This is a genomic window from Streptomyces sp. NPDC020299, from assembly GCF_044387825.1.
GTDB lineage: Bacteria > Actinomycetota > Actinomycetes > Streptomycetales > Streptomycetaceae > Streptomyces.
Genome location: NZ_JBIRWL010000018.1, coordinates 115343 through 173013, shown reverse-complemented (window position 1 = coordinate 173013; position 57671 = coordinate 115343). Strand labels below are relative to the sequence as shown.

Sequence of the window (57671 nt, the reverse complement as noted above, 5' to 3'; positions counted from 1 at the left end):
CCAGCCTCGACGACTCCAGCCGCTCGTCCGCCAGCCACTGCCGCACCAGCTCCAGCGCCCGCTGTACGGCGCCGTGCGCACCCTCCGCGGACGCGGTTTCCGGCGCCGCGGTGAACGAAGCGAACACCACGTCGGGCACGGCTCCGGCCGCCGCGAGCGACGCGAGGTCCGGGTAGGCGTGCCAGCCCAGTCCGGTCAGGCCCAGCGGGTCGTCGCCGAGCACCGCCCACGACGACCCGGCGGCCTGCGCCCCCGGGGTGTCGATCCGTACCCAGTCCGGCCGGAACAGCGACTGGCCCACGGTCGGATCGGCCACCTTGAGCTGGTCGGTGACGACCTGGCGTACGACGAGGGACTCGACGGAGGCGACGGGCCGGCCGGTGGTGTCGGCGACGGTGATGGAGACGGCGTCCTCCTCGCCGAGCTGCGTGATCCGCACGCGCAGCGCTGTGGCGCCGGAAGCGTGCAGGGTCACGCCGTTCCAGGAGAACGGCAGCCGGGCCCGTCCCTCGCCGGCGGACGGCAGCAGGCCGAGACCCAGTCCGTGCAGGGCCGCGTCGAGCAGCGCCGGGTGGATCCCGAAGCCGTCCGCGCCGTCCGCCGCTTCGGCAGGCAGGGCGACCTCGGCGAACACCTCGTCGAAGACCTCGTCACCGCCCCGCCAGGCCGCCCGCAGGCCCTGGAAGGAGGGGCCGTAGCCGTAGCCCTGCGTGGTCAGCCGCTCGTAGTAGCCGTCGATGTCGATCGGCTCGGCGCCGGGCGGCGGCCAGGCGCCGAGGTCCGCGTGCGGCGTGCCGTCCGTCGTACCGTCCGGCGAGGCCGTCGGAGCGGACTCGGCGAGGACGCCGGTCGCGTGCCGGGTCCACGGCTCGGCGGCGTCGGCGGACTCCGGGCGCGAGTACAGGCTCAGGGAGCGCCGGCCGGAGTCGTCGGCACCGGACACGTTGAGCTGGACGTCGATCGCCCCGTGTGCGGGCAGGATGAGCGGAGCCGCCAGGGTCAGCTCCTCCACGGTTTCGCAGCCCGCCTGGTCCGCGGCGCGCACGGCGAGCTCGACGAAGCCGGTCCCGGGCAGCAGCACCGTGCCGGCCACGGCGTGGTCCGCGAGCCACGGGTGCGTCCGCAGGGACAGCCGGCCGGTGAGCAGGAACCCGTCGCTGTCGGCGAGCGGGACGGCCGCGCCGAGCAGCGGGTGCTGGGCGGAGACGAGCCCGGCGGCGGTGACGTCGGTGGTCTCGCCGGCGGTGTCCTCCAGCCAGTAGCGCTGGCGTTGGAAGGCGTAGGTGGGCAGGTCCGCCTGTTTCGGCTGGTAGGGGGTGAAGAATGCGGTCCAGTCGATGGGGGCGCCCTGGGTGTGGAGTTCGGCGGCCGAGGTCAGGAAGCGGGCGAGGGTGCCTTCGTTGCGGCGCAGTGTGCCGGTGGCGATGACGTCGGCGGTCTCCTGGATACCGATGGTCAGCACCGGGTGGGCGCTCGACTCGATGAACGTGGTGTAGCCGTCGGCGATGAGCAGTCGCGTCACGTCGTCGAAGCGGACGGTCTGGCGCAGGTTGCGGTACCAGTAGGCGGCGTCCACGCCCGCGGTGTCGATGACCGCGCCCTCGACCGTGGAGTAGAAGGGGATCTGTGCGGGGCGCGGGGTGATCGGCGCCAGCACGTCGAGGAGTTCGGCCTCGATGCGTTCCACGTGCGCGGAGTGCGAGGCGTAGTCCACCGGGACCTGACGGGCCCGGATGTCCTCGGCCTGGCAGGCGGCCACGAACTCCACGATCGCGTCCGCGTCACCCGAGATCACCGTACTGTTCGGACCATTGACCGCAGCCACATCCAAACGCCCGGTCCAGTCGGCCAGACGCGCCTCCACCTGCGTACGGGGCAACGGGATCGACGCCATGCCGCCCAGACCGGCGAGAACCCTGGCGATGACCTGAGCCCGCAACGCCACCACCCGGGCAGCGTCCTCCAGGGACAGCGCACCGGCGACAGCAGCCGCGGCGATCTCCCCCTGCGAGTGGCCCACCACCGCACCCGGCACCACACCCAGCGACTTCCACACTTCGGCGAGGGAGACGTTGACCGCCCACGTCACCGGCTGGATGACGTCAACGCGGTCCAGGTCCTGGGCCTCGCGGATCACCTGGACGAGATCGAAGTCCACGAACGGCGCCAACGCCGCCGCACACTCCCCCATCCGCCCCGCGAACACCGACGACTCCTCCAACAAGGAAGCCGCCATCCCCACCCACTGCGTCCCCTGACCCGGGAAGACGAACGTGGTCATGCCTGCTTCCGTGGCCGTGCCGCGGACCAGGTTCGGTGCGCCGCCGTCCTCGGTCAGGGCACGCAGGGCGTCGAGCAGTTCGGTGCGGTCGTGGCCGATGACGGCCGCGCGCTGCTCGAACGCCGAGCGGCCCGTGGCCAGGGAGTGACCGATGTCCACCGGGGACAGCTCCGGGTGGGCCTCGGCGAACGCCAGCAGCCGCTCGGCCTGGGCCCGCAGAGCGGTCTCGGTCCTGGCGGACACCAGCCACGGCACCGCGCCCGCCACCGGAGCCTCGGTGACCGGCGCCGGCTCCTCCTCGACGGACGGGGCCTGCTCGATGACCGTGTGGGCGTTGGTGCCGCTGATACCGAACGACGACACGCCCGCCCGGCGCGGACGGCCGGTCTCCGGCCAGACCCGCTCCTCGCTCAGCAGCTCGACCGCGCCCGCCTCCCAGTCGACCTGGGGGGTGGGCTCGCCGATGTGGAGGCTCTTGGGGAGGACGCCGTGCTGGAGGGCGAGGACCATCTTGATCAGGCCCGCGGCGCCGGAAGCGGCCTGGGTGTGACCGATGTTGGACTTCACCGAACCGAGGAACAGGGGCTGTTGGGGGTCGCGGTCCTGACCGTAGGTGGCGAGCAGGGCCTGGGCTTCGATCGGGTCACCCAGCTTGGTGCCCGTACCGTGGGCCTCCACCGCGTCCACCTCGGCCGCCGACAGACCCGCGCTCGCCAGAGCCTGCCGGATCACCCGCTGCTGCGAAGGACCGTTCGGCGCGGTGAGCCCGTTGCTCGCACCGTCCTGGTTGGTGGCCGTGCCGCGGACGAGCGCGAGGACCCGGTGGCCGTTGCGGCGGGCGTCCGACAGGCGCTCCAGCAGGACCAGACCGGCTCCCTCGGACATGCCCATGCCGTCGGCGTCCGCCGAGAAGGCACGGCAGCGGCCGTCGACGGACAGACCGCGCTGGCGGCTGAACTCGGTGAAGGAAGCGGGGATCGCCATGACCGACACGCCGCCGGCGAGCGCCAGGTCGGACTCGCCCTGGCGCAGGGCCTGGACCGCCAGGTGCAGTGCCACCAGGGACGACGAGCAGCCGGTGTCGAGGGTGACGGCCGGGCCCTCCAGGCCGAGGATGTAGGAGACGCGACCGGACGCGATGCTCGCGGTGTTGCCCGTACCGAGGTAGCCCTCGACGTCCTCGGGTGCCTCCCGCAGCCGGGAGCCGTAGTCGTGGTAGCTGACGCCCGCGAAGACGGCGGTGCGGCTGCCGCGCAGGGACTGCGGGTCGATGCCGGCCCGTTCGAAGGCCTCCCAGGAGGTCTCCAGCAGGATGCGCTGCTGCGGGTCCATGGCGAGGGCCTCGCGCGGGGAGATCCCGAAGAAGCCGGGGTCGAACTCATCGGCGTCGTGCAGGAAGCCGCCGTGCCGGGTGTACGTCTTGCCGTGCTGTTCGGGGTCCGGATCGTAGATGCCGTCGATGTCCCAGCCGCGGTTGACGGGCAGCTCGGAGAGGGTCTCCTCGCCGGCGGTGAGCACCTCCCACAGCTGCTCCGGGGTGTGCAGGCCGCCCGGGAAACGGCAGCTCATGGCGACGATCGCGATCGGGTCGTCGTCGGCGGCGGGCGGCGCGGCGGCAGCGGCCGGGGCCGCCGGGGCGGTGGTCTCGGCCTGGGAGCCGAGGAGTTCGTCGCGGAGCAGGGCCGCGAGGGCCGAGGGGGTCGGGTGGTCGAACAGGAGCGTGGCCGGCAGCCGCAGGCCGGTCGCGGTGTTGAGGCGGTTGCGCAGCTCGACCGAGGTGAGCGACTCGAAGCCCAGCTCGCGGAAGGCACGGCCCGGCTGGATCTCGTCGGCGGAGGCGTGGCCGAGAACGGCGGCGGCCTGGGCGCGGACGAGGTCCAGCAGGGCGCGGTCGCGTTCGGCGGGGGTGGCCAGTGCGGCGAGGCGCTGCGCCAGCGGCGACGCCGGCGACTCGGCTCGCTCGGCGGTCGGCAGCCCCGCCTGCTGTGCGGGGCGGACGGCGGCCTCCAGGATCTGCCGGGCCTCGGGTACGCCGGTGAGCAGCGGGCGGGGCCCGGCCGAGGTGAAGACGGGAACGAAGCGGTCCCAGTCGACATCGGCGACCGCCACGAACGTCTCGTCGCGCTCGATGACCTGCCGCATGGCGACGAAGGCCGTGGCCGGGTCGATGAAGGGCAGTCCGCGAGCCTGCAGCTGCTCGGGCTTCACGCCGTCCGGGAGCCGGTCGGGGTCCCACACGTTCCACACGCCCCACGCTATGGAGGCGGCCTTGAGGCCGCGGGCGCGGCGCTGTTCGGCGAGTGCGTCCAGGTAGGCGTTGGAGGCGGCGTAGGCGCCGTGGTCGCCGCTGCCCCAGACACCGGCGATGGAGGAGAACAGCACGAACGCGTCGAGGTCGGCGTCGTCGAGCAGTTCGTCGAAGTAACGGGCGCCGTTGACCTTCGCCGCGAGGACGTCGGCGAACTCGCCGAGCCCGGACTCGGCGAGCGAGGCCAGTTCGATGAAGGCCGCCGCGTGGATGACCGTACGGACCGTCTCCCCGTCGGCCTTGAGCCCGGCGAGCAGCGCGGCGATCTGGTCGCGGTCGGCGGCGTCGCAGGCGGCCACGGTCAACCGGCTGCCGCGGTCGGCGAGTTCGGTCTGGAGTTCGGCCATGCCGGGGGCGGCGGGGCCCCGACGGCTGGTGAGGACGACGTGCTCGGTGCCGCTGTCGGCGAGCCAGCGGGCGATGAGCGGGCCGAGTGCGCCGGTGCCGCCGGTGACGACGGCGGTGCCGCGGCTGCGCCAGGTGCCGCCGGGGGCGAGGGAGTCGTCCACGGCGGGGCCCGGCGTACGCACCAGGCGGCGGGCGAGGACGCCGGAGGCGCGGACGGCCACCTGGTCCTCGCCGTCGAGGCCGGCCAGTACGGCGGCCAGGCGGGCCTGCGCCCGCTCGTCGAGACTCTCGGGCAAGTCGACCAGGCCGCCCCAGCGGCGCGGCTGTTCCAGAGCCACGACCCGGCCCAGACCCCATACCTGGGCCTGGAGCGGGCTGGTGACACGGTCCGTGCCGCCGGTCGCCACCGCACCGCGTGTGGCCAGCCACAGCGGGATGTCGAGTTCGACGTCGCCGAGCGCCTGGACCAGGGCAAGCGTGGCGGCCACACCGGAGACCATCGACGGGTGGGCGGCGTGCGGGCGCTCGTCGAGGGCGAGGAAGGACAGGACGCCCGCCGGGCTCTGCCCCTCGGCCGTCTCCAGGATCTCCGCCAACGTGGCGGCGTAGAGGCCGCGTTCGGCATCCGTTGCGGAGACGACCACGGACAGGATCTGTGCGCCGCGGGCCACGAGGGCGGCGCGGGCCGTGGCCACGGACGGGTCGTGGACGTATCCCTCGGGAGTCACCACCAGCCAGGTACCGGACAGCGCGGCCGGGGTTCCGGGCTCGGACACGGGCCGCCAGTCCAGGCCGTAGCGCCAGCTGTCCACGGTGGCCTCGCGACGGCGCTCGCGGCGCCACTCGGCGAGGGCCGGCAGGACCACACCGAGCGGAACGTCGGGGTCTGTGTCGAGTGCGCCGACCAGGGTCTGCCAGTCCTCCCGCTCGACGGCCGCCCAGAAGCGGGCGTCGACGGCGTCGCTGCCGCCGGAGACTTCGGCGCTGGCGGTGATTTCAGGGGCGGTGTCCTCCAGCCAGAAACGCTTCCGCTGGAAGGCGTAGGTGGGCAGGTCCACTTGCTTCGGCTGGTAGGGGGTGAAGAATGCCGTCCAGTCGATGGGGGCGCCCTGGGTGTGGAGTTCGGCGGCCGAGGTCAGGAAACGGGCCAGGGTGCCTTCGTTGCGGCGCAGCGTGCCGGTGGCGATGACATCGGCGGTCTCCTGGATACCGACGGTCAGCACCGGATGGGCGCTCGACTCGACGAACGTCGTGTAGCCGTCGGCGATGAGCAGCCGCGTCACGTCGTCGAAGCGGACGGTCTGGCGCAGGTTGCGGTACCAGTAGGCGGCGTCCACGCCCGCGGTGTCGATGACCGCGCCCTCGACCGTGGAATAGAAGGGGATCTGTGCGGGGCGCGGGGTGATCGGCGCCAGCACGTCGAGGAGTTCGGCCTCGATGCGTTCCACGTGCGCGGAATGCGAGGCGTAGTCCACCGGCACCTGACGGGCCCGGATGTCCTCGGCCTGGCAGGCGGCCACGAACTCCACGATCGCGTCCGCGTCACCCGAGATCACCGTACTGTTCGGACCATTGACCGCCGCCACATCCAAACGCCCGGGCCAGTCGGCCAGACGCGCCTCCACCTCAGTGCGAGGCAACGGGATCGACGCCATACCACCCAGACCCGCCAGCACCCTGGCAATGACCTGAGCCCGCAGGGCGACCACCCGCGCGGCGTCCTCCAGGGACAGCGCACCGGCCACGGCAGCCGCGGCGATCTCGCCCTGCGAGTGGCCCACCACCGCACCCGGCACCACACCCAGCGACTTCCACACCTCAGCCAGAGAGACGTTGACCGCCCACGTCACCGGCTGGATCACATCCACCCGGTCCAGGTCCTGGGCCTCACGGATCACCTGGACGAGATCGAAGTCCACGAACGGCGCCAACGCCGCCGCACACTCCCCCATCCGCCCCGCGAACACCGACGACTCATCCAACAGCGAAGCCGCCATCCCCACCCACTGCGTCCCCTGACCCGGGAACACCAGCACCGGCTTGCCCACAGGAACGCCGAGCGCATTCGAGACCAGGCCCGCCGTGGGTTCGCCGTCGACCAGGGCGCGCAGGGTCTCCTGGAAGCCGTTGGTGTCGGCGGCCACGACCACGGCCCGGTGTTCGAGGTGCGCGCGGCCCGTGGCCAGGGAGTGACCGATGTCCACCGGGGACAGCTCCGGGTGGGCCTCGGCGAACGCCAGCAGCCGCTCGGCCTGGGCCCGCAGCGCCTCCGGCGTCTTGCCGGACACCAGCCACGGCACCGCGCCCGCCACCGGAGCCTCGGTGACCGGTGTTACGGGGGTTTCCGGTGCCTGCTCGACGATCAGATGCGCGTTCGTACCGCTGACGCCGAAGGAGGACACACCCGCCCGGCGCGGACGGCCGGTCTCCGGCCAGGCCCGCTCCTCACTCAGCAGCTCGACCGCGCCCGCCGACCAGTCGACGTGCCGGGACGGCTCGTCCACGTGCAGCGTCTTCGGGAGCACCCCGTGCTCCATCGACATGACCATCTTGATCAGCCCGCCGACACCCGCCGCGGCCTGGGTGTGGCCGATGTTGGACTTGAACGAGCCCAGATACAACGGCTGTTGGGGGTCGCGGTCCTGGCCGTAGGTGGCGAGCAGGGCCTGCGCCTCGATCGGGTCACCCAGCTTCGTGCCAGTACCGTGGGCCTCCACCGCGTCCACCTCGGCCGCCGACAGGCCCGCGTTCGCCAAGGCTTGCCGGATCACCCGCTGCTGCGAAGGACCGTTGGGCGCGGTGAGCCCGTTGCTCGCACCGTCCTGGTTGACGGCCGAACCACGGATCACCGCCAGCACCCGGTGCCCGTTGCGCTCCGCCTCCGACAGGCGCTCCAGGAGCACCATGCCCACACCCTCGCCCCAACCGGTGCCGTCCGCCGCGTCCGCGAACGCCTTGCAACGCCCGTCCTCCGCCAGCCCTCGCTGCCGGGAGAACTCCACGAACATGCCCGGGTTGGCCATGATCGCGGCTCCGCCGGCGAGGGCGAGGTCGCACTCGCCGGAGCGCAGCGCCTGGGCCGCCATGTGCAGGGCGACCAGCGACGACGAGCACGCCGTGTCCACCGTGACGGCCGGACCCTCCAGGCCCAGGGTGTAGGCGATGCGGCCGGAGGCGACGCTGCCGGTGGTGCCGGTGAGGACGTAGCCCTCGTAGTCCTCCTCGGCCTCGTGCAGGCGGGGTCCGTAGTCCTGCGCGGTCGCGCCGACGAAGACGCCGGCCAGGGCGCCGCGCAGGGAGCGCGGGTCGATGCCCGCCCGCTCCAGGGCCTCCCACGAGGTCTCCAGCAGGAGCCGCTGCTGCGGGTCCATGGCGAGCGCCTCACGCGGGGAGATCCCGAAGAAGGCGGGGTCGAACTCGGCGGCGGTGTAGAGGAATCCACCGTGCCGGGTGTAGGTGCGGCCGGCCTGGCCGAGGTCGGGGTCGTACAACGCCTCGAGGTCCCAGCCGCGGTCGGTGGGAAACGGCCCGATCGCGTCGCCGCCGTCGGCCACGAGCTGCCACAGCTGTTCCGGGGTGCTGATGCCGCCGGGGTAGCGGCAGGCCATGGCGACGACCGCGACGGGGTCGTCGCCGGTCCGGTTCGGTGCCGCCGTGGCGGCGGGCCGTGGGACGGGGGCCGGTGTGCCGCGCAGTGCGTCGAGCAGATGGCGGGCGAGGGTCTCGGGGCTCGGGTGGTCGTAGAGGGAGGTGGCGGGCAGGCTGACGCCGGTGTCCTGCTGAAGGGCGGCGCAGAGTTCCACCGACATGTACGAGTCGAAGCCGAGCTCCTTGAAGGGCAGCTCCGGGGTGAGTTCGTCGGCGGAGGCGTGGCCGAGGGCGGCCGCCGCACGACTGCGCACGAGGCCGAGCAGGGCACGCAGGGCGTCCGCCTCGTCCTGCCGGGCGAGTGCGGCGTACCGTGCGCCCGGCCGCTCCTCCGGCTCGTCCGGGTCGTCCTCGGCGTGGTCGGGTGCCGGCCGGGTCAGGCTCCGTACGGGGGCGTCCGTCCGTGCGTCGGAGGTCTCCTCGATCCAGTACCGCTCGCGCTGGAAGGCGTACGTCGGCAGGGGGACGTGGTGGGCGGCGAGGGACGCGAAGTACGTCTCCCAGTCCACCGGCATGCCGTGGGTGTGGAGTTCGGCGAGGGCGGTCAGGGCGGCGCGGTCCTCCGTGAGGCCCTTGCGCAGCGCGGGCACGAACCGGGCGTCCTCGGCGGTGACCGTCTCCCGGGCCATGGCGGTGAGGACGGCGCCCGGCCCGATCTCCACGAACGTGCCGACACCCTGCTCCTGGAGGTGGCGGACGTCGTCGGCGAAACGGACCGCGTTCCGTACGTGCCGCACCCAGTACTCCGCGTCCCGCGCGCCGTCGGCGGGGGGCATGGCGATCGAGGGTCGCGTGTAGGCGAGGGAGGCGGCGACCTCGGCGAACTCCGCGAGCATCGGCTCCATCAGCGGCGAGTGGAAGGCGTGGCTGACGGTGAGCCGCTTCGTCTTCCGGCCCAGTTCCGTCAGGCGTGCGGCCACCTCCAGGACGGCGTCCTCGGCGCCGGAGACGACGACGGACCGCGGTCCGTTGACGGCCGCGATGTCCGCCGACCCGCCCAGCAGCGGACGCACTTCCTCCTCGGTGGCCTGTACGGAGACCATGGCGCCGCCGGCCGGCAGGGCGCCCATGAGACGGCCGCGCGCGGCCACCAGACGGCAGGCGTCGGGCAGGGAGAGCACGCCGGCGACGTGGGCGGCGGCTATCTCGCCGATCGAGTGCCCGGCGACGAAGTCGGGCCGCACGCCGAAGGACTCGACCAGGCGGTACAGGGCCACCTCGAAGGCGAACAGGGCGGGCTGGGTGAACTCGGTGCGGTGGATCGCGTGGTCGGTGCCGTCACCGGTGGCTTCGGCGGACGCGAAGACGATGTCCTTGAGCGGGAAGTCGAAGTGGGCGCAGATCTCGTCGAAGGCGGCGGCGAACACCGGGAACGCGGCGTGCAGTTCGCGGCCCATGCCGGGGCGCTGGGCGCCCTGGCCGGTGAACAGGAACGCCGTCCGGGCGTCGGAGCCGGCCGTGGTGCGGCCCTCGACGATGCCGGTCGCGGCCTCGCCGTGCGCGAGGGCGGTCAGGGCACGCACCAGCTCGCCGCGGTCGGTCCCGAGCGCGACGGCCCGGTGGGTGAAGGCCGTTCGGGCGGTGGCGAGGGACAGGCCGACGTCGTCGGGGCGCAGAGCGGGCCGGGACTCGACGTGGGTGAGCAGGCGGGCGGCCTGGGCGCGCAGGGCTTTGCGGGACTTGCCGGACAGGAGCCACGGCACGGGGAGTGCCGGTTCCGCGGTCGCGTCCCGGCTGGGCCGCGGCTGTTGCGGCGCTGCTTCCAGTACGACGTGGCAGTTGGTGCCGCCCATGCCGAAGGAGGAGACGCCGGCCAGACGCGGCCCCTCGGTCGCGGGCCATGGGGTCAGGGCCTGCTGGACGCGCAGGTTCAGCTCGTCGAGCGGGATCGCCGGGTTGGGTGTCTCGAAGTTGAGGCTGGCGGGCAGTTCGGCGTGGTGCAGGGACAGCGCGGCCTTGAGCAGGCCGACGATGCCGGCCGCGCCCTCCAGGTGGCCGACGTTGGTCTTGGCGGAGCCGACGACGAGCGGGCCGCTGCGGCCCTCGGCCTGCCCGAGCACGGTTCCGACGGCGGACGCCTCGATCGGGTCGCCGACGCGGGTACCGGTGCCGTGCAGTTCGACGTACTGGACGGCGGCGGGGTCGACGCCGGCGCGGGCGTAGGCGGTGCGCAGCACGGCGCGCTGGGCCTGAGCGTTGGGCGCGGTCAGGCCGTCGGTGGTGCCGTCGTTGTTGACGGCGCTGCCCCGGATGACGCACAGCACCGGGTCGCCGTCGGCGAGGGCGGCGGCGAGCGGCTTGAGCAGGACGGCGCCGCCGCCCTCCCCCCGTACGTAGCCGTTGGCGCGGGCGTCGAAGGTGAAGCAGCGCCCGTCGGGCGAGAGTCCGCCGAACTTGGCGGCTCCCAGGGTGCTTTCCGGCACGATGTTGAGGTTGATCCCGCCGGCGAGGGCGAGTTCGGACTCGCCCCTGCGCAGGCTCTCGCAGGCCAGGTGGACGGCGACGAGCGCGGAGGACTGCGCGGTGTCCACGGTGAGGCTCGGACCGTGCAGGCCGAGGGTGTACGAGATCCGGTTGGCGATGATGCCGCGGTGCAGCCCGGTCAGCGAGTGCTCGGTGACGGCCGTGAGGCCCTGACGGGCGAGCAGGGTGGCGTAGTCGTCCCAGATGGCGCCGACGAACACGCCGGTCCGGCTGCCGCGCACCCGTTCGGGCAGGACGCCCGCGTCCTCGAAGGCCTCCCAGGCGAGTTCGAGCATCATGCGCTGCTGCGGGTCCATGGCGCGGGCCTCGCGCGGGGAGATCCCGAAGAACGCCGCGTCGAAGGTGTCCACGCGGTCCAGGTAGGCGCCGTGGCGCACCACCTCACGCAGGGCTCCCCCGTCGGCCCGGCCGTCCGTGCCCCAGCGGTCCGCCGGGACCTCGCCGACGGCGCTGCGGCCCTCCCTGAGCAGCTGCCAGAAGGAGTCCGGGCCGTCGGCCCGCGGCAGCCGGCAGGCGACGCCGACGGCCTGCTCGTCGGAGGCGGTCTGCTCGTCGGAGGCGGCCGGAAGGGCGGACGGGACGGTCTGGGCGGCGTTCTTCACCATGCGTGCGGGACCCCACTCTTGATGCGTGGCCGGCGATGTCGAAAGGACGGTGTGGCTGCGGTCTACTGCTCGGGGACCAGCCGGACGGGCAGCGCGTACAGGCCCCGGATGAGGGTGCTGGTGCGCCAGCGCAGCTCGGCCGGGTCGGCGGCCAGGCGCATCCCCGGGTAGCGGCTGAGCAGCGCGTCGAAGGCGATCCGGGTCTCCAGGCGGGCGAGCGGCGCGCCCAGGCAGTAGTGGATGCCGTGGCCGAAGGCGACGTGGCCCTTGGTGGGCCGGGTGATGTCGAGTTCCTGGGTGTCGCCGTCGAAGCGGTGGGCGTGCCGGTTGGCTGCGGCCAGCGAGATGAGCACGAAGTCGCCCGTGGGCAGTTCGGTGTCGCCGATGGTGAGGGGCTCGGTGACACAGCGGAACGTGGCGTGCTTCAGGGGGCTCTCCAGCCGCAGGAACTCCTCGATGGCGCCCGGGAGCAGGTCGCGGTCGGCGATCAGGGCGGCCCATTGGTCGAGGTGGGTCATGAGGTGGAAGGTGCCGTTGGAGACGGTGTTGGCGGTGGTCTCGTGGGCGCCGATGATCAGCAGGAACGCCATGGAGATGAGCTCGTTCTCCACCAGCCGGTCGTCCTCGTCGCGGGCCTCCACGAGGGCGGACAGGACGTCGTCGGCGGGCTCACGGCGCTTTTGCGCGATGAGCTCGGTGAGGTAGGTGTGCATGGTGGCGGACGCGGCCGCCGCGATCTCGGGCGAGCCGCCGGAGATCAGCTGCTTGGACCACTCCTTGAAGTTCTCCTGGTCCTCCTCGGGGACGCCGAGGAGGGCGCAGATGATGCGGAAGGTCAGTGGGAAGGCGAACAGGTCGAGCAGGTCGACGGTCTCGTTCTCGGGCAGGCTGTCGAGCAGTTCGTGCGAGACCTGCTCGATCTGCGGGGCGAGCCGCTCCACGGCACGGCTGGTGAACGCCTTGTTGACGAGCTTGCGCAGCCGGGTGTGGTTGGGCGGGTCGTTGTGCAGCATGTGGTTGGCGATGGTCGAGGAGAAGCCGCCGCGCTTGGTGGAGTCGGCCTGGTTGCGGGCGAACAGTTCGTCGGTCCTGCGCAGGTCTGTGCTCAGGCGCGGGTCGGAGAGGGCGGCGCGCACCTCGTCGAAGCCGGTGACGAGCCATACGGTCAGGCCGCCGGTGACGGGGACGCCCTGCGGGATCTTCACCCGGTGGAGGGGGCCGCGCTCGTTGAGCCGGGCGTAGATGGAGTGCGGGTCCTGCATGAAGTCGTCGTCGAGTTCGATGACCTCGGGAAGTGCTGTCTGCGGCATGACACGCTCTTTCGTGGACGTGCCCAGGGGGCATCGGTGACAAGTGCCGGTGGGTGTGCGGGTGGGGCGGGCGGGGGGTTGGGCCGGTCAGGCCGCCGCGCGCTGTGAACGGACCGCTTCGGCGAGGTCCGTGGGCGTGGGCTGGGCGAAGACCTGGGCCAGGCGCAGCCGGACGCCGGTGGACGCGCCGATACGCTGGGCGAGTTGGGCGGCGAGCAGTGAATAGCCGCCGCTGGTGAAGAAGTTGGAGGTGGCGTCGACGCGCTCGCTGCCGAGCAGCTCGCGGAAGTACCCGACGATCTCGCGTACCAGCGGGTCGGCGCTCTCGGCCGCCGGGGCCGCCGTGGCGGTGTCCCGGTCGGCGGCGTGCCAGTCGGCCGCGCGCCGGGCCAGTGCCGGGTAGTCGGTCTTCTCGTTCGCGGTGGTGGGCAGGGTCTCGACGAGTTCGAAGTGGTGCGGCACGGAGGCGCCGACGAGTTCGGCGCGCGCGTACTCCCACAGGGCGTCCTCGAGTCCGGCGCCGGCTCCGGCGCGCGGCTGGACGAACGCGACGAGCACACCGTCGGCGCTGGTGTCGCCCGCGACGACGACGGCCGCGGTGGCGACGTCGGGGTGGGCGAGCAGCACGGACTCGACCTCGCCGAGCTCGATGCGGTTGCCGCGCAGTTTGATCTGTCGGTCGCTGCGGCCGAGCAGTTCGATGCGGCCGTCGGCCCGCCAGCGGGCGGTGTCGCCGGTGCGGTAGAAGCGGCCGTACTCGGGGTGCGTGCCGAAGCGTTCGGCGGTGAGCTCGGGGCGGCCGTGGTAGCCGAGGGCGACGCCGGTACCGGCGATGCACAGCTCCCCGGCGACGCCGACGGGCAGTTCGGTGCCGTTCAGGGCGGCCACGAAGACCTGGGTGTTGCGCAGCGGTGCGCCGACCTCGACGGCGGTGTCGTCCGGGCCGATGCGGTCGGCGGTGACGAGTGCGGTGGTGGACCAGATGGTGGTCTCGGTGGGCCCGTAGACGTTGCGCAGTTCGCAGCCGGTGTCCAGCAGTCGCTGGGCCAGCTGGACGGGCATCGGCTCGCCGCCGCACAGCACGCGCCGCCCGGCGAGCGCCTCGGCGGCGTCGTCGGTGACGAGGCGCCAGGTGGTGGGGGTGGCCTGGACGATACCGACGTCGTGGCGCTCCAGGAGCGCGCCGAGCGCCACCCCGTCGAGACGGCTGTCGTCGGGGGCCACGACCAGCCGGCCGCCGGAGGTGAGCGGCAGGAACAGCTCCAGGGCGGAGATGTCGAAAGTGAACGTGGTCAGCCACAGGGTGGCGTCGGCGGGTGTGACGGCCAGCTCGGCGGCGAAGTGGGCGATCAGGTTGGCGAGCGCGCCGTGGCCGACGACGGTGCCCTTGGGGCGTCCGGTGGAGCCGGAGGTGTAGATCAGGTAGGCGGGTGTGCCGTCGCCGGGGGCCTCGGCCTGCCGGTCGTCGGCGGGCGCCGGCTCGTCGGTGACGGGCAGCATCGGGAGGACCTCGCGGCCCGGCGCGGGCGGCACCTCCCCCGCCGGACCCGTGAGCACGAGCGGGGTCGCGGAGTCGGCCAGCTGGTACTCGACGCGCTGCCGCGGGTGGTCGGGGTCGAGCGGCACGTAGGCGGCGCCGGTCAGCCAGATACCGAGGACGGCGGCGGCGAGTTCGGGGCTTCGCGGGGCGTGGACGGCGACCAGGCCGCCGGGGGTGACGCCGTGCTCGCGCAGCAGCCGCGCGGTGCGCCGCGCCGTGTTCCACAACTGACCGTAGGTGACCTGGCGTTCGCCGTCCTCGACGGCGACGGCGTCGGGGGTGCGAGCGGCCCGCTCGGCGATCTGCGCCGGCACATCGGGGCCCTCGGGCGCGTCGGTGGCGTTGGCGGCGTCGACGACGGCCCGGTCACCGGGCCCGCACTGGGCGACGGTGCCCACGGCCCGGTCGGGGTCCGCGCCGAGCGCGGTCAGCAGGGCGCCGTACCGGGCGGCCAGCGCCTCGGCGTGCGCGCGGTCGAGGAGCTGGGTGCCGTAGACCAGGCGCAGGGTGATGCCGTCGGCGGTGGGCAGCAGGAAGAACTCCAGATCGAACTTGCTGCTGCCGTTCTCGACGGTGACGGGCACCGCACGGACCTCGCCGAGGGAGAACTCGGCGGGCCCGTTCTGCGGCACGTAGTTGAAGACGTGCCGGAAGAGGGTGTGCCGCCAGGACGAGGTGGAGCGCGGTATCTCCGACAGCAGGTGGTCGACGGGGACGTCGCTGTGCCGCAGCGCGTCGAAGAAGGTGTCGCGGGTGCGGCGCACCAGGTGCCGGAAGCTCTCCTCGGGCCGGTGCGGGATGCGCAGCGGCAGCACGTTGACGTGGTAGCCGAGCGCGCCGAGCTCCTTCCGGCCGCGCACGTCGACGGGCGAGCCGATGACGGTGTCCGTTCCGGCGCCGTGCCCGGCGAGCAGGGTGGCGTACGCGGCGAGCAGGACGACGGCCTCCGGCGCGCGCAGCTCCTTCGTCAGACGGCGTACGGTCGCCACCGCGTCGGCGGGCAGCGGCACCGTCACCTGGCCGCCCTCGAGGGTGGGCTGTTCGCCCCGGTCGGGCTTGCCGTAGTTCAGCTCCAGGTCCTGGGGCTGGGCGCCGGCGAGCCGGTCCCGCCAGTATGCGAAGGACTTCTCGGAGGCGGGGGTCTCGGCGCGGACCGGGCCGCGGCCCTGGAGGGCGGCCGGGAGATCCTCCCCGGCGGCGAGCGCGGTGTACGCGGCGGCGATCTCCCCGGTCAGGACGACGGCGGAGGTGGTGTCGAAGACGAGGTGGTGGACGGCCAGGCAGAAGTGGTCGCCCGCGGGGTGCTCGAAGTACCCGGCGCGCAGCAGCGGGGTGCCGTCGAGGGCGAAGGGTCGGGCGACGAAGCGGGTGAGCGTCTCGCCCACCCGGTCGGCGGGGCCGTCCAGGACGGTACGGGCGACGGGCACGGCCGCTTCACCGGCTCCCAGCACGCCCCTGCGTATTCCGGTTTCCTCGGCGTGGAAAACCGTACGCAGTATTTCGTGGCGGCCGATCAGGTGCGTGAGCGTCTTTTCGAGAAGCGGTATCGACAGAGGGCTTTCCACCCGGAAGGCGATGGAAAGGTTGTTCACCCCGGTTTCCGGTACCAGTCCTTCCAGCAGCCAGAGCGCTTCCTCTTTGCGGCTGGCCCGGACCGTGCCGATGACGCTCGGAGAATACGGCATGACGGATCCAGGCTCCTTCGAATTCCGGGTCGACGTGAAGTGCGTGCCGGTCACGCCAGCAGGTCCAGGACGATGCGGGCGACGCCGGGGTCGCGCAGCAGGTCGATGTGTTCGACGTCCAGTCGGCGCTCGTCGGCGACGAGGCCGGCGCGCTCCGCCGCGGGGACCGGGTTGAGGCCGCTGTGCGGGGTGCGGGAGGTCAGGGTGGTGGACCGCCGCCAGCCGGGCCGGTGGTCGACGCCGGTGGCGGCGATGAGGTAGGTGAGGAAGGAGGCGTAGGTCCCGGTGAGTTCCTCGGCGAAGCTGTCGTCGAGGCCGGCGGCCGCGAAGGCGGCCGGGACCAGGCGCTGGAAGCGGTCGGTGAGCTCGACGGCCATCTCGTGCAGCGGCCTGCCGCTCTGAGTGATCAGGCGACCGGCTTCCTGGGCCTCGGTGACCTGCTCGGCGGGCAGTCCGGTGGCGAGACCGCCGACCACCTTGTGGAAGTGGTAGCGCAGCGTCTGCTCGTTCGGCCGCTCCGGGTCGATGAGGACCAGTCGGGGCGAGGCGCCCTGGGCGCGGGCGATCTCGTCGGCGAGACCTGCGGCGAAGGTGCCGCCGGCGCAGTAGCCGAGCACCGTGGAGACCCGCGGACCGTGTTCGGCGATCTCCGACGACCAGCGCTTGACGTAGTCGTCGCCGGACATACCCTTTTCCTCGCCGAGCGGCGGCTGAACGCTTTCCCAAATCGACGGCAAAGGGCTCGTCGCGAGGTCCGTCAACCGGGCGGCCAGGTCCGAGAATCGGGCCTCCACTCGCCCTGTCACGTCGTAATCGACGGCGAGGACCACATCGTCGCGTGTTTCTTCGTGAATCACGCGCCAGGAGTTGAGCTCCGGCATTTCCATCCCCTCGCGGCAAGGCACCAGTGATCAATGCAGCTTAGGTTCCGGTTCGCGGCCCTCCACCCCTATTCCGCCGGGCACCCCCTATCTCCGGGAAGTGTGGTGAAGGCGAACGGCCACCATCCGCAGTAAGCGCTTCACAGCAGCGCAAGGGCCCTCCTGGCCAGGCTCTGAGGCCTTTACTTGCGGGAATACCGGGTCTGACAGGGGACCCCTGGGCAGGGCGGCTCACCCGTACGGGGGCACGGGGTGGTGAGCACCGGGCTGACGGCGTGAGCGGGAGGTGAGCCGCCGTCCCCTGGTACGCGAGCGGTCCTGTGGGCGATCTTTAGCGAGATCGACAGGAGGATGCAGGGGGCGCGACATGCCGGAGCGGGCTCCGGGGCGTCCGGAGCCCGCTCGTCAGGGGGTCTGGTGCGAAGGCGGCGACATTCGACGCCGATGGACCTCGTGCGCAGGCGAGACGTCCTGACGGACGTGGCTGATGAACCTGACGTCAATCAGCCACGTCCGTGGAGTCGGTCAGGTCGCCCGTCGCAGGGGGACGACGACGTCTTCGCCGGTGGCCTTGGGGCTGAGGCGGTAGTAGCGGATGTGGCCCAGGCGCTCGGACTCCTCCAGCCAGCCGGCCTCGACGACCAGGCGGCGGGTGCGGGAGAAGACCGTGGGCGACATGCCGAGCATCTCGGCGAGTTCGGCGGCGGTCTTGCTGACCGTGCCGGCACGGTCGGTGGGGTGCGCCGCGTAGAGCATGAGGATCAGGCGCTGGTTGGCGGGCAGCCCGGCCGTGTGCTCGAGCAGGCGGAGGGTCATGTCCTTGGCGTTGTTCACTTGGCCTCCCACCGTGCAGGGGTTGACTCGTCGAAACCGGGGATGTGCGGCGGGTTGCAGGTCTTGATGGCTTCCCGTTGCTCGATTCCCGTTCCGTGGAACGCAATGTACGGGCTGATCCGGTAGAAGTTGTAGTTGCCGATGCGGCCGCGGACGATCAGGACGCGGTGCTTGGCCAGCTTCCGGTTGATCTTCCCTACCGCGTCCGTGGACATGCCGACCCGCTTGGCGATGTCCGCTCCGGTCGCCCGGAGCGGCTCCATGCCTTCCGGGGAGACACCGATCCACCACAGGACGAGGAACTTCTGGCTGGGCGTGAAAGCCTTGCTCTCGGTGATCGCCTCCACCCGCGCCTTGTCGACCTGTGTGTGACGGCCGGAGAAGGCATACGGCGCATAGGGAACGATCTCGCCTGTGTCAGCGTCCAGCAGTCTGCGCGCTGTTCCCAACAGGGCCTCCGTGCCTCGTTGCTGGAGAGTTCATGACGGGCGGCTGTCAGGCCGACCAGATGAACTTAACGTACATGAGCAGGAAGTCGATAAACCCTGCTCCCCCCGGCCGTGTCGCTTGAGGCCAGGCAGTCCTTCAGCGGCACCCGAATGACACCCGAGCGGCACTCAAGCGTCACGAATGAGGGCGGGATGAGGGCGGGATGAGGGTTCCTCGGGCTTCCTTGATGAACGTGAAGTCAATCTGCCGCGTTCCTCAGGACGTTCAGGCGGTTCCTAGGATCGTGGTGCCCAGTCCACAGGAACGCCCTCACATGCTGCAGGAACTGCCTGGCAGATCCGCCGATCTGGGTGGTGAGGGGCATTTCCGCAGGTCAGCATGCTTTTGGGGGCGGCGCTCTCTTACTTCGTCCAAAGGCCGTGGGTGGCTGCTGTTCCGACGGTCGCTCACACTGCTCCCCCGCATGGACCTCAGCCCACGAAAGTCAGCCACGATGGCGGGGACGCCGGACGGAAAGGCGCGCGTATGTTTCCAGCAACCCGGTTCCGGGCTCAGCCACGTTTGCTCGTGGGAGCGGTGCACGGCACCGGGGGGCGGCCGACCGACCGCAGTCATGCGATGCGGCCGTAGTAGCGGGCGCACCCGACGGCGCGCGCCAGGGGTGCGAAGAGCGCCTCGGTTCGGTGAGCGGACTCACCCTGGGCTATTACGGCGTAATAACTGACGACCTGGAGCGGTCATCGGAGGGGCGGGCTATTACGGCGTAATAGCCCGCCCCCGCATCAGGCCGGGTCGACGGACACGCGCTGTGCCTGGTGCTCGGTGAGGATGCGGAGCATCTTGTCGAACTCCGTGTCCGTCATCTTCCGGATGAGGTGCATGGCGAGGAAGGCGCCGTCGTCATAGGGGAGCTTGGGGAGGATGGTGGAGTCGGTGCGCGGTTCGGGGACCGTGGTCTCTGACTCGACCGTGAGTTGGGATTCGACCGTGGTCTCTGGCTCGGGGGGCGGTCCTGCTTCCTCCATCACGTCGTACGGGGCGGAGGGCTCGGGGACGGGACGGGCCGCCGGGCGCCTGCCCGGCTTCTGGGCGGGCCGCTCCTCTTCCTTACGGACGCGTTCCGCCTTCAGCTCCTCCAGGGCTGTTTCCTGCTCCTCGGCCGGCTTGTTGCCGATCGCGCGCAGCAGGTCGATGGGGTCCTGGCCGATGCGGGACTGGAGTTCCGGGGTGAGGTTGAGCAGCGCGAGGCGCTGGGAGACCCAGCCCTGGGAGCGGTGGAGGCGTTTGGCAAGGGCCGTCTGGCTGCCGTGGATGGCGAGGAGCCGGTTGAGAGCCTTGGCCTCGTCCAGCTCGTCGAGGTCCTGGCGGTGGATGTTGGCGACCAGGGCGGATTCGAGGAGTTCCTCGGAGGTGCTGCCCTGGTCGTCGCTGACCATGACCTTGATGCTGTCGAGGCCCGCCTCGCGGGCGGCGGCCAGACGGCTGCTGCCGTCGATGACGACGTAGTGGGTGTCCGGCTCCAGGCCGGATTCGTGATCGGGGTTGGCCTTGATGTAGGTGTCGCGGTTCATGACCGTGATCGCCTGCTTCTGGCCGTGGGTGCCGAGGCTGCCCGCGAGGTCGGTCAGATCGCCGAGGCTGGAACGGGGGTTGTCGGGGTTGAGGCTGATGCGGTGGGTGGGGAGTTCGGTGGGCGGGGCGACGCCGTCCGTGGGAACTCCGGTGGCCGCCGCGACCGCTGCACGGCGGGCGCTGACCGGGCGGGCGGAGCTGCCGAAGCGGCCCGCGCCCAGCTGGTCGGCCTTCTTGGTCATGAGATCTCCCGGGCCAGGGCGCGCATGCTGACCGCCTGCTGGGACTTGGGGGCGTAGGACAGCAGGGGCTGCTTCACACGGACTGCTTCTTTCTGCTCCTTCAGATCGCCGATGAGGCCGACGACTCGGGGGTCCTTTATGTCGACCCAGCCCTGGAGGGAGGAGGTGGCGATGTAGCCGCGGCGACCGTCGTAGAGGTTGACGACGATGCCCAGGTAGTCGATCTCCAGGGAGAGATCGCCGCGGAGGTCCTCGATCTGGGTGGTGAGGAGCTCGTAGGCGTCGGCGGAGCTGTCCTCGGCCTGGACGACGATGAGGGCGCCGGACTGGCCGGGCTTCTCGCTCTCCCGGCGGCGGCCGTAGTAGGCGGCGGCGTCCATGCTCAGGCCGAGGCTGGGCGGGCAGTCGACGAGAATTACGTCGTAATAGGGCTCCAGGGGAGCCAGGGCCCGCTCGAGGGCGGCTTCCCGGGCTCGTACGGCGGAGAGGCGTACGTCCAGGAGGAAGGCGTCGTTGCAGCCGGGCAGCAGGTGCAGCCGGCCGCCGAAGTTGTCCTCGTCGATGGAGACGACGAGGTCGCGCAGATCGCCCTTGGGGTCGCCCGCCATGTGGTTGGTGAGGCTGTCGCCGTTCATCGGCAGCGGAGCGGCGCCGAGTTGGTTGGTGAGGTGGCTCTGGGGGTCGAAGTCGACCAGGAGGACCCGCATGCCGAGTCCGGGGACGCTTTCGATGTCGAGGGGGTCGCTGTCCTGGCCGGGGCTGTCGGTGGCGCGGAGAGCGGCGACAAGCTGCTTGGCGACCCGGACCGGGTAGAGCTTGTTGGAGTCCTCGGCCATCGCTTCGCCGGTTCCGGCGGTGATGGCGGTCTTGCCGACGCCGCCCTTCTGGTTGCAGACGATGATGCGCCGGGTGACGGCCGGTCGTACGACATCGGGGGCGGGGTTGGTGTCGAGCCAGAGTTTGACTGACTGGGCGAGGCCTTGGATGAGGGAGACCCCGCGGTCGGCCGCGGTCCGCTTGAAGGTGTCCCACTGGCCCTGGGGGAGGAAGGTGGAGAAGGAGTCGGCACCGGAGGTGTCGATGGTTTCCAGGGCGGAGGCGAGGTCGCACCAGGCGGCGATGCCCTGCTCGACGGCGCTCTGGATCTCGAGGCCGTGCTGAGCGGCCCTCACTTTGAGGTCCTGCCGGAGCCATCCCGGCAGTTTGGACACGACCTTCTCGCGGTCGCTGGCGGTGGCTGGAGAACTCATGGGGGCTACCTTACTAACGTCCATGATCGAAAGCTGCCATTGACACGTTAGTAAGGGAAAGTTGGCTCGTGTGGCGGGCTATTACGGCGTAATAGCCCGACCGTCAGGCGATGGCCCAGGGGCTGGGGTCCTGCTTGCGGGGGGAGGCCGGGCGGGCGGCGGAGACGATGTCCCAGAGCTGACCGGCGGTCAGGGTGCGCACCGGGACCACGACCTGCCCGGTGAGGCTGATACCGAAGGCCGACTCCAGTTCGCTGACGATGCCGATGAGGGCCAGCGAGTCCAGTTCGTAGATCTCCAGGGGTTCGTCGGCTGCGGGAGCCCTGTCCATGCCCAGGCCGGGCAGACACCGTTGGAGGACGGTCTCGAACGTCGAGTTCCACGGTGCTGAGGCCATCAGCGGGCTTCCTTCCGGCTCCCTGAAGCGGTGACGCGGTTGTGCGAGCAGCCTGACGGACGGCGCTTGAGCCGCGCTATTACGTCGTAATGGGTCGCATGCGACCGGGCTTGCCGGGCTTGCCGGGCTTTCAGGGGAGTTCCCGGCGGATGGCCTCGGCAACGAGTTCGCCTATGAGGACGGCGGTCGCCGCGGGGCCGCGCAGCGGCGCCGTGGGCAGGACCGAGGTGTCCGCCACACGGAGTCCGGCCAGGCCGTGCACCCTGCCGTAGTGGTCGACGGCGGCATCATGGGCCCCCGGGGGGCCCATGGGCACCGTGCCGCAGGTGTGGTGGGACGTCCCTAGACGAGTCGCTGCCCACTCGTCCAGCGCCCGATCGTCGTCCAGCACCTCCGGTCCGGGCTCCACCAGTCCCAGGGATATCTCGGAGAAGGCACGGGTGGCGAGGAGAGCCGCGGTCGTTCGGACCGCCTCGCGCAGGCGGCGTCTGTCCCCGGGGGTGCGCAGGTAGCCGTAGTCGATACCCGGGAGGACCGCCGGGTCGGCGGACCGCGTGAAGAGCCGTCCGCTGGTCCGTGGGGAGTGGACGGACACCAGGAACGCCAGGGGCCCGTCGGTGACAGCCGGCCTTCCGCTGACCAGGCCGGCGATCGGCGCGAGTGACTGAAGGATCTCCAGGTCGCCGGGGTGGATGCCGTCCGATGACGTCAGGTGCAGGCCCGCGCCGAGCCACGAGCCGGGCGGCGGGTCGAGGAGGTGGCGTGGCATCCACTCCATCACCACCTGCGGGTGATCGCTGAACCGGGCGCCGACGGCGGGCAGGTCCAGGACGACGGGAATGCCGAGGCGTTCGAGCTCGGCGCGCGGGCCGATGCCGGAGAGGCGGAGGAGATGCGGCGAGGCGAAGGCACCGGCACAGACGACGACCTCACCGGCCATCAGGACGGTGTGGTCCCGCTCGCGTTCGACGACCACGCCGGTCGCTCGGCCATGCCGGGTGACGACTCTGCTCACCCGGCAGTTGCCCTCCACCGTCAGGTTGGGCCGCTCGAAAGCGTCCAGCAGGTAGCTAATGCCGGTGTTGAAGCGCACTCCACCCACAGTGTTGGACGGCATGGGCCCGAACCCCGGGGCGTCCTGGGCGTTCTTGTCGGGGTCCTCGGGAAAGCCCAGTTCGTGCGCCGCGGCCTGGAAGGCCGCGGCGGCGGGGTGCCGTAGATCCGTGCGTCGCACGGGCATCGGCCCACGGTCGCCGTGCAGCTCGTCGGCGCCGTAGTCGAGATCGTTCTCCAGCCGCCGCAGCAGCGGAAGCAGCCGGTCGTAGGACCATGCGGGGCCGGCCCGGGCGGACCAGCGGTCGAAGTCGTCCCGTCGCGCCCGGACGAAGTAGCCACCGTTGACGGTGGTCGAACCTCCGAGGAAGCGCCCTCGGGGCACCGTGTACGGACGGTCCGGGGTGAGGTGCACCGCGTACGGCTGCACAGCCGCGTGCCCGGGCTGCGCGCCGGGGACGAGGCGAGCGTCGAGCAGCCCGGAACCGAATGCGGCCCTGCGGCGGGGCACAGTCCCGGCTTCGAGCAGCAGCACGGTTCGGCCGGGGTCCTCGCTGAGGCGCGCCGCGACCGCGGCACCGCCGGCCCCCGCCCCCACGACGATGACGTCCGGGCGGATCACCGGCCGTGCGGCTGCTGGTGTCGGCGGACCGGCGGTGGTCACGCCGAGCAGCCTGACGGACGGCACTCGAGTCGCGCTATTACGTCGTAATGGGCCGCACGGTGCAGGGGGCGCCGCCGAGCTATTACGACGTAATAGCTCAGGGCCTCAGGGCCTCAGGATCTCGTGCGTGGCGCCTGTGGTGACCGCCCGGAGCTTGTCCGGCGACGCCCCCCAGGCCGTACACCAGCCTGTCGTAGGGCAGTTCCCGGTCGTCGTCGATCCGTACGGTCCTCGCGTCCGCGTCCACCGCGGTCACCCAGCCGCGGACGAACCGCGCGCCCGTGCCCGCGAGCAGCTCCGGGATGCTCAGTTCGGCCGGCTGCTGTCCCGTCGCGGTCATGTGCAGCCGCATGCGTTCGGTGAACCGCTCCTGGGCGTTGACCACGGTCACCTGAATGTTCTCGTGCCGCCTGACCCGGGCCGCGAGCTGGACGGCCGCGGACAGGCCCGCGTATCCGGCTCCCAGGATCACGACGCGGTGGGGGGTGCTCGTCCCGGCTTCGAGGTGCGCGCTCATTGTTTCTCCCCGTCCTTCCTGTCCTTGCCGTTCTTCTCCGCTTGTCGCTGACGACCACCAGATGGAAGCGGCCCGGCCGTTCGTGACATGGAGGCGGTGTGGCCCGTGCCACATCGGGTCACAGCGATCGAAGCGACCGAAGCGACCGTGCGGCGGGATGGGGAGCGCGCGGTCAGGTTTGCTGCAGGATCGCTTGAGTCGCTGCGGCCCGGTGCGGGGGATCCGGTTGCCCGGCAGCGACTGAAGGGGAGCGACCGAACACCGGCGGGGCCGGCTTCAGTCGCTGAGTGAAAGAGCCTGGTCAGCGGGGTGTTGGGGGGCAGAACAGCGACTGAAGCGACCGAAGGTCGGGGTTTATGAGGACATTCGCGCGTGTGCGTGTGCGCGTGTGTGCGTCATATATAGAAGCCTTCAGTCGCTTCAGTCGCTGTTGAGCGTTGCCCGTACCCTTTGACCTGCGGATTCGTTGAGCTACTGAGGCAGCGACCGAAAGGGGTTGGGTCGCTGGGGGTTCGTCGCTCGGTCGCTGGAGGGTCGGGAGCGGCACATGAGTCCTTTTTGTTTTCCCATGTGTCCTCTTCTGTCTTCGTGGTTCGCTAATCTGTCTCAATCGTTGAGTCGCTTCGGTCGCTGATGGGGGATGTGGATGGCGCGTGAGCTGCGGGTTTCACGCAGCGACTCATGGCAGCCGTCCGCCGTCGCGCAGGACGCGGGCAAGCCCCTCGCGACCGCGCGTTGGTGTGCGGGCCGAGGCTGGCCGGTGCACCCGCTGGTACCGGGACGCAAGACGCCCGCGGGCAACTGCGAGGCCTGCCGGGAGCCCGGCCACACCCACCGGGGATGCGGCTGCCCGGCCGCCGGTCGCTGGTGCCACGGATTCCACGCCGCCACGCTCGACTACGCCAGGATCGAACAGTGGTGGCGGGCGAACCCGGGCTTCGGTGTCGGGGTCGCCTGCGGCCCCGCGGGCCTGGTGGTCGTCGACATCGACGCACACGCCCAGCCGCTGCCCGACCGGAACCGGCTGCTGCCCGGCATCGGGATCTCCGCGGAAGTGGACCTGATAGGCCTGGCCAACGGTTTCCACACCATCGGCATCCTGGCCGCCCTGCACGGCGAGCGGAGCCCGGCGGAGGACGAGACCACCCTGCGCGTGCGCACGCCCTCAGGAGGCCTTCATGTCTGGTACCGGGCGCACAGCGGGCAGCGCTGGCAGTGCTCCGCCGGATCGGGCGGAGGGCGTTCGCTGGCCTGGCAAGTCGACGTACGGGCGCACGGCGGGTACATCGTCGCGCCGGGCACCGTGACCGAGGCGGGGGTGTACGAACCGGTGGGACCAGTGCGGGAACCATCGCCCTTACCGGGCTGGCTGGCGCGCGAACTCGAGCGCACCGGCCACCTGCCGCCCTCGCACGTGCCGGTGCCGCGTCCGGTGCCCCCGAGGGCCCGGCAGGCCGTCCTGGCCGCCGGGGGAGGGCAGGACGCCGTGGGACGGGCCCTGACGGCCGTCCTGGCCGAGGTGGCCGCGTGTGGCGCCGTGGCCGAGGGTGCGGGGTTCTCCGAGAAGCTCAACCGGGCCGCGTACACCGCTGGAGGCCTGGTCGCCGCAGGGCAGCTGGCCGAGGAGGAGGCCGAGCGGGTGCTGACCGAGGTCGCGGAGCGCGCCAGGCCGGGGCAGGAGCGGCGCTACCGCGCAGTCATCCGCAGTGGTCTGAGCGCGGGCCGGCTGCGCCCGCTGTTCCCCGGAGGCCGCGGGTGACCACCGACGACAACGCGCTCTTCGACGCGCAGGCGGTAGCCGCCCAGATCCTCGCCCAGCGCGGACCGCAGATGCCCCGGCAGGCGACCGACAGCCGCCTGCCGGCGGGCGGGCAGGACGGGGAGGCCACCGCCGACGGGCTGGTGCCCGACACGCTCAGCGACCGCGGCAACGCCAAACTGTTCGTCAGGCTCTACTCCAACGACTACCGGCACGTCCCCGGGCTCGGCTGGTACCGCTGGGACAGCACCCGTTGGCAGATCGACGAGGACGACACCGTGCTGTGGGCCGCCGGGGACCTGGCGGAGTCCCTGGCCACCGACGACCCCCGTGGCGTGCACAGCGCGAGCGCGCTCCAGCAGCACCGGCGGCGCGCGCTGAGCACCAGCGGCATGAACGCGATGCTGATGCAGGCCAAGTCCGCGCCCGGGATGGTCCTCAACGCCGCCCGGCTGGACGCCGACCCGTACGCCCTGTGCACACCGGCGGGCGTCGTCGATCTGCGCAGCGGTCTGATCCGTACGCCCGACCCGGACAAGGACTTCCACTCCCGCTCCACCACGGCCGCCCCGCAGGCGATGCCCACCCCGCGCTGGGACCGGTTCCTCACCGACACCTTCGGCGGCGGGCCGGAGGGCGCGGAGATGATCGACTTCCTGCACCTGCTGCTGGGCTACTCCATTACCGGGGACGTCGGCGGCCAGGTGATGCCGTTCCTGTTCGGCTCCGGCAAGAACGGCAAGTCGGTACTGCTGGACGTGCTGATGAAGCTGGTCGGGGACTACGCGGACGCCGCGCCGCCCGGCTTCCTGATGGCCCGGCCCTACGAGGGGCACCCCACCGACCTGGCCGAGCTGCACGGGCGGCGGGTCATCGTGTGCAACGAGGTCAAGCCGGGGGACCGGTTCGACGAGGCGCGGGTGAAGCTGCTGACCGGCGGCGACCGGATCAAGGCACGGCGGATGCGGCAGGACTTCTTCAGCTTCCAGCCGACGCACAAGCTGTGGCTGCTGGGCAACCACCGGCCCGAGGTGGGCACCGGCGGCTTCGCGTTCTGGCGCCGGATGCGGCTGATCCCGTTCGAGCGGGTGGTCTCCGACGACCGGAAGATCGACAACCTCGCGGACATCCTGGTCACCGAAGAGGGTCCGGGCATCCTCAACTGGCTGATCCTGGGCGCCCGTCGCTACCTGAGCGGCGAGAAGAACCTCACCGGTCCGGAGCGGGTGCGGATCGCCACCACGGCGTACGCGGAGACCGAGGACCACACCGGGCGGTTCCTGGCGGAGTCCTGCCGGCTCGGGGCGGATCTGAGGGCGGAACAGGCACAGCTCTACGCGGTCTACAAGACGTGGTGTCAGAATGAGGGCGCCCCGGCCGTCTCGTCCCGGGCCTTTGCGGCACGGGTCCGAGAACTGGTGGGACTGGCGTCGCCCAAGGAGATGATCCTGTCCAACCAGCGCAAGTACTACCCGGGCATCGGACTGGTCGCCGACGAGGAGACAGCATGAGCGCCCTCATAGAAGAGGACGAGATCATCCACGAGGTCGACTTCGTCTGGCTCGAGGACATCAGCGAGCTCGACTATGTACGCCAGAGCCTGGACCGGCTGCCCTCCCGCCGGGGCAAGCCCGCGTACCACCGCAACGGCCGCATGGTCGGCTACGCCCTGCTCGGTCCCGGGGCCAAGCCGTCGCGGTCCTCGGGCACCTTCCGCCGCCGGGTGTTCTGGCTGCTGCCGCACGACCGGGACACCGTGCCCGACGGGCTGTACGCCACCGGGGCGCCCGCCGAGGCGGTGGATCCCCGCACGCTGGCGCCGGGCAGCAAGGGGCGCAAGACCGAGCGGTCGGAGGGCGGACCTCCGTCGCCGCAGGCGCGGGGGCGGGGAGTGTCGCTGCCGCTGTGAGGCGGGGGCCATTACGACGTAATGGGACGGGTGAGGGACCGCGAGTCCATTACGGCGTAATAGGCCGGTCGTGGGAGAGCGCTGCCGGACGGGGGAGAGCCGCGGGCTCGCGAGGACCGACGGTCCGCCGTGGGGTGCGGATCCGTCCGGCCCCGTGGGACGCGGTGCGGGTGCCGTCGGCGCGTGCTTTATTCCGGGGCGCCGGCGTAGTCCGCGAGCGGGACACAGCCGCTGTTGGCGATGGGCACCGCGTCCAGGTACTCGGCGGGCAAGTCGAAGGCGTCGACCAGCGTCATCATGTGCGGGGCGAGGTCGTTGGCCAGGCTGTCGAGGAGAGAGGGCAGTTCGCGGACCTGCTCGACGCTCATGTGCCCGTCGGCCAGCAGGTCACCGGTGTGCTTGCCGACCTGGTGCAGCAGGAACAGCACGCAGAGCCGTTCGAGGAGGTCATGGGCCTCTGGGTCGGCGGCATGGGCCACCGCATCGAGGAAGGCTTCGGCCGCTCTGAGGGTGGCATGCACCGAGACCATCTCGAGCGCTGCCGAGGAGGCGGTGTTCCAGCGGGCGATCGGGTCCTTGGACGGCCCCCGGCGCAGGGCCACGCGCGCGCGTGCCTGCCAGACGGCCTCGGCACGGGCCAGGAGATCCCGCAGGAACCGCGGATCGGCCATGTCGTCGGCCCCGGCTCGGGCCGCGGAGGGCGCCTCGCCCGAGGCCTCGTGGTGGAAGAGCAGCTCCGCGGCCGCCTTCGCCCAGATCACGAGGTTGTCGCCCTCGGCGGTCACGGTGCCCTCGACGTACTCCGGGAAGCCGGCCAGGGCGTTGACGGCGAACAGGCCCTGCGCTCCGCACCGTTCGCGGCACTCGATCGTGATGCCGCGGGCTTGCCAGGTGATCCAGCCCTTGGCCACGGCCACGAGGCGCTCGACGTCGCCGCGTTCCTCGGCGGTGTGCTGCCCCCAGCGGGAGACCACCGATCGGTGCAGGAAGGTCATGGCGTACGCGGTGGAGAGCGCTTCGAGCAGCCTGCCGTGGTGGGTGCGATGGGTGTTGACGGGGATGAGCTCGCCGGCCCGGGGCCCGCTGACGCGGCGGTGCTGCCCGTAGCGGACGGCGATGGCCAGAGCGGCCCGGGAGGCGCCGACGGCCGCGCCGCTCATGCACAGCTTGCCCACGGTGACCCGTCCGATCGAGCGCAGGAACCGCTTGCGGCGGTTGCCCAGGTTGCTGGTCAGTGTGCCGTCGTGGCCGAGTCGGCCGTGGTCGGCTTCCAGCAGGGCCTCGCGCGGCAGCGGTACGTGGTCGAAGGCGGTGAGGCAGTGGTCGACGGGTGCGCCGGGACGGTAGGGCAGCCGCCGTACGCGGATGCCCGGCAGCAGTCCCTTCTCGTCGCTGAGCGGGGTGAGGAAGAGAAAGACACCCTGGTCCTGGCTGTCGACGATGAGCCGGGCGGCGACCACGGCACTCTTGGGGCCACCTGTGGTACTGGTGTTCGGCATGAACTTCTGGGCGCCGGCATGCGGCGTGTGGAGGATGAACCCGCCGGTCTTCGTGTCGAGTTCGGCGGTGGTCTCCAGGGCGGAGCTGTCATTGCCGTGCTCGAGCTCCGTGCACAGGAACGTGCCCGTCCGCCGCATGGTCGTGAAGTCGGACAGGTCCCGGGGGCTGTCGGCCTCGTGGTCCAGCAGGCTGCCGAGGAACAGGTTGTAGTGGATGCTCGCCACCGTGCACAGGCCCCCGCCGCCGTCCACGATCGCCGTCCACTCGTGCAGGCCTGCCAGCAGGTCGGCGTCCCGCGCCAGACTCTCGGCCTCCCCGACGGTCTCGTTGACCAGACGCAGCCAGTCGTACGACTGGGCGGCTCGCTCGGCGGGAGAGAGATTCGGATGGTGCCGAAACGTTTCGTTGGCGATCAGCCGTCGCCATGGACCATGGACGCGGTCGCGGTCACCCGCGTGGTCGAAGAGCAGCCGGGCGAGTTCCTCGGCCGGCGCGGCGCCCGGCCCGCCGAAGGCCAGATCCTCGATGGCGCGAAGATCATTCTGGAGGGCAGGAGCCGGGATGGTGTCGGTGCGGCCCGGGACTGTAGTGCGCTTCTCGGGCCTGGATATCAGAAGGGCCATGAACCCTCTCCCCCGTGGTTGCAGATCCGGAAGTGTGGACGTGCAGTGAGCCAGAAGATACGGACCTACCGGTTTTCTTATCAAGCCAAGAGTTGGCAAAGCGCGACTCACCAGCGGCTCCCTCTCAGGTGGTTTTCTCGTGGATCAAGAGCGGAATGTCGGCTTCCTGTGCGAGGGGAGGGGTATATCCGCTCGGCATGTCCCATCGAGGGCGCAACAAATACCGCCCGTAAGGTTTTGTTCAGCCGCTGATACCTGAAGGCACGGTCCCCAAAGGGGGACAATTGCTGTTTAAGGGGAAGATCGCTGGAGTACTGCTTGATCGCCCGTCGGATGGGTGGCAGGATACAAACCTGTCGGTTTATTTGCTGGGGAAGCCAAGTCCTGAGGGCTAGCGCGGAGGTGTCGCCGTGGCGTTGCAGGAACGCGCGATCAGAACGCGCAAGTCCATCCTCGTCGCCGCCGCCGCGGTGTTCGCCGAGGTGGGGTACGAGGCGGCGACGATCTCGGAGATCCTCCAGCGGGCGAATGTCACCAAGGGGGCGCTGTACTTCCATTTCGCCTCCAAGGAGGAGCTGGCCCAGGCCGTCCTGACGGACCAGCTCGCCTCCGTCCCTGTGGTGCCACCGCGCGAACTGGTGCTCCAGCAGGGCCTGGACGAGGCGTTCCTCCTCGCGCATCTGCTGTCCGTCGGTGATCCCCTGGTGCGGGGCAGCATTCGCCTGACCGTGGACCAGGGGGCCCCGCACGACGGGCTGGACAGGCGGGTGCCGATGAGCGGGTGGATCGAGCACAACAACGACATCCTCGACCGGGCCAAGCAGAACGGAGAGCTGCTGCCGCACGTCGATGTCGCAGCCGCCGCTCGGATGTTCGTCGGTGCCTTCACCGGGGTCCAGATCCTCTCCAAGATCATGACCGGTCATGCCGATCTGCCCGAGCGGGTCTCCGACATGCAGCGGCACCTGATGGCGAGCATCGCCGTCCCCGCGGTCCTCCTTCAGCTCGACATCCAGTCCGACCGAGGGGCCCGGGTGTACGAGGAGGCCGTGCGAGCGCAACAGGCGGAAGAGGTCAAGGCAGCCGGCTGACCGGCGAACACATCGTCGGGGGCGTCTCGGGCGTCCCCGGAGGGGAGGGCGGGGGACCCCTCCCCTGGGCACAGTGCAACGACATTGCGCAACATCGACCCAGGGAGTACGACGATGAAGACGACCGCCTGCCCCTACGCCCTGGATGTGACGGGGCGTGACCTTGCCGGAGAGGCCGCGATGCTGCGGTCCCAGGGACCAGCCGTTCAGGTGCAGCTGCCGGGCGGTGTCATCGCCTGGGCCGTCGTGCGGCAGCGCTACGTCGAGCAGCTGCTGACCGACTGGCGGGTGTCGAAGGACGCCCGCCGGCACTGGCCGGCGTTCATCGACGGGAAGATAACCGAGAAGTGGCCACTGTATCCCTGGGTGGCCAACGAGAACATGCTCTTCGCCTACGGGGAGAGCCACGCACGGCTGCGCCGGCTCGTCGCGGGCGCCTTCACGGCGCGGCGGTCCGAGGCGCTGCGGCCCCGGGTCGCGGAGATCACGGCCGAACTCGTCGCCGGCCTGGCCGACATCCCGCCCGGCACGCCCGTCGACCTGCGCTCCTCCTTCGCCGAGTTGCTGCCGATGCGGGTCATCTGCGAACTGTTCGGGGTGCCCCAGGGGCCCGCGACGAACGCCTTGTGCACCGCGCTGCACAAGGTCTTCAAGACCACCATCACCGCCGAGGAGATGACGGCGGCCAGGACGGAGGCGTTCACGCTCCTGGCCCATCTGGTACACGCCAAGCGGGCCGAGCCCGGCGACGACCTGACCTCCTCGTTGATCGAGGCCCGGGACGAGGGCGACCGGCTCAGCGAGGAGGAGCTGCTCGGCACCCTCTTCCTGATGATCGCCGGCGGGCAGGACACCACGGCCGCCCTGATCACCAACGCGGTGGGTGCGCTGCTGTGCCATCCTGAACAGCTGGAACACGTCCGGGCCGGCCGGGCGACCTGGGAGGACGTGGCCGCCGAGACCATGCGGGTGCACACGCCCGGGGCGTACTCACCCATGCGGTTCGCCGTGGAGGACATCGATCTCGACGGCGTTCTGATCCGCAAGGGCGAGCCCATCCTCGTCTCCTTCGCGGCCGGTGGCCTGGACCCCGAGCGCTACGGGCCGGAGGCCGCGCGCTTCGACGTCCTGCGCACGGACCGCGACACCCTCGGCTTCGGCCACGGCTCGCACCGCTGCATGGGGGCCCCGCTCGCCGGAGTGGAATCGGCGCTCGCCCTCGCCGAACTCTTCGACGGGTTTCCGGAGATGGAGCTCGCCTGTGAGCCGAAGGAGCTCGAGCCCATGCCGAGCTTCCTGATGAACACCTACCAGTCGCTTCCCGTGCTGCTGAGGCCCTTGGGCTGACACACGGCATACGAACGATCCGCGACTCCGCCGCCCCGACGGGCGGCGGAGTCGTCGCTTGTCCAGCCCGCCCCGAGCCATGTCCGAGGCGTTCTCCAGTGGGGCGCACCACGGTGATCGGGAATCTGCGCCGCGGTTGTGGGTAATAAACCGGCTAGATGGTTCAGTACCTGCCCTCTGCCCATTGGCAGGTCGACCACTGTCCGATCATGCGAACGCTAAGGTGTTCAGCCGGGCGGGAGCCGTCCAGTGGGGTGCCCTGTCGCACCCTCGGAGATTTTGTATTCTGCCCAGACACAATAAAAGTACCAAGCGCGCGGTTTGTTAAGCTCGAAGCGAGGGACACCCATGCTCCGGGTGGGAACGTAAGAAGCGATTCCGGTTTCCGCGCGGTCCCAGGAGGAGGGTGTGATGGTCAAGCAGGTGCGGGCGGCGCGTACGCGCCAGTCCCTGATCCGCGCGGCGGCCGAGGTGTTCGCTGACGACGGGTACGCTCTGGCCTCCCTGCCCGCCATCAGCAAACGGGCCGGCGTGAGCGCGGGGGCCCTGCATTTTCACTTCGCCAGTAAGGACGACCTGGCCAGGGAGGTGGAGGGGGCTGCCGCGGACGCCGTCGAGAAACTGGCCGAGCGTCACCGCATCACGTCCGCCACCTTGTTGCAGTCGCTCGTCCATACCACCTCCGGGCTGCTGACGGCCGCGGCCGACGATCCGGTGGTCAGGGCAGGGTTCAAGCTGAGCGGCGACCCCTCCCGCAAGAACAGGGCGGGAATGCTCCACTGGTGGCGGGCGTGGGTGTATGACCTGGTCGTCGAGGCGCGGGGCGCGGGGGAACTCGCCGAGGACGTCTCGCCCGAGGTGGCGACGACGGTGATCGTCGCGGCCACGGTCGGCCTCGAAGCGCTCGGCGGGGACGACCATGACTGGCTGTCCCTCGAGCGGATGTCGGGGTTCTGGACGTTCGTCCTGCCGCGGCTGGCGGCGTCGCCGTCCGACATCCTGGTGTCGGCGTCGAATGGCACGGACACCCACGGGTGGAGTGAGTAAACAGCACGCATGGTCTGGTAATCGGCAAGTCAAAAGCCGTGCGTCTGGATGTTGTCGTCCCATCAAATGTTGGCGCTTCGCTGGTATTTGCGCGAAAAAGTACCGTTATTCACCCCTCTCGTGGAATGGATCTCGGGAGCGGATCGAGGGCAAGTAGGGTGCCCGGTTTGGTATTGACATACCGCGCGTGCTGTTTTTTACTCGAAGGTGCTAGGAAACGGCTGCAGAACGGCACCAGCGATCGGGGGAGACGGCGTGGACATCGACGTACTCGGCACACTCGCCGTACGGGAGAAGGGCGTGTCGATCACGCCGACCGCACCTAAACCGCGTCAGGTGCTCGCACTGCTCGCCCTGTACGCCGACCAGGTCGTACCGGTGAACATGCTCACCGAGGAGTTGTGGGGCGCCGAGCCTCCCCGCAGTGCGCGTCCCACGCTCCAGACCTACATCCTGCAACTGCGCGAGCTGATCACCGTCGCGCTGGAGGACGGCACCGACGGCGGTGCCGGCGAGCGCCGTTCGGCCAAGGACGTGCTGCTGACCGTCCCCGGCGGCTATCTGCTCAAGAGCAGCGAAGGCACCAGCGACGTACGGGAGTTCGAGCGACTGGCCGGCACCGGGTACCGGGCCATGGACGCCGAGGACTACCCCCAGGCCGCCCGGCTGCTGCGCGAGGCGCTCTCCCTGTGGAGCGGCCCCGCCCTCGCCGACGTGTTCGCCGGACCCCACCTCGAGACGCAGGTCAAACGGCTGGAGGAGAGCCGGCTGTGTGCGCTGGACCAGCGCATCGAGGCCGACCTCAAGCTCGGCCGGCACCGCGAGCTGCTCGCCGAACTGACCGTACTGGTCAGCCGGTACCCCACCCACGAGAGCCTGTGCGGCCAGTACATGCTGGCCCTCTACCGCTCCGGGCGTCGCGGCGAGGCCCTCGACGCCTACCAGAGGCTGCGCGCCACCCTGGTGCGCACGCTGGGCCTGGAGCCGTCGGCCGCCCTGGGCAAACTCCAGCGCTCCGTCCTCATGTCCGGCCCGGACGCCGCCCCCACCGCCCGGCTCACCCCGGCCGCCCCGCCCGCGCCCGTGGGGTGAACGGCCCACTCCCACCCCCTCCACCAGCGATCGAGTGCCGCTCCAGGTCAGCGGTGCAGCGTTGATCACACCTGGAGGAGGGGGGGACACGCATGTCGTCGCAGCGGGTGCACTCCACCGAGTTCACGGTCTCCGTGGCCGCTCCGGCCGGAGTGGTCTACGGACTGCTCGCCGACGCCCCCCGCTGGCCGGTCTTCCTGCCCACCCACGTGCACGTCGAACGGATGGACGTCGGACCGGCGGACTTCGACGGCGCCGAGGAGCACCTGCGGGTGTGGGACGTACGCGCCGATCACGTGCGCTCCTCCGTCGCACGGCGGGTGCTGCGGCCACGGTCCCGCTCCATCGAGTTCGAGCAGTCGGACGCCTTCCTGCCCGACGCGCCCACCTCCGGTGCCTGGACCGTGGAGCCCGAGGGCGAGGACAGGTCCCTGGTCACCCTCCGGCACGACCGCCCCGCCGCACCCGGCCAGACGCCGGCGCAGCTGGAGGCGGACGTACGGGCGCAACTGGCCGGGGTACGGGAGACGGCCGAGCACTGGGAGAAGCTGGACGAACTGCTGCTGTCGTTCGAGGACAGCGTGCACGTCGAGGGCCCCTCCGAACTCGTCTACGACTTCCTCTACCGCATCGAGGACTGGGTCGAGCTGATCCCGCACGTGGAATGGGTCGGCGTGACCGAGGACCAGCCCGGGGTGCAGGTCACCGCGCTGGACAGCTGTGCCACGGAGACGGGCGAGACGGTCACCACCGAGGCCGTACGGCTGTGCTTCCCGCACGCCGGACGGATCGTCTACAAGGAGACCGTCACCTCCGAACTCATCGCGGCGCACAGCGGGGAGTGGTCCCTGGTGCCGGACGAGGCCGGGGTGCGGGTGGTCTCCGCCCATCACGTGATGCTCCGGGAGGAGGCCCTGCCCGCCGTCCTCGGCGAGGGAGCCCTCCTCGTGGACGCCCGCCGGTACGTGCGCGAATGGCTGGGGCGGGCCAGTACCGAAGCGCTGGCGCTGGCCAAGTGGCACGCCGAGAGTGCCGTACGCCGACTGCGATGAGGGTGCGGCGGACGACACCCGCGGCAACCGCCCCGCCCGCGCCCGGCGCGGGCGGTGGTGCGATCGCCGCGGGGACAACGACGAGGAGGTCGGCGATGGCCCTCACCCGGCCGGGCCCGCGTGGCGAGAGGTCCCTGACGGCGGCGGCACCGTGTGGTTCCGGGCGGCCCCCGTCGACGCACGCGGACGCCGAGGTGCCACCGCCGGTCGGCGTGGCGCTGCGCGCGATGCGCATGGAGGCGCTGCTGGGCGACCCCCGCGACCCCGCCAATCCCTACGGGCAGCCCGCACTGTGGCTGGCGGGGAGCGGCGCCCTGCCCGCGGCTCCCGCCGAGGTCCGCACCGGGCTGGGCCGGGAGGCGCGCGGTGGGGCGGCGGCAGGCGAAGCGCCCGCCCCCGATCAGCTCGCCCGTGTCCTGCGGCCGCTCTTCCGGCGCGATCTGGCCCTCGGTCACGCCTGGGGCGTCGAGCCGCTGGGCAGCCTCCCGCAGGGGCACCGGCTCGCCGCCCTGCTGGGCCCGGCGGCTCTGATCGCGGCGACCGGGGGCGTGCTGCGCACCGTGACCCGCATCGTGGACGGGCTCGCCAGGCACCAGTCCGCAGCGGGGCAGTGGCGCCCCGTGCTGGCCGCGGCCTTCGCAGACCTGCTGGCCTGCGAGAGCCTGACCACGGTGGCCCTGAGGTCGCTCGCGGTGCGGGCGGAACGGGACGGCGTTCCGAGTGCGTCCGATGGTGCCGAAGGACCCGGCTCCGGCGGGGTGGACGGGCTCGTCGCCGCTGTCGGGTACGTCGTACCGCAGTTGGCCGGCGAGCTGCTGGACGATCTCGAACTGGTGCTGAACGAGTGCGGGTTCCGGGCCGGCAGTCCTGAGCGGCGGACGCTGGCCAAGCTGGCCGGCGACCGGGCCGGGGCACAGGTCGACTGGGCCGGGGCCGCCTTCTGGCAGGCGCGGATCGTGTGCGGGCTCGGCGAGTGGACCGATCCCTCGGGGCACGGCGAACACCCGGCGCTGCGGGGACTGTTCCGGTTGGGGGACGTCGGCCCCGTCGTGGCCGCTCCCGGGGCGGACGACTGTCACGGGGCTGTCGCGGCCACGCTCACCGGTGCCGCCGCGCGGCTCGCCGGAGCCGGTGACCCGGTCACCGGCGCGCTCGCCCGGGTGGCCCGGCGGCTGGTGACCGAGCAGCGGGCACTGCGCGTCGCCTGTGGCCCGGCCGCCTCGTACGACCCCGCCGATCCGGCGGCCCGGGCGCTGGCCGACCGGCATGCGCTGCTGCTGCTGGCCGCGGCCGTGCTCGGAGTACGGGAGGCGGCGGCCGCGGAGAACGGGAGGTTCCTGGGCGATCCGGACTGGGCGCTGCTCGCGCTGGGCAGGATCACCGAGCGGCTCGGGGCTCCGCTGCCCGGACCCACGGTCGATCCGCACCCCGGTGTCTGGGCCGAGATCGCCGGGCGGAGCGGGCACGGCGTCGACTGCGACGTCTACGCCACCAAACTGCTGTGGTGACCGGGACGAGGCACATGGGAGGCCGCATGTCCGACGCAGCGCACCTGCCGCCGCCCAGCCATGTCGCCGGTCCGGAGGGGCCGTGGGACGAGGTGCAGGAGCGGATCGAGGAGACGGGCCGGGCGGTGGTGCACACCACCTGGGGCCAGTGGCTGACCTCGGCGTTGCTCGATCCGGATCTGCGTGGACTGCTCGGCCGTGACTGGCCGCGCTACCGTCAGCACCCGGTGGCTACCGGGCGGTTGACCTTCGCCGTGTCCCGGGTGGTCGTCAAGCACACCGTCGCCGCGGCCCTACAGGTCCCGCCGACCGCCCTCGACCTGGCCTACCTGCCGGGCGGGCGGCCCGTGCTGCGCGGGCTCGGCGCGGAGTGGCAGCTGAGCCTCACCCACACCGACGAGCTGATCGCGGTCGGCGTGAGCCGCACCGGTCCGGTCGGCGTGGACGCCGAACCCGTGGGCCGCCGGGTCTCCTTCGAGCTGCTGCGCGACCATGTGTGCACCCCCGACGAGGCGGAACTGCTGGCCGCGCTGCCGGACACCGAGCGCACCGACCGGTTTCTGCGGCTGTGGACGCTGAAGGAGGCCTACACCAAGGCCCTCGGGCAGGGGATGCGGCGCCGGTTCGTCGCGTTCGGCTTCCGCTGGGACGAAGCGGGGGGTGCCGCGCTGGCCGAGGACACCGCAGGCGAGTGGTCGTTCGCCACCCATCTGGTACAGGAGCGCTTCCTGGTCAGCGAGGCGCATCGGCGGGCCGCCCGGCCGGCAGCCGGTGCCGATCGGGAGCGGGCCGTGCCCGAGGTGCCCGAGCCGCCCGCGCGGCCGGTGCCCGTGCCGGAGTCCTCGCCCACCGCTCGCGTCATCGGCTTCCCGGGGCCTCGCGGCTCCGGCGGACGATGAGGCGGGCCGGGGGCCGGGGACGCGTAAGACGTCACCGTGTTCCCGGGCGCCCGGCGGACGGGCCGCCGTACGGGTGTGGCGACGGCCACCGGGTGGGCGCGCAGAGCCTTGTGACGCGCCTGGGAACTGTGCTTGGCCAAGCCGTGCAGAAACGATTCGTAGAGGAGGGATGGGGGCCGGCCTGCCCTGTCGCGGCAGGGGAGACCGGCGCCCGGGAGAGCGGATGAGCAGTCACTCGCACGCGGGCGCCGTCCTCGCCATGGTCCATGAGCCGTCCGGTACGCGGTCCTGGTCGCCGCTCGTCTTCGAGCTGTGCGGGCCGCTCGGTGTCGCCGAGGCGGTGGCCGCCCGGATCGCCGAGCGTCACCGCGGCTACCACGTCGTGCTGGAGGAGGGCCTCCCGGACCGGCCCGTCCTGCGGCTGACCGCGGCCGGTCCGGCGGGGGACGACGGCCCGCTGACCGCGGACCTGGTCGCGGACCTCCTGACCTCGCCCGCGGTCACCACGGTCCCGGTGTCGGGGCACCAGCGGGAGGTGCTGCTCGCCTCCGTGACCGGCCGGGGCGGGCCCGGCCGCCATGTCGAGCAGCTGTTCTGGGACTGGTCCGGGCCGCTGGACCTGACCAGGTTCATCGCCGCCTGGCAGTCCGTCGCCGACCGGGAGGCCGTACTGCGGGCGTCCTTCGACTGGGCGGGCGCCGTGCGGCTGGTCCTGCACGAGCGGGCCGTCGTGGAGGTCGTCCGCCATGTGCACTCCGCCGTCGGCTGGAGCGAGCTGCTGCGGCAGGACCGGGCCCGCGGCTTCGAGCTGTTCCGGCCCGGTCTGCTCCGGGTGACGCTGCTCGACGGGCCGCCCGACACCACCGGAAAGGGCCGCTCGCCGACGCGGGTGCTGGTGACCTACCACCGGGCCCTGCTCGACGAGCGGGGCGCCCGGCTGCTGGTCCGCGAGTTCTACCGGTCATACCTCTGCGGCGGTGTGCTGCCCGGTGGCGAACGGCGGCCGGACATCCGGGACCACGCCCAGTGGCTGGAGCGTCAGGACCCGGCCGCCGCCCGGGAGTTCTGGGCGGCCGCAGCGCCGCCACCGGACACCGCCGTCAGTCCCGGCCGGCCCGGCGGGCCGAACCGGCACACCGACGGGGCCGGACGGATCCAGCGCCGCCTCCGGCCGCCGCAGACCTCGCGGCTGCGCTCCTGGGCGGCGGTCCGGGGTGCGGGGGAGAGCAGTGCCCTGCACGTGGTGTGGGCCCTGCTGCTGTACCGGGCGGCGGGTGCCGAGGGGCCGGTGCCGGTCGCCTTCGGCGTGCACCTGTCCGGCCGGGACATCTCACTGCGGGTCGCGGCCGGCATCCCGGGCCTGCTGGGCAACCCGCTGCCCATGACGGTCACCGTGGACCCCGCCGCGCCCCTGCTGGAGCTGCTGCTCCAGGTACGTGACGCCGCCCTCGACCTGACCCCCTACGCGTGGGTCTCCGTGGACCGCATCCAGGAGTGGAGCGGGCGCGGCGGCGGGACCGGCCTCACCGAGACCACCGTACGCTTCGACAACCACCCCGAGCTGCCGGACAACCTGCGGGCCGAACTCGCCGCCCAGGGCATACGAGTGGGCGTCCCGCAGAGCGCGAGCGGCGACACCAGCCTGCCGGTCACCCTGGTCGCGCACTACGACGCCGACGGCGGCCTGGTGCTGACCGCCCTGTACGACAGGTCCCGGATAGCGGACGGCGACGCCTCCGGGACGCTGTCGCAGTGCATGCAACTGCTGCGCAGCCTGCCCGACCAGCAGGACGACGCGGTCACCGTCGGCGACGTGCTGGGCCTGCTGGGGTCCTCCGAGGTGCCCCGGATGACCCGGAGCGGCCGCGGGCCCGGCCAGTTGGCGCTGTCGGTGCTGCGCGGCGGGGAGCCGCAGGCGGACGTCGTCTGCCTGGTCGCGGTCCCGGGCGTCACTCCCGGCGCCTACGAACTGCTGGCGCGCGAGCACGAGGGGCCGGAGCGGATCGTCTCGCTCGGCGTGGAGGGCATGGCAGGGCTCTCGGTCTCCGCGCTGTACGAACTGCTCGGCCCCGGGCGCCGGTTGGTCGTCTGCGGCTGTGGTCCCGCGGGCCGCACGGCCTACGAGCTCGCCTGGGCCGCGGCGGAACGCACCGGTGAGGCTCCGGTGGTGGTGATGACCGGGGTGGGCGGTGCCGTGGAGAGCGCGCGGGCGCTGTCCCAGGCGCTGCGGGCGGTGCGAGCGCGCAGCGGGTGACCCTGTGACGCCCGGCCGGCGGTCATCCGGGTCCTCGGGGCCGGACCGGTCCACCCTGCTTCGAGTCGGCCGAGAGTTGGTCTTGAGCGGCATGCCCGACGGTGGCCCAAACGCTGGAGGAGGCGGCATGGGCGACACGGACCGTGCGGAACCGGCCCTGCGGATCGTGCGCGGGCGGGCGAGCGACGACGAACTGGCCGCGCTCACCGTCGTACTGCTCGCGCTGAGCGGTCGGGCGGAGGCAGAGGACCAGGAGAAACGGCCGGTCAACGGCTCCCGGTGGTGGCGGCGGCCGGAGAGCTACCGGGGATCGCGCAGTTGGCAGTGACGTGATGCTCCGCCCTCAGAAAGGGATCTGACGAGATGTCGATGACGATTGCCCCCGCTTCGGCCGAGGCCGGGCCGGCCGACATCCGCGACCGTGTCGCGGAGTTGCACGCGACCCGTGCGCAGGCGGTGGCGGGTCCGAGTGAGAAGGCGACCGAGGCGCAGCACGCCAAGGGCAAGCTGACCGCGCGGGAGCGGATCGAGCTGCTGCTGGACCCGGGTTCCTTCCACGAGGTCGAGCAGCTGCGCCGGCACCGGGCGACCGGTTTCGGGCTGGAGGCGAAGAAGCCCTACACCGACGGTGTCATCACCGGGTGGGGCACGGTCGAGGGGCGTACGGTCTTCGTGTACGCCCATGACTTCAGGATCTTCGGCGGTGCGCTGGGCGAGGCCCATGCCACGAAGATCCACAAGATCATGGACATGGCCATCGCGGCCGGGGCCCCGCTGGTCTCGCTCAACGACGGTGCGGGCGCCCGTATCCAGGAGGGCGTCTCGGCGCTCGCCGGGTACGGCGGCATCTTCCAGCGCAACACCAAGGCGTCCGGCGTCATCCCGCAGATCAGCGTGATGCTCGGCCCGTGCGCCGGTGGGGCCGCCTACAGCCCCGCCCTGACGGACTTCGTGTTCATGGTCCGCGAGACCTCGCAGATGTTCATCACCGGCCCGGACGTCGTCAAGGCCGTCACCGGCGAGGAGATCAGCCAGAACGGGCTCGGCGGCGCCGACGTCCACGCCGAGACCTCCGGCGTCTGCCACTTCGCGTACGACGACGAGGAGACCTGCATCGCCGAGGTGCGCTACCTCCTGTCGCTGCTCCCGCAGAACAACCGCGAGAACCCCACACACCTCCCCACCGCCGACCCCGCCGACCGGCGCGGTGAGGCGCTGCTCGACCTGGTGCCGCTCGACGGCAACCGGCCTTACGACATGACCCGGGTCATCGAGGAGATCGTCGACGACGGCGAGTACCTCGAGGTCCACGAGCGCTGGGCCCGCAACATCATCTGCGCGCTCGCCCGGCTCGACGGGCACGTGGTGGGCATCGTCGCCAACCAGCCGCAGGTGCTCGCGGGCGTCCTGGACATCGAGGCCAGCGAGAAGGCCGCGCGCTTTGTCCAGATGTGCGATGCCTTCAACATCCCGATCGTCACCTTCCTGGACGTCCCGGGGTTCCTGCCCGGTGTCGACCAGGAGCACGGCGGGATCATCCGGCACGGCGCGAAGCTGCTCTACGCCTACTGCAACGCGACCGTGCCGAGGATCTCGCTGATCCTGCGCAAGGCGTACGGCGGCGCCTACATCGTCATGGACAGCCAGTCCATCGGGGCCGACCTCACCTACGCCTGGCCGACCAACGAGATCGCCGTGATGGGCGCGGAGGGCGCGGCCAACGTCATCTTCCGCCGTCAGATCGCCCAGGCCGACGACCCCGAGGCCATGCGGCAGAAGATGGTCCAGGAGTACAAGGCCGAGCTGATGCACCCGTACTACGCGGCCGAGCGCGGCCTCGTCGACGACGTCATCGACCCCGCCGACACCCGGCAGGTGCTCATCCGGTCCCTGGCGATGCTGCACCTCAAGCACGCCGACCTGCCCTCGCGCAAGCACGGCAATCCTCCGCAGTGAGCCATCGAATACAAGACCGAAAGGTTTGTTTGTTTGGTTGAGGTGGCCTGCACGGTCCGTTCTGACTGGCCGAGAAGTGGGTCGAACTGGGAGCGTAGTGGCGCTCATCCCCGGCTGGGGAGTGCGCGGGAACGTCGAACTCCCTGACTTCGCGCGGAACTTCGCAGGTGGGTGGGGGTTTCGAGGTTCGCTCCACGGTTGCTAGCAGCTTGTTAAAAACAGAACATGCGGTTTGGTATTGACATACCGTACGCGCTGTTTTTCAATCGTGGAGTGCCACCGGCGCACGTGGACTAGGGAGACGGCGTGGACATCGACGTACTGGGCGCACTGGACGTGCGGGAGAACGGGGTCTCCGTCGCCCCGACGGCGCCGAAGCCGCGGCAGGTCCTGGCGCTGCTGGCCCTGCACGCGGACCGGGTGGTGCCGGTCGCCTCACTCATCGAGGAACTGTGGTCGGACCGGCCGCCGCGCAGCGCGCGCACCACCCTGCAGACGTACGTGCTGCAATTGCGCGAACTCATCGCGGCGGCGCTGACGCGCGACACCGGGCGGGAACCCGGAGCCGAGCCCGAACAGCGCACCGCCAAGGACGTCCTGCTGACCCTGCCCGGGGGGTACCTGCTCTCCTCCGGAGACGGCACCAGCGACGTCCGGGAGTTCGAGCGGCTGGCCGGCACGGGCTACCGGGCCATGGACGCGGGCGACTTCGCCGGCGCCTCCCGCACGCTGGGCTCGGCGCTCGCCCTGTGGTCCGGGGCCGCCTTCGCGGACGTGCATGCCGGCGTCCAGCTTTCCATGGAGGCCAAGCGCCTGGACGAGAGCCGGCTGTGTGCGCTCGACCAGCGCATCGACGCCGACCTCAGGCTCGGGCGGCATCGCGAGGTACTGGCCGAACTGACGGTGCTGACCAGCCGTTACCGCACCCACGAGACCCTGCACGCCCAGTTCATGCTGGCCCTGCACCGCTCCGGTCGGCGTGGTGAGGCACTCGCCGTCTACCAGCAGTTGCGCACCACCCTCGGGCGCGACCTGGGACTGGAGCCGTCGCCGCGGCTGCGCCGGCTCCAGCACTCGATCCTGATGGCCACGCCGGAGAGCACGCTCGGCCCGACGGCACCGGGCGCCGGCGCGCAGGTCCCGTCGCCGCCGGCTTCGCCGGGCGGCCGACTGACACCGACGCGCTGATCCCCGTACGGCACCGATCCTTGGAGGCACCCACCATGACCAGCGAGACGACGGCGCCCACCGGTGCCCCGGGCGACGTCCTGCTGGAGCTCACCGGCGTGCTGGCCGGAGTCCTGCACGTGGAGCCCGACCGGATCGACCCGGAGCAGCCCTTCCAGATCCTCGGCCTCGACTCCATGCTCACCGTCGAGTTCGTCACGGTCGTCAACACGCACTTCGGCACCCGGCTCGCGGCCGCGGTCCTCTACGACCACCCGACTCCGGCCGCGCTCGCCCGGCACGTCAGCGCCCAGCGCGCGGGCGACGGGCCCCGGCCGCCCGCGCAGGACCCCGGAGCCGCCGCGGCGGTGCTCCAGGAGCTGCGCGAGCACCTGTCCCGGATCCTGCACTGCGCCCCGTGGGAGGTCGACCCCGGGGCGGCCTTCACGGAGCTCGGCATCGACTCCGTCCTGACCGCCGAGTTCGTGCTCGGCGTCAACCGCGCCTACGGCCTCACCGAGCGGCCCGTCACCGTCCACGACCACCCCAGCCTCGCCGCCATGGCCTCCTACGTCGCCGCCCGCTCCGTGGTGCCCACGGCCACCACGCCGGTGCCGCCCGGACCGCAGGGCGGGGCCGTGCGGCGGCCGCTGTCCCCGGAGGAGCTGAACGCGCTGCTGCAGGCCGTGCGCGACGACCGGCTCAGCGTCGACGAGGCGGCCGCCCTGCTGGGCGACCGGGCCGCCTGAACCGCGCAACGCAGGGACGCTCGCATGCAGCCACTGGACCCACGCAGGGACGACAGGGAGCTCCTCGCCAGCTCGCCCGAGACCCCGCCGGCACGTGCCCTGACAACCGTGCCGGCGGGTGGCGGCCCGACCACGGACGGTCCGACGCCATGACGATCACCGCACCAGAGCCCCGCGTCGCCGGAACCGCACCGCTCGAGGAGACGGACGCGCCGGTCAAGCTGTGGATCTGCCCCAACGACGACCTCGCCCCCGGCATGGCCGGCGTGCTGGCCGCGCACTGGCTCGACGACCGGGAACGGGAGACCGCCGCCCGCTTCCTCTTCGAACGCGACCGCCGGCAGTACCTCGTCTCCCACACCCTGGTCCGGCGAGCCCTCGCCCTGGAGGCCGGACTCGCCGAGGCCGAGATGGTCATCTGGCGTTCCTCGCGCGGGCGTCCCTTCCTCCAGCCGTTGCCGGGCGGGCTGCCGCGCGGCGGCTCCCACCTGGACTTCAACCTCTCCCACGCCGGCGGCTACAACCTGCTCGGCATCGTCCGCAGGCACCGCATCGGCGTGGACGTCGAGCGCCTCGACCGGGACGCGCAGGCCATCGACACCATCGTGCGCACCTTCACCGCCGAGGAACAGCGGTGGGCGGCCGGCGCGGCGCCGGGCCGGGAGAGGGACCGGCGGGTGCTCCGGCTCTGGACGCTGAAGGAGGCGTACGCCAAGGCCCGCGGTCTGGGGCTCGCGCTGCCCTTCGACGAGTTCTCCTTCACCCTGGCCGACGACCACGGGGTGCTCGCCTTCCGTCCGCCCGCGGACGACCAGGGCGGGCGCTGGCGGTTCCTGGAGCTGGAGCCGGTGCCGGACGTCCTGGCCGCCGTCGCCGTACCGGCGGACGAACAGCTCTCGCCCGTCGTGCAGTTGCACCATGGATTTCCCTGGGGCCGCGCCGCACTGCACACCATCCCACTGCCCGAGCCGGTGGGCGGTGCGGCGTACTAGGGGTTCCGGGAATTCGCCCAGGGGGCAGGGAAAGGGAAACAGGAAGTATTCAGGGGGTATTCAGGGGGTGAATGAGGGGCACGGCTCGGCCTTCCCTCTTTTCTTGAGGTGCCTTTTCCGATTCCAGGGCCGTGGTCACGCCGACGACCACCGCGTGGGCGAGGGCGTCCAGGTCGTCGTGGAAGTAGAAGTGGCCGCCCGGGAAGACGTGCACCGACAGCAGTCGTGCGCAGCGCTCCACCCACCGCTCCAGCGCCTCCAGCCCCACCGCCCGGTCCTGGGCGCCGCCGAACACGGACACCGGGACCGGCAGGGGGGCCCGCGCCGGTGTCGGGCGCCAGCCGCGCACCAGCCGCAGATCCGCGCGGATGACCGGCGCGAACAGCCGCCACAGGCCGTCGTGCTCCAGCACCTTCCGCGGGGTGCCGCCCAGCCGTACCACTATGCGCCGCAGTTCCTCGTCCGAGGGTTCGCCCGCCGGCAACGGGGCCGGCGGGGCGTCGGAGCTTGGCGCACCGCATGCCGACAGTCCCAGCCAGACCGGTGCCGCCGGGCCGTCGTCCACGAGCCGGTGGGTGAGTTCGTGGGCGACCAGGGCGCCCATGCTGTGCCCGAAGAAGGCGAACGGCGTCGTGGTGTCCCGCAGTTCGGGACCCAACCGGTCCAGGAGATGACCGATCAGGGCATTCCCGTCGGTCAGCGGGGGCTGCCCCATGAGGGTGCCGTGACCGGGCGGGTCCACCGCCACCACCCGCCAGCCGGGCGGGAACCGGGCCGGCCAGTCCTGGTACATCAGCCCCGAACCGCCCGCGTGCGGGAACACGTACAGGCGCACCGCGTCGGCCGTGGCGGGCATCGGGACTCCGTTCGCGTCGGCGTGCCGGGAAATGGGCGTTGCGAACCGCGAGGTTATCCCTCGGACAGACATTCGGAGCGGAACCCGTAGCTCACTTCCAGTGCTGGTGCACGAGTTCTTGAGCGTGCCAAATGGACCGCGCAACACCGGACTTGGAATGCCGCTAGAAGAACGGTACAGGAAATCGCTCGGGGGGCACGGACGCGGCTAGCGTGCGTAACGGCGGAGAATTCTGGCCACCGAAAGGAACTGGACAAGGAACTCGACGAGGTGCGGAGGCCACCATGAAGATTCAGGTTCTGGGTCCGTTGAGTGCCGAGGTCAACGGGGGATCGTTCGTTCCGACGGCCGGCAAGCCGCGACAGATTCTGTCGCTGCTGTCGCTCTATCCGGGGCGGGTCATGCCCGTTCCCACGCTCATGGAGGAGCTATGGGGCACCGAGCCTCCACCGAGCGCGCTGACGACCCTGCAGACCTACATACTCCAGCTGCGCAGACGGCTGGGTACGGCAATGGGCCCCGGCTCACCGGCGGGAGCCAAGGACGTGCTGGCCACCCGGCACGGAGGCTACCTGCTGCAGATCAACGAAGACTGCGTGGACGTACACCAGTACGAAAAGCTCGTGCGGCAGGGGCAGACCACGTTCGAGGAGGGGGACAACGAAGTGGCCGCCGCCCGGTTCCGCGCGGCGCTGGACCTGTGGTCCGGGGCGCCGCTGGTGGATGTGAAGGCGGGACCCGTCCTCGACATCGAGGTGATGCGGCTGCAAGAGAGCCGGCTGGTCACCGTGGAGCGGCGCATAGACGCCGACCTGCGGCTCGGGCGCCACTCCGAGCTCATAGCGGAACTCACTGAACTCACGGCCCGTCATCCCCACCACGAGGGCCTGCACTCGCAGGCCATGGTGGCGCTGTACCGGTCCGGTCGGCAGGCCACCGCGCTGGAGGCCTACCGCAGACTGCGGATGCGGCTGATCGACGAACTCGGTGTCGAGCCCTCGCCGCAGTTGCAGCGGATGCACCAGGCCATGCTCGCGGTCGACCCACAGCTCGACGTGCTGGCGGGACCCCGGCGCAGCTCGACGTTCGATCTCTTCGCGGCCTGAGACGGGGTCATCACCGTGCCGCCGTCCCGTGGACGGCGGCTCCGGTGCGTCGTGGTCCGTGCGTCAGCCGGCCGTCTGCAGGCGGGTGACCGTCTCCCACAGCACCGCCGGAGTGGCGAAGGTGTCCAGCGACAGCGCCTCGTCCACGAAACGGATGTCGTAGGCGCTCTCCAGCGAACCCAGCAACTCGACCGCGCCCAGCGAGTCCAGACCCGAGTCCCGCAGGTCCGTCTCGGCCTCGAGCGGCTCCTCCTCGTCCAGGAACGGCAGGTAGTCGCGCAGCAGTTCCTCGAACTTCTCGTCCCACGCCATTGGTGACCCCACCCTTTGCTGTGTCGGTTCGTCGCTTCAGTCGCTTCATTTGGTGCGTACTCACTTCGAGCCAATACCGGCCGTACAGGCAGGGGAACCCGTCAGGCACCCCTAACCACTCGGTCGGCGGGTGCGGGACCGCTGCCCAGGGCCAGGTCGACCGGAAGGTCACCGCGGCCGTTGATCTGCAACTTGCGGTAGACCTTCGTCAGATGCTGCTCGACCGTGCTGACCGTGAGGTAGAGCTTCGCCGAGATCTCACGGTTGGTCAGGCCCTGGGCGGCGAGCGTCGCCACCCGCTGCTCGGAGCTGCTGAGCCTGCTCTCCGGCCGCTCCAGACCGGGCCGGTCCTGCCGGTCCGGCGCCTGGTCGCTGAGCGGGGCGTCCGGCAGGATCTCCTTGCACAGCGCCGTGGCCCCGCACTCCCGGGCCACGTTCCAGGCTGCCCGGATGGTCGCCGTGCCCTTCATCGGCGCGCCCGCCTCCGACTGCCGGGTCCGCCCCAGGTCCGCCATCGCGCGGGCGGTGGCCAGCCGGTCACCCGAGCGGTGCAGTTCGTCGACCGCCTGCTCCAGCAGCGAGGCGCGTTGCCGGGCGGAGCCGACGGTCAGCGCCCGCTGGTGCAGCGACACACCCCGCACCCAGGGGCGGCGGGCGTCGGGCAGCGCCAGCTGCTGGAGCACCAGCCGCTCCGCCTGCTGGGGCTTGCCCAGCCGCAGCAGGGCCTGGGCGGCGTCGGTGCGCCACGGCAGACAGGCGGGCCGGTCCACGCCCCGGTCCTGCATGACCCGGCCGATCGTCAGGAAGTCGGTGAGCGCGGCCTGCGGTTGGTTGCCGGTCAGGTGGTGCAGGCCGCGGGCGTGTACGAAGGCCAGGCCGTGCAGGCTGTCCAGCAGGCCGTGGTGCAGCGGGCGGTCGCACAGCCGGGAGGCCTCCGTGTAGTGGCCCATCGCGCTGTGCGCGCGGATCAGCACGGCGGTCGCCGCGTACGGGAAGGTGCCGCCCCCTCGCTCCGGGAGCGCGTCCAGGGCGCGGGTCGCGTAGGCGCAGGCCTCGGCCAGGTCGCCGATGCGCAGCAGCGCCTGGGCGTGCAGGGTGGCGAACACCGCGGCCCAGCCGGGGGTGTCGCGCCGCTCCGCGTCCTCCAGCAGGGTCCGGCTCCACGGCACCGCCCGCTCCGGATGGTCGGACAGCACCAGCGAGCGCAGTGCCTGCACGATGGGTGTCATGGTCGCCTCAGTGGGGGTGGCCGAGCGCAGCAGGCGCTCCGCGGCCAGGGAACCGGCGTCGATCACCACGTCCAGCGGGGAGGCGCCGGACTCCTCGCCTTCCGTGTCGTCGTCGCGCAGCAGCTCGGCCGCGTCCATGAGCCGGCCCTGGAGCAGCAGCAGCTGGGCCAGCGGCTGGGCGGGTTCCCCGTCCAGGCGGCCTGAGCGGAGTGCGGTGAGCGGGCCGGCGACCAGCCGCTCGGCCGCGGCCGGGTCGAAGCGCCATGCGACCCGGGCCAGCCGGATCGCCACGACGTCCCGCTGCCGGTCGTCCGCGCACACCCGGTGGGCCAGCTCCAGCAGGCTCAGCGCCCCGCGGCCGTCGTCCTCGGCGAGTCGGGTCTCCGCGGCGTCGCACAGCAGCTCCGTCTCGGTGCCGGGTGCGGACCAGTGTGCGCCGGAGCAGGCCGCGGCGGACAACAGGTGGCCGGCCGACTCGGTCGCCGGACGGCCCTGCCGGTGCAGCAGCAGGGCGGCGTCACGGTGCAGGGTGGCCAGGGTCTTGGGGGAGAGGCCGCTGAGGACGGCCTCGCGGACCGCCGGGTGCGGCACCCGGGCACCGGTCACCAGGCCCGTCCCCTCCAGGGCGGCGAGGCCCTGCCGTACGGCGGGCGGTGCGTCCCCGGTCAGCTCGGCGACGCGCTCCGCGGTGGCGGCCTCGTCCAGCAGCGCGGCGGCCTGCGCGACCAGGGACGCGGTCGGGCCCGCCCGGTGCAGACAGGCGCGGACCGCCTGCGCGAAGGGGCCGCCGGGTTCGGGCGCGGGCGCGAGGGCGGGCTGGGGCCCGGCGGTGGTGCCGGCGGTGGACTGTTCCTCCAGCAGGGCGCGGAGCAGGAGCGGGTTCCCGCCGCTGGCCTCGTACAGCGACGGCCCCTGGGCGGCCCGGCCGGCGGCTTCGGCGAGCGTGGTCACCTCGGCGCGGGTGAGCCGCTCCAGCCGGATCCGGCGGAAGGTGGGCTGGCGCATCAGCTCGGTCGTGAAGGAAGGGTGGCCCGCCTCGTGGTGGACCGTGCCGGCGACCAGCAGCAGGATGCGGGCGGGGCGCGCGTACCGCGCCAGGTACTGGAGGAAGGCCAGGGACTCGTCGTCGGCGTAGTGGATGTCGTCCACGCACAGCACCACCGGGCTGCCCTCGCTGACCTCCCGCAGTTCGGTGCAGAAGGCCTGCATGTCCTCGATGCGTGCCGCGCGGTCCGCGGCGCCCTCCGGCAGCGCGAGCACCTGGTGGCTGCCGACGAGCTGGCGCAGCACCCCGTACGGCGTCCGGCGCTCCGCGGGGAAGCCGGTCGCGCACAGCACCACCGCACCGGTGGCCGCGGCCTGCTCGACCAGCGCGTGGACGAGCGTGCTCTTGCCGCACCCCGTGGGCCCCTCCACCAGGACGGTGCGGGAGTGGCCCGCGGTGCAGTCCGTGAGGGACTCGGTCAACGTAGTGAGCGCCGCAGTCCTGCCGACCAACGTCATAGTCGCCCCGTCTCGGTTGGTCCACCCCTAACCTGCACCAGCGTGGACAGACCCCCTATAGGGGTGGTGGAGCCGTGGCGGATTCGCGCTACGGAAGGGTCAGGGCTCGGTCCGCACCAGACCGGCGTCGCGCAGTTCGTCGACCCAGATGTCCAGATCGGCGCGGGTGTTGGCGGGCGCGGTGCCCCACAGCCCGGCGAGCATCCGGGCGGCGGCGGCCACGTCGCCGTCGTGCTGGCGCAGGGCGAGCCACATCGCCGTACCGACGGGACCGCACCGGACCGGGCGGCCCGGGGCAGCCGGCCGCGGTACCACGTCCAGGCGCCCGTGCGCATCGACACTGACGCAAAGTCCGGGCACCGGTCGAACACGCACACGCATCTCCCAACCGCGAGCGGCCCACGGCTCTCACGGTCGACGGTTTCGTACGCGGCGACGTACACCGGAAAACAAATGCCGTCCGGGGCGCCATGGGGGCGAGAGCACCGAATCCATCGTGGTGCGTACGGTCATGAGTGGCAACTGTCCGGACCCCCTACAGGGTCGCGCGTGACCGGCCGTGATGTAGGGGTCCGCCGCGCGTTTCACCACTGCGCCCCCGGTGGCCGGGAGTGGGTGAACGAAACCGGCCGAATGGCTTCCCGAATTTCGGTGGGAATTGGCCGAATGGCATCGAGGGTGTTTGCGCCCGGCATTGCAGGCCGGAGACGAATTCACCCTGAAGCCCCCGAGTTTCACCCGTTCTCCAACGGTTCTCCACCCGGCGCGAGCATTCTCCCGGTGACAGATGCACGGGATCCCCAGCCATGCGGAAGGACATCCGGTCATGGTGCCGACGCTGACCGAGCCCCTCAGCGGGGCGCTGCACGAGCTCCTCACCGCCCAATGCGTCCTGGAACGCAACAGGGAACTCGCCCTCGCGCTGGTCGCGGCGGGCAACCGGGGCGAGGTCAACCGGCTCACCCGCCACTGGGCCGGCGCCGGGGACGCACCGGGGTGGGCGCTGATCGAGGGGCTGCGACTCTCCTGCGAGAGCGTCCTCGCCGACGGCGACGGTGTCGCGCTGCGGCTCACCGCGCGGGCCGGGCGGGCGGTGTGGGCCCTCATCGCCGAGCTGCGCTTCGACGGGGCGGGGCGCATCGCGGAGTTCCACGACGTTCTGGTGCCGCGCGCGGCGATGGCCTGAGAGCTTGTCGCGCCACCGGCCCTGCGCCAGGTGCGGAGCGGGTGTCGAGCAGGCCTCGTGCGGGACTCCACCGGGACGCGACACGGTCGGGGGCCCCAACCGCCGTACGGGAGGAGGCCGTCCGATGACCCGGGTGTGGATGTCGTGGGTGGGCGGGGAGCGGGCATTACGGCGGGGGCTATTACGGCGTAATGGCGGTTCGGGCCCATCCGCCCTGCGCGGCGGGCCCGTTGTCCTCGACCGCGACGGCGACACGGCCGTGCTGTTCGCCGGCGGACGGGCCGTGCGGCCCGCCATGGTGCGCGCCCTGTACGGCACGTTCCCCGTCTTCCGAAGGGAGTTCGACGCGGCGTGCCGGGTGGCGGACGAGCGGCTGCCGCTGCCGCTGGCCGCCGTGGTGTTCGCCCCGGAGGGCGGGGTCGACGGCCGGCTGCTCCACCGGGCGGAGTTCGGCCGGGCCGCGCTGTTCGCCTACCAGGTCGCGCTGTACCGGGTGTGGCGGGACTGGGGTGTGCGGGTCGGCGCGGTCGCCGGGGACGGTACGGGCGCGCTCGCGATGGCATACGTCGCCGGTGCGCTCGGCCGTGACGAGGCCGTACGACGGGCCGTGACGGGACGCGGGCCGCGCGCGCACGGTGGCGAGCACGGCGAACGGGCGCTGCACGCCGTCGGTTTCCACCGGGTCCTGCTGTGCGGACCGCGCCGCAGGGACACCGCGACCGTGGGCCACGTCCCCGCACTGCTCGCCGACCTCTCCGAACTCCAGCTCAGCGGCGCCCCCTTCTGCTGGGAGCAACTGCGGGACCTCCGGGGGGAGATGCTGCTGGAGCGGGGCTGAGGGGCCGTCTTCCGCGTGGCGGGCCCGTCGCCCGGGATGAGCGCAGGTCGGGGATCGTTCGGGGGTCGCTGGAGAAAACGGTGGAGGACCGGGCGGCGGGTCTACCGTGACGGTGCCGAGCATGAGGAGGCCGTCATGGGGGAACGGCACGCCACCCTGCACGTACTGCCGTCGTCGGCCGAGCCGCGGGAGGAGCACGGATCCCCGGCCGGCGAGGAATGCCTCGCCGCCGCCGGCCACGCCTTCACACCGGTGACCCGGCCACGCCCCCGGACCGCGCCCCGCGTCTCCCCGATCCGCCCCGGCCGGGTGCACGTACGGAACCCGCTCCAACGTCGTTCGCCCTGCTGAGGCGTGTGGCACGACGCCCGGGTCGCAAGGGGGAGGGGAGGAGGCGGCGATGAGCGGTGAAGGACTCACCAGCGTGTGCGCGGTGCTCGATCCGGAGCGGGCCGACCGGGGTGCCGTGCAAGTGCACGGTCCGCTGGACGCCGCCGTCTTCCACCGCGCCCTGCACCGGATCGCCGAGAGCCATCCCGGCCGGAGCCTCGCCCGACCGCGGCTGCTGCGCCACGGCCCCGGCCTGCACACCGTCGAACTTCCCGACGCGGAGACCGGATCGACGCCATACCCGGTCGGTCTGCTCGCCGACCTGCTCACCGCGCCACCGCACCCGGCCGGGGACGGCCCGGCCGGGCCCGGGCACCCGGGTGGCGCGGGCACCCGGCCCTGCGGCACGCTGCCGCGCACCCAGGCGGTCACGCCCCTGCAACGGGAGCGGCTCGCCGACGCGCTGGCCCGGCCGGACCACCACGTCGAGCAACTGGCCTGGCGCTGGCACGGGCCGCTGGACACCACCCGGTTCACCGCGGCCTGGCAGGCCGTCACCGAGCGCGAGAGCGTGCTGCGCACCGCCTTCGTCTGGGACCCGCGCCCGCGCGCCGTGGTCTTCGACCACGCTCCGCCGGAGGTGGCCCGGCACAGCTGCGGCAGCGCCGCCCGGCGCGCCGCGCTGCGCGTCAGGGAACGCTCGCGCGGCTTCGACCTGCGCCGCCCCGGACTGCTGCGGGTGGCCCTGCTCGACGCACCGGCCGACGGGACGGCGCCCTGCACCGACATCCTGATCACCTATCACCGCGCCCTGCTCGACAGCTGGAGCGTGCGGCTGCTGATGCGCGAGTGCTGCCGCGCCTATGTGGCCGGCGGGGTGCTGCCCGGCGGCGAGCGCCGGCCCGACCTCGGCGACTGTGCACGCTGGCTACAGGGCCAGGACCTCACTCCGGCCCGGGACTTCTGGGGGCGGCCCGCCCACCGGCCGCCCGCCGGAGAACGGCCGCTCACCGGCCCGCCCGCCCCGGTGGGCAGCGGCGGCACCGGGCTGCACCGCGCCGCCCTGTCCCCGGCCGACACCGCGCTGCTGGCGCGCTGGGCGGTCCACTGGGGTGTCGCGGAGAGCAGCGTGCTCCAGGCGGCCTGGGCCCTGCTGCTCTACCACGGGTCCGGCAACGCCCCCGAGCCCGCCGTCGTCGGCTTCGGCCTGGGCTTCCCCGGCCGGGGGATGCTCCTGGAGGGCATCGAGGGGACTCCGGGGCCGTTCGAGAACGCGCTCCCGGTGTCCGTCCCCCTCGAACCCTCACTGGACCTGCCCGGACTGCTGGGCCGGCTGCGCGACCGGGCCATGGACATGGCCGCCTACGAGTGGGTGGCGGCCGCCGCGCTCGACGAGGACGGCGGACGTCCGGCGGGGACGGGCGGTCTGCTCTCCTTCGACTGCGGGCCCCGTCCCGAGGACGCGTTCGGCGACGCTCTCGCCGGGCAGGGCGTGTGGGTGGCGGAACAGGAGGTGGCCGGGGCGCTGACCGGTTACGCCGTCGGGATCCGGGCCGGTCACGACACGTCCGGCGGGCTGGTACTGACCTGCGCGTACGACCGTGATCTGGTCGACGGCGGGGCGGCCCGCGTGCTGCTGGAACACACCGTGCGGCTGCTGCGCCTGCTGCCGCGCCGGGCGGGGACGGCGACGACCGTCGCGGACGCGCTGGAGTGGTTGCAGGGGGCCGCGGTGCCCCGCGTGCCCGACGGCGCCGGTCCGTCCGCCTACCGGTCCCTCATGCCTCTGGTACCGCTGCGGTCCGCGTCGGTGCCCTCGGCGGCCACCGTGTGCCTGGTCGACGTGCCCGGGGCACCCCGCACCGGGCACTGGGAGCTGGTACGTCACTACCGGGGCCCGGAGGCCCTCACGGCGCTGCGCCTCACCGCCGCGGAGGGCGGACCGCGCGCCGCCGCGGCCCTCGGCGCCCTGTCCCGCTCCGGGACCCGACTGGTCCTCGGCGGCTACTCCGGCGCCGGCGCACTCGCCTGCGAACTGGCCCGGCTCGTCGCCGCCCACGCCGTACCCAGGCCCACCGTAGTGATCGGCGGGGGACCGGACGACCCGGACAGCGCCAGGAATCTGGCCCGGGCGCTGCGCGACGCGAGCGTCTGAGGAGTATGGGGTGTCGGGCTGTCGGGCCGTGCCGGGGTCAAGCCCGGGGAAGCTGTGTGCCGTTGACCGCGCGGGTGGTCGTACCGCCGCTCGTACCGCCGCTCGTACGGCCGGTCGTACGGTCGGTTGCGCGGGCCCGGTTGTGGCGGGCGAAGGCCCGTAGCGCGATCCAGGTCGCGGATGCCGCGCCGGCCAGCGAGGTCGCCGAGGCCAGACCGGCCAGCAGCCGGGCGTCGGCGCCGTCCACGGCGTCCCGCGGCGGCAGTGCCGGCGCCGGGGTGTGCCGGACGGGAACGGTGTCGGGGGTCAGGAACGGGGTCTGTGTCATGATCGCCTCTTCGGCCAGCCGATGTCGTCGTCGGCCGGCGCCCGCCGCTTCGGTCCCGCCCTGCCGACACGGCCCCGACGGGCAGCACGGCGTGCCAGAACCGAGTACTTCATGAACGACTCCCGTGAATATGACGGGGACAGCTCCCGTGAATACGACGGGACAGCGCGGAGCGCCGCCGACTTGGCGCTTGAGATACTGCCTGGATCCGTTCGAGACCCACTTGAAGAACACCTGAGAGTGTCGTGAGGTCCGCACGAGGACCAAGGCACCCCGCCTGGCAAAACATTGCCCGGGAGTTGCCGGGCGCCCTACGCTCGTCGCGGCTCCGGCGGCCCGTCAGATCCGCCCCGTGGCCCAACCGTCCGTGCGTCAGGGGGAATGGTCACATGCTTCAGCAGCCCGCGTTCGGCCGCCGTCTGAGGAAACTGCGCCAGGCCCGCGGGCTGTCCCAGTCCGCACTGGCCGGCGACGGCATGTCCACCGGCTACCTCTCCCGCCTGGAGTCCGGAGCCCGCCAGCCCACCGAACGGGCCGTCGCCCATCTCGCCCAGCGGCTCGGACTGGAGCCGGCCGACTTCGAGGAGCCGGCCGGCGGTTCGCTCGCCCACGCGCTGTCGCTGGTCGCCTCCACCGGGTCCGACGACGCCCTGGAGACCCTGCGCGAGGCACTGGCGGCGGAGGGCCACGAGGCGCCCGTGCTGCGCTGGCAGGCGCTGTGGCAACTGGCCCGGCAGCGCCGCGTCCAGGGTGACCACGCCGGCGAACGAAACTACCTGGAGGAGCTGGTCCGGCTCGGCGACGAGGTCGGGCTGACCGAGCTGCGGGTGCGCGGACTGACCCGGCTCGCCCGCTGCCTGCGATCCATGGGTGAGATCCCCGCGGCCCTCGACGCCGCCGTCACCGCACACCACCTCGCCCGGGACTCCGACCTCGGTGTGGAGGACCGCTCCGCCGTGCTGCTCGCGCTGGTCTCGGTGGAGGCCGAGGCCGGCCGGATGCCGGACGCCCGGGCGCACGCCGACGAGCTGACCGTACTGGTCAAGGGCCGGTCGGACGCGCTGTGGGCGGAGGCCATGTGGACCGCGGCCGCGGTACTCCTGCGGCAGGGCGACCACACGGCCGCGCAGGCCTGCCTCGAGGAGGCGCTGGAGAAGTTCAGCAGCAACGAGGACCTGGTGCTGTGGCTGCGGCTCCGTCTCGCGGCCGGCCAACTGCACCTGCAGAAGTTCCCGCCGGACCCCGAGGCGGCACAGCGGTGCGTCACGGCCGCCGAGCCGGCGCTCGCCTTCGTCGGCACGCCCGGTCTGCGGCAGGAACTGGTCGCGCTCAAGGCCGACCTCGCCTTCCTCACCGCACAGTACGACGACGCCCGGGCCCTGCTCGGCGAACTCGCCCTGGAGGAGCCGCGGATGACCTACCGCGACCGGGTCAGGCTGGACCTCCTGCGGCACCAGCTGCGCATCCAGTCCGGCGACATCGGCGGCGTCCAGGGGCTGCGCGCCCTGGCCGAGCAGGCGCAGGCGGACGCCAACATCGACCTGGCGGCGGAGGTCTGGCGCGTCCTCGCCGAGGCCCTGGCCCAGTCCCAGGTCCAGCGGTCCGCGGGCCCGGCCCCCGTGCAGGAGGCCACGCTGGGCGGCCCGGCGCCCACGCCGACGGAGAGGCACGCGTGAGGCCTACCGGCCCACGGGAACGAGGGACGCTCGGCTCCGCCTCATGGGGCCGCCGGCTGGGTCCGAGGAGCCTCCTCGACCGGGGCCGGATTCCCCGTCGTCAGTGAGCGCACCTGCCCGCTGCACAGCGCCGCCGCCGTCGCGAGGGTGGCCAGGGCGGCACCGCCCAGCAGGGTGGTGTGCATGCCGAGGCGGTCCGCGACGGGGCCCGCGGCCATCTCGCCGAGGGGGAGGGCCACGAAGGAGCCCAGGGCGTCGTAGGCGTACACGCGGGCCAGGCGGTCGGCGGGGATGTTCTCCTGGAGGGAGACGTCCCAGGCCACGCCGAACTGTTCCAGGGCGGCTCCGTTGACGAACATGGCCAGGCCCAGGAGCAGGGCGTTCGGGGCCTCGGCCAGGACCACCAGGGGTACGGACTCCAGCAACACCAGCGCCACGCCCAGCAGCAGCGCGTGCCGGACCCGGGAGCGGGCGGCGACGATTCCGCCGGCCAGCGCACCCGCCATCTCGGCGGCCAGTACCGCGCCCCACATGCCCCGGCCGAAGGTGTCGTCGGCGACGACCGGACCGAGCACCTGCACACCGCCCGCGATCACCGCGTTGACCACCATGAACTGAAGGACGACGATCCACACCCAGCTGCGTGAGGTGAACTCCCGCCAGCCTTCGCGGAGTTCCTGCAAGGGACGGGCCCGCTCCGCGGTCTTCACCGCGCCCGCCCGGGCCGTCGTCACGCCGAAGAAGCACAGGGCCGCGCCGCAGAACGCCACCGCGTTGCCCGCCAGCCCCCACCCGGGGCCGAGCACGGCCGCGACCACACCGGCCAGGGCGGAGCCCGCGATGGCGCCGAGGTTGATGCCCATGCGCAGCACGGCGTTGGCCGGACGGATCAGGCCGGCCAACGCCGTCTGCGGGGTGAGCGCGGCGGAGGCCGGCAGGGACAGCGCGGCCAGCGCGCCGTTGAGGGCGCTGAGCAGCACCAGCAGCGGGATCGACGTGGCGTCCAGGAGCACGCTCACGGCGATGGCGGCCTGCACGGCGGCCGCGGCCAGTGCGGAGCCCTGCAACACCAGCGAGCGCCGCACCCGGTCGGCGACCACCCCGCCGACCAGCAGCAGCGCCACGTTCGCCAGCGAGC

At 72.1% G+C, this 57671-nt stretch carries 39 protein-coding genes and 1 pseudogene (2 of these 40 running past the window's edge); 22 read left to right on the top strand and 18 right to left on the bottom strand.

Translation table 11 applies throughout. The features are described 5' to 3' along the window. The 11 genes and pseudogenes from ACH45E_RS35970 to ACH45E_RS35920 all read right to left on the bottom strand — a co-directional run. Positions 1-11674 carry the 5' portion of a type I polyketide synthase gene (locus ACH45E_RS35970; RefSeq protein ID WP_399042258.1) on the bottom strand. 1553 nt of this gene lie to the left of the window's left edge, so 11674 of the gene's 13227 nt are visible here — the first part of the coding sequence; its start codon is at positions 11672-11674; the stop codon falls past the left edge of the window. A 62-nt stretch (positions 11675-11736) separates the two neighbouring features. Further along, on the bottom strand, positions 11737-12984 hold the full coding sequence (locus ACH45E_RS35965; protein WP_361457282.1) for a cytochrome P450: 1248 nt from the start codon (positions 12982-12984) through the stop codon (positions 11737-11739). A gap of 87 nt (positions 12985-13071) precedes the next feature. Next, positions 13072-16209, bottom strand: coding sequence for an amino acid adenylation domain-containing protein (locus ACH45E_RS35960; RefSeq protein ID WP_361457280.1), 3138 nt, complete (start codon positions 16207-16209; stop codon positions 13072-13074). Between the two features lie 50 nt (positions 16210-16259). Continuing rightward, on the bottom strand, positions 16260-16895 hold the full coding sequence (locus ACH45E_RS35955) for a hypothetical protein (RefSeq protein WP_361457277.1): 636 nt from the start codon (positions 16893-16895) through the stop codon (positions 16260-16262). A 720-nt stretch (positions 16896-17615) separates the two neighbouring features. Beyond that, complete coding sequence (locus ACH45E_RS35950; RefSeq protein ID WP_361457291.1) at positions 17616-17906, bottom strand: replication initiation protein, RepL2; 291 nt, start codon at positions 17904-17906, stop codon at positions 17616-17618. 14 nt (positions 17907-17920) lie between these two features. Continuing rightward, on the bottom strand, positions 17921-18373 hold the full coding sequence (locus ACH45E_RS35945; protein ID WP_361457275.1) for a MarR family transcriptional regulator: 453 nt from the start codon (positions 18371-18373) through the stop codon (positions 17921-17923). A gap of 783 nt (positions 18374-19156) precedes the next feature. Then, the gene (locus tag ACH45E_RS35940; protein ID WP_361457272.1) at positions 19157-20188 is read right to left on the bottom strand and encodes a ParB/RepB/Spo0J family partition protein; all 1032 of its coding nucleotides are present in this window, start codon (positions 20186-20188) and stop codon (positions 19157-19159) included. Beyond that, the gene (locus tag ACH45E_RS35935) at positions 20185-21438 is read right to left on the bottom strand and encodes a ParA family protein (RefSeq protein WP_361457269.1); all 1254 of its coding nucleotides are present in this window, start codon (positions 21436-21438) and stop codon (positions 20185-20187) included. The genes ACH45E_RS35940 and ACH45E_RS35935 overlap by 4 nt, the downstream gene beginning before the upstream one ends. 103 nt (positions 21439-21541) lie before the next feature. Beyond that, on the bottom strand, positions 21542-21835 hold the full coding sequence (locus ACH45E_RS35930) for an acyl carrier protein (protein ID WP_361457266.1): 294 nt from the start codon (positions 21833-21835) through the stop codon (positions 21542-21544). 130 nt (positions 21836-21965) lie between these two features. After that, positions 21966-23552, bottom strand: coding sequence for a mycofactocin system GMC family oxidoreductase MftG (gene mftG, locus ACH45E_RS35925; protein WP_361457263.1), 1587 nt, complete (start codon positions 23550-23552; stop codon positions 21966-21968). A 151-nt stretch (positions 23553-23703) separates the two neighbouring features. Continuing rightward, positions 23704-24069: pseudogene (locus ACH45E_RS35920) on the bottom strand (FAD-dependent oxidoreductase); the annotation flags it as partial. Positions 24070-24715: 646 nt separating this feature from the next. Here ACH45E_RS35920 and ACH45E_RS35915 point away from each other — a divergent pair. From ACH45E_RS35915 to ACH45E_RS35905, 3 genes are all read left to right on the top strand, one after another. After that, the gene (locus ACH45E_RS35915; RefSeq protein ID WP_361457260.1) at positions 24716-25828 is read left to right on the top strand and encodes a bifunctional DNA primase/polymerase; all 1113 of its coding nucleotides are present in this window, start codon (positions 24716-24718) and stop codon (positions 25826-25828) included. A gap of 71 nt (positions 25829-25899) precedes the next feature. Beyond that, positions 25900-27339: a phage/plasmid primase, P4 family gene (locus tag ACH45E_RS35910; protein ID WP_361457288.1), complete on the top strand. Its 1440-nt coding sequence runs from the start codon at positions 25900-25902 to the stop codon at positions 27337-27339. Beyond that, on the top strand, positions 27336-27737 hold the full coding sequence (locus ACH45E_RS35905; protein WP_361457257.1) for a DUF6009 family protein: 402 nt from the start codon (positions 27336-27338) through the stop codon (positions 27735-27737). The genes ACH45E_RS35910 and ACH45E_RS35905 overlap by 4 nt, the downstream gene beginning before the upstream one ends. 188 nt (positions 27738-27925) lie before the next feature. On the opposite strand, the gene ACH45E_RS35900 is transcribed toward ACH45E_RS35905, so the two are convergent. After that, on the bottom strand, positions 27926-29860 hold the full coding sequence (locus tag ACH45E_RS35900; RefSeq protein WP_361457254.1) for an acyl-CoA dehydrogenase: 1935 nt from the start codon (positions 29858-29860) through the stop codon (positions 27926-27928). 410 nt (positions 29861-30270) lie between these two features. On the opposite strand from ACH45E_RS35900, the gene ACH45E_RS35895 reads away from it, so the two are divergent. The 13 genes from ACH45E_RS35895 (at position 30271) to ACH45E_RS35835 (ending at position 45014) form a co-directional block, all read left to right on the top strand. Continuing rightward, positions 30271-30951, top strand: a complete 681-nt coding sequence (locus ACH45E_RS35895; RefSeq protein WP_361457251.1) for a ScbR family autoregulator-binding transcription factor — start codon at positions 30271-30273, stop codon at positions 30949-30951. A gap of 114 nt (positions 30952-31065) precedes the next feature. Next, a complete protein-coding gene (locus ACH45E_RS35890) occupies positions 31066-32298 on the top strand; it encodes a cytochrome P450 (protein ID WP_361457248.1) in 1233 nt (410 codons plus the stop codon). 411 nt (positions 32299-32709) lie between these two features. Continuing rightward, positions 32710-33345: a ScbR family autoregulator-binding transcription factor gene (locus ACH45E_RS35885; protein ID WP_361457246.1), complete on the top strand. Its 636-nt coding sequence runs from the start codon at positions 32710-32712 to the stop codon at positions 33343-33345. Positions 33346-33600: 255 nt separating this feature from the next. Continuing rightward, entirely contained in the window at positions 33601-34437 is an 837-nt protein-coding gene (locus ACH45E_RS35880) for an AfsR/SARP family transcriptional regulator (RefSeq protein ID WP_361457243.1), read from the top strand. 92 nt (positions 34438-34529) lie between these two features. After that, positions 34530-35489, top strand: coding sequence for an SRPBCC family protein (locus ACH45E_RS35875; protein ID WP_361457240.1), 960 nt, complete (start codon positions 34530-34532; stop codon positions 35487-35489). A 95-nt stretch (positions 35490-35584) separates the two neighbouring features. Next, on the top strand, positions 35585-36997 hold the full coding sequence (locus tag ACH45E_RS35870; RefSeq protein ID WP_361457238.1) for a hypothetical protein: 1413 nt from the start codon (positions 35585-35587) through the stop codon (positions 36995-36997). A gap of 26 nt (positions 36998-37023) precedes the next feature. After that, positions 37024-37896 carry a 4'-phosphopantetheinyl transferase superfamily protein gene (locus tag ACH45E_RS35865; protein ID WP_361457235.1) on the top strand — a complete coding sequence of 291 codons (873 nt, stop codon included), beginning with the start codon at positions 37024-37026 and terminating at the stop codon, positions 37894-37896. A 223-nt stretch (positions 37897-38119) separates the two neighbouring features. Continuing rightward, the gene (locus ACH45E_RS35860) at positions 38120-40150 is read left to right on the top strand and encodes a condensation domain-containing protein (protein WP_361457232.1); all 2031 of its coding nucleotides are present in this window, start codon (positions 38120-38122) and stop codon (positions 40148-40150) included. 127 nt (positions 40151-40277) lie between these two features. Beyond that, positions 40278-40478 (top strand): acyl-CoA carboxylase subunit epsilon, encoded by a 201-nt coding sequence (locus ACH45E_RS35855; RefSeq protein WP_361457229.1) that lies wholly within the window; start codon positions 40278-40280, stop codon positions 40476-40478. Between the two features lie 35 nt (positions 40479-40513). Then, positions 40514-42106 carry an acyl-CoA carboxylase subunit beta gene (locus tag ACH45E_RS35850; protein ID WP_399042250.1) on the top strand — a complete coding sequence of 531 codons (1593 nt, stop codon included), beginning with the start codon at positions 40514-40516 and terminating at the stop codon, positions 42104-42106. 306 nt (positions 42107-42412) lie between these two features. Further along, positions 42413-43294, top strand: coding sequence for an AfsR/SARP family transcriptional regulator (locus ACH45E_RS35845; RefSeq protein WP_361457886.1), 882 nt, complete (start codon positions 42413-42415; stop codon positions 43292-43294). Between the two features lie 35 nt (positions 43295-43329). Continuing rightward, a complete protein-coding gene (locus ACH45E_RS35840) occupies positions 43330-44022 on the top strand; it encodes an acyl carrier protein (RefSeq protein ID WP_361457889.1) in 693 nt (230 codons plus the stop codon). Between the two features lie 149 nt (positions 44023-44171). After that, on the top strand, positions 44172-45014 hold the full coding sequence (locus ACH45E_RS35835) for a 4'-phosphopantetheinyl transferase superfamily protein (RefSeq protein WP_361457892.1): 843 nt from the start codon (positions 44172-44174) through the stop codon (positions 45012-45014). Between the two features lie 49 nt (positions 45015-45063). On the opposite strand, the gene ACH45E_RS35830 is transcribed toward ACH45E_RS35835, so the two are convergent. Continuing rightward, positions 45064-45870: an alpha/beta fold hydrolase gene (locus tag ACH45E_RS35830; RefSeq protein WP_361457895.1), complete on the bottom strand. Its 807-nt coding sequence runs from the start codon at positions 45868-45870 to the stop codon at positions 45064-45066. Positions 45871-46154: 284 nt separating this feature from the next. Here ACH45E_RS35830 and ACH45E_RS35825 point away from each other — a divergent pair, with 284 nt between their 5' ends. Continuing rightward, positions 46155-46976, top strand: a complete 822-nt coding sequence (locus ACH45E_RS35825; protein WP_361457897.1) for an AfsR/SARP family transcriptional regulator — start codon at positions 46155-46157, stop codon at positions 46974-46976. Between the two features lie 63 nt (positions 46977-47039). On the opposite strand, the gene ACH45E_RS35820 is transcribed toward ACH45E_RS35825, so the two are convergent. The 3 genes from ACH45E_RS35820 to ACH45E_RS35810 all read right to left on the bottom strand — a co-directional run bounded on the left by ACH45E_RS35820 (position 47040) and on the right by ACH45E_RS35810 (position 50401). Further along, positions 47040-47288, bottom strand: coding sequence for a phosphopantetheine-binding protein (locus tag ACH45E_RS35820; RefSeq protein ID WP_361457900.1), 249 nt, complete (start codon positions 47286-47288; stop codon positions 47040-47042). A 101-nt stretch (positions 47289-47389) separates the two neighbouring features. Then, a complete protein-coding gene (locus ACH45E_RS35815) occupies positions 47390-50020 on the bottom strand; it encodes an AAA family ATPase (RefSeq protein WP_361457903.1) in 2631 nt (876 codons plus the stop codon). 99 nt (positions 50021-50119) lie between these two features. After that, positions 50120-50401: a PqqD family protein gene (locus ACH45E_RS35810; protein ID WP_361457906.1), complete on the bottom strand. Its 282-nt coding sequence runs from the start codon at positions 50399-50401 to the stop codon at positions 50120-50122. A 445-nt stretch (positions 50402-50846) separates the two neighbouring features. On the opposite strand from ACH45E_RS35810, the gene ACH45E_RS35805 reads away from it, so the two are divergent. The 4 genes from ACH45E_RS35805 (at position 50847) to ACH45E_RS35790 (ending at position 54529) form a co-directional block, all read left to right on the top strand. Continuing rightward, entirely contained in the window at positions 50847-51206 is a 360-nt protein-coding gene (locus tag ACH45E_RS35805) for a hypothetical protein (RefSeq protein ID WP_361457909.1), read from the top strand. Between the two features lie 124 nt (positions 51207-51330). Beyond that, entirely contained in the window at positions 51331-52044 is a 714-nt protein-coding gene (locus tag ACH45E_RS35800; RefSeq protein WP_361457912.1) for an acyltransferase domain-containing protein, read from the top strand. Positions 52045-52179: 135 nt separating this feature from the next. Next, entirely contained in the window at positions 52180-52395 is a 216-nt protein-coding gene (locus ACH45E_RS35795; protein WP_361457915.1) for a hypothetical protein, read from the top strand. Between the two features lie 49 nt (positions 52396-52444). Beyond that, on the top strand, positions 52445-54529 hold the full coding sequence (locus ACH45E_RS35790) for a condensation domain-containing protein (RefSeq protein ID WP_361457918.1): 2085 nt from the start codon (positions 52445-52447) through the stop codon (positions 54527-54529). A gap of 37 nt (positions 54530-54566) precedes the next feature. Here ACH45E_RS35790 and ACH45E_RS35785 read toward each other — a convergent pair whose 3' ends face one another. Further along, positions 54567-54857: a hypothetical protein gene (locus ACH45E_RS35785; RefSeq protein WP_361457921.1), complete on the bottom strand. Its 291-nt coding sequence runs from the start codon at positions 54855-54857 to the stop codon at positions 54567-54569. A 389-nt stretch (positions 54858-55246) separates the two neighbouring features. On the opposite strand from ACH45E_RS35785, the gene ACH45E_RS35780 reads away from it, so the two are divergent. Further along, positions 55247-56533 carry a helix-turn-helix domain-containing protein gene (locus ACH45E_RS35780; protein WP_361457924.1) on the top strand — a complete coding sequence of 429 codons (1287 nt, stop codon included), beginning with the start codon at positions 55247-55249 and terminating at the stop codon, positions 56531-56533. Positions 56534-56574: 41 nt separating this feature from the next. Here ACH45E_RS35780 and ACH45E_RS35775 read toward each other — a convergent pair whose 3' ends face one another. Further along, positions 56575-57671, bottom strand: the 3' portion of a protein-coding gene (locus tag ACH45E_RS35775) for an MFS transporter (protein WP_361457927.1). The gene runs 211 nt beyond the window's last position; 1097 of the gene's 1308 nt are visible here — the last part of the coding sequence; its start codon lies off the right edge, out of view; it ends in the stop codon at positions 56575-56577.

Excerpts from the sequence above, each read along its gene's own strand:
- ACH45E_RS35915 (WP_361457260.1), top strand. The coding sequence starts at position 24,716 with ATGGCGCGTGAGCTGCGGGTTTCACGCAGCGACTCATGGCAGCCGTCC.
- ACH45E_RS35800 (WP_361457912.1), top strand. The coding sequence starts at position 51,331 with ATGACCCGGGTGTGGATGTCGTGGGTGGGCGGGGAGCGGGCATTACGG.
- ACH45E_RS35885 (WP_361457246.1), top strand. The coding sequence starts at position 32,710 with ATGGTCAAGCAGGTGCGGGCGGCGCGTACGCGCCAGTCCCTGATCCGC.
- ACH45E_RS35815 (WP_361457903.1), bottom strand. The coding sequence starts at position 50,020 with ATGACGTTGGTCGGCAGGACTGCGGCGCTCACTACGTTGACCGAGTCC.
- ACH45E_RS35855 (WP_361457229.1), top strand. The coding sequence starts at position 40,278 with ATGGGCGACACGGACCGTGCGGAACCGGCCCTGCGGATCGTGCGCGGG.
- ACH45E_RS35965 (WP_361457282.1), bottom strand. The coding sequence starts at position 12,984 with ATGCCGCAGACAGCACTTCCCGAGGTCATCGAACTCGACGACGACTTC.
- ACH45E_RS35850 (WP_399042250.1), top strand. The coding sequence starts at position 40,514 with ATGTCGATGACGATTGCCCCCGCTTCGGCCGAGGCCGGGCCGGCCGAC.
- ACH45E_RS35805 (WP_361457909.1), top strand. The coding sequence starts at position 50,847 with ATGGTGCCGACGCTGACCGAGCCCCTCAGCGGGGCGCTGCACGAGCTC.
- ACH45E_RS35905 (WP_361457257.1), top strand. The coding sequence starts at position 27,336 with ATGAGCGCCCTCATAGAAGAGGACGAGATCATCCACGAGGTCGACTTC.
- ACH45E_RS35935 (WP_361457269.1), bottom strand. The coding sequence starts at position 21,438 with ATGAGTTCTCCAGCCACCGCCAGCGACCGCGAGAAGGTCGTGTCCAAA.
- ACH45E_RS35900 (WP_361457254.1), bottom strand. The coding sequence starts at position 29,860 with ATGGCCCTTCTGATATCCAGGCCCGAGAAGCGCACTACAGTCCCGGGC.
- ACH45E_RS35875 (WP_361457240.1), top strand. The coding sequence starts at position 34,530 with ATGTCGTCGCAGCGGGTGCACTCCACCGAGTTCACGGTCTCCGTGGCC.
- ACH45E_RS35940 (WP_361457272.1), bottom strand. The coding sequence starts at position 20,188 with ATGACCAAGAAGGCCGACCAGCTGGGCGCGGGCCGCTTCGGCAGCTCC.
- ACH45E_RS35835 (WP_361457892.1), top strand. The coding sequence starts at position 44,172 with ATGACGATCACCGCACCAGAGCCCCGCGTCGCCGGAACCGCACCGCTC.
- ACH45E_RS35785 (WP_361457921.1), bottom strand. The coding sequence starts at position 54,857 with ATGACACAGACCCCGTTCCTGACCCCCGACACCGTTCCCGTCCGGCAC.
- ACH45E_RS35795 (WP_361457915.1), top strand. The coding sequence starts at position 52,180 with ATGGGGGAACGGCACGCCACCCTGCACGTACTGCCGTCGTCGGCCGAG.
- ACH45E_RS35865 (WP_361457235.1), top strand. The coding sequence starts at position 37,024 with ATGTCCGACGCAGCGCACCTGCCGCCGCCCAGCCATGTCGCCGGTCCG.
- ACH45E_RS35960 (WP_361457280.1), bottom strand. The coding sequence starts at position 16,209 with ATGCCGTATTCTCCGAGCGTCATCGGCACGGTCCGGGCCAGCCGCAAA.
- ACH45E_RS35930 (WP_361457266.1), bottom strand. The coding sequence starts at position 21,835 with ATGGCCTCAGCACCGTGGAACTCGACGTTCGAGACCGTCCTCCAACGG.
- ACH45E_RS35840 (WP_361457889.1), top strand. The coding sequence starts at position 43,330 with ATGACCAGCGAGACGACGGCGCCCACCGGTGCCCCGGGCGACGTCCTG.
- ACH45E_RS35890 (WP_361457248.1), top strand. The coding sequence starts at position 31,066 with ATGAAGACGACCGCCTGCCCCTACGCCCTGGATGTGACGGGGCGTGAC.
- ACH45E_RS35825 (WP_361457897.1), top strand. The coding sequence starts at position 46,155 with ATGAAGATTCAGGTTCTGGGTCCGTTGAGTGCCGAGGTCAACGGGGGA.
- ACH45E_RS35810 (WP_361457906.1), bottom strand. The coding sequence starts at position 50,401 with ATGCGTGTGCGTGTTCGACCGGTGCCCGGACTTTGCGTCAGTGTCGAT.
- ACH45E_RS35950 (WP_361457291.1), bottom strand. The coding sequence starts at position 17,906 with ATGACCCTCCGCCTGCTCGAGCACACGGCCGGGCTGCCCGCCAACCAG.
- ACH45E_RS35860 (WP_361457232.1), top strand. The coding sequence starts at position 38,120 with ATGAGCAGTCACTCGCACGCGGGCGCCGTCCTCGCCATGGTCCATGAG.
- ACH45E_RS35790 (WP_361457918.1), top strand. The coding sequence starts at position 52,445 with ATGAGCGGTGAAGGACTCACCAGCGTGTGCGCGGTGCTCGATCCGGAG.
- ACH45E_RS35820 (WP_361457900.1), bottom strand. The coding sequence starts at position 47,288 with ATGGCGTGGGACGAGAAGTTCGAGGAACTGCTGCGCGACTACCTGCCG.
- ACH45E_RS35870 (WP_361457238.1), top strand. The coding sequence starts at position 35,585 with ATGGCCCTCACCCGGCCGGGCCCGCGTGGCGAGAGGTCCCTGACGGCG.
- ACH45E_RS35780 (WP_361457924.1), top strand. The coding sequence starts at position 55,247 with ATGCTTCAGCAGCCCGCGTTCGGCCGCCGTCTGAGGAAACTGCGCCAG.
- ACH45E_RS35955 (WP_361457277.1), bottom strand. The coding sequence starts at position 16,895 with ATGTCCGGCGACGACTACGTCAAGCGCTGGTCGTCGGAGATCGCCGAA.
- ACH45E_RS35910 (WP_361457288.1), top strand. The coding sequence starts at position 25,900 with ATGCCCCGGCAGGCGACCGACAGCCGCCTGCCGGCGGGCGGGCAGGAC.
- ACH45E_RS35830 (WP_361457895.1), bottom strand. The coding sequence starts at position 45,870 with ATGCCCGCCACGGCCGACGCGGTGCGCCTGTACGTGTTCCCGCACGCG.